The organism is Kitasatospora sp. NPDC048545, from assembly GCF_040651155.1.
Lineage (GTDB): Bacteria > Actinomycetota > Actinomycetes > Streptomycetales > Streptomycetaceae > Kitasatospora.
Window position 1 is genome coordinate 172171 of record NZ_JBEZIQ010000007.1, and the last position, 53058, is coordinate 225228.

The 53058-nt window shown below is 73.4% G+C and carries 46 protein-coding genes, 2 tRNA genes, 1 pseudogene and 1 riboswitch (1 of these 50 only partly in view); of the genes and pseudogenes, 20 read left to right on the forward strand and 29 right to left on the reverse strand.

The genetic code is table 11. The features are described from left to right. Window positions 1-852 carry the 5' portion of a DUF1906 domain-containing protein gene (locus AB0D10_RS09955; RefSeq protein WP_360253805.1) on the reverse strand. Its footprint begins 9 nt before the window's first position, so only the first 852 of its 861 coding nucleotides appear in the window; it begins with the start codon at window positions 850-852; its stop codon lies off the left edge, out of view. A gap of 152 nt (window positions 853-1004) precedes the next feature. Here AB0D10_RS09955 and AB0D10_RS09960 point away from each other — a divergent pair, with 152 nt between their 5' ends. Next, window positions 1005-2099 carry an EamA family transporter gene (locus AB0D10_RS09960; protein ID WP_360253807.1) on the forward strand — a complete coding sequence of 365 codons (1095 nt, stop codon included), beginning with the start codon at window positions 1005-1007 and terminating at the stop codon, window positions 2097-2099. A gap of 78 nt (window positions 2100-2177) precedes the next feature. Here AB0D10_RS09960 and AB0D10_RS09965 read toward each other — a convergent pair whose 3' ends face one another. The 7 genes from AB0D10_RS09965 to AB0D10_RS09995 all read right to left on the reverse strand — a co-directional run bounded on the left by AB0D10_RS09965 (window position 2178) and on the right by AB0D10_RS09995 (window position 10085). Continuing rightward, a complete protein-coding gene (locus tag AB0D10_RS09965; protein WP_360253809.1) occupies window positions 2178-2963 on the reverse strand; it encodes a pyridoxal 5'-phosphate synthase in 786 nt (261 codons plus the stop codon). A 512-nt stretch (window positions 2964-3475) separates the two neighbouring features. Next, on the reverse strand, window positions 3476-3805 hold the full coding sequence (locus tag AB0D10_RS09970; RefSeq protein WP_360253811.1) for a hypothetical protein: 330 nt from the start codon (window positions 3803-3805) through the stop codon (window positions 3476-3478). A gap of 453 nt (window positions 3806-4258) precedes the next feature. Next, window positions 4259-5623 (reverse strand): FAD-linked oxidase C-terminal domain-containing protein, encoded by a 1365-nt coding sequence (locus tag AB0D10_RS09975; RefSeq protein WP_360253813.1) that lies wholly within the window; start codon window positions 5621-5623, stop codon window positions 4259-4261. A gap of 182 nt (window positions 5624-5805) precedes the next feature. Next, window positions 5806-7047 carry an MFS transporter gene (locus AB0D10_RS09980; protein WP_360253815.1) on the reverse strand — a complete coding sequence of 414 codons (1242 nt, stop codon included), beginning with the start codon at window positions 7045-7047 and terminating at the stop codon, window positions 5806-5808. Between the two features lie 46 nt (window positions 7048-7093). Further along, entirely contained in the window at window positions 7094-7921 is an 828-nt protein-coding gene (locus AB0D10_RS09985) for a MerR family transcriptional regulator (RefSeq protein ID WP_360253817.1), read from the reverse strand. 130 nt (window positions 7922-8051) lie between these two features. Next, a tRNA-Ser gene (locus AB0D10_RS09990) sits at window positions 8052-8139 on the reverse strand. A 77-nt stretch (window positions 8140-8216) separates the two neighbouring features. Then, window positions 8217-10085: a trypsin-like peptidase domain-containing protein gene (locus AB0D10_RS09995; RefSeq protein WP_360253819.1), complete on the reverse strand. Its 1869-nt coding sequence runs from the start codon at window positions 10083-10085 to the stop codon at window positions 8217-8219. Window positions 10086-10295: 210 nt separating this feature from the next. After that, window positions 10296-10442: riboswitch (TPP riboswitch) on the forward strand. On the opposite strand from AB0D10_RS09995, the gene AB0D10_RS10000 reads away from it, so the two are divergent. The 4 genes from AB0D10_RS10000 (at window position 10435) to AB0D10_RS10015 (ending at window position 14762) form a co-directional block, all read left to right on the forward strand. Beyond that, window positions 10435-11874, forward strand: a complete 1440-nt coding sequence (locus AB0D10_RS10000; RefSeq protein WP_360253821.1) for a cytosine permease — start codon at window positions 10435-10437, stop codon at window positions 11872-11874. (Overlaps the previous riboswitch by 8 nt.) 137 nt (window positions 11875-12011) lie before the next feature. Next, window positions 12012-12836 carry a glycerophosphodiester phosphodiesterase family protein gene (locus tag AB0D10_RS10005; RefSeq protein ID WP_360253823.1) on the forward strand — a complete coding sequence of 275 codons (825 nt, stop codon included), beginning with the start codon at window positions 12012-12014 and terminating at the stop codon, window positions 12834-12836. Between the two features lie 417 nt (window positions 12837-13253). Next, complete coding sequence (locus AB0D10_RS10010; RefSeq protein ID WP_360253825.1) at window positions 13254-13673, forward strand: ATP-binding protein; 420 nt, start codon at window positions 13254-13256, stop codon at window positions 13671-13673. A gap of 114 nt (window positions 13674-13787) precedes the next feature. Then, window positions 13788-14762, forward strand: a complete 975-nt coding sequence (locus tag AB0D10_RS10015) for a DUF5926 family protein (RefSeq protein ID WP_360253827.1) — start codon at window positions 13788-13790, stop codon at window positions 14760-14762. 218 nt (window positions 14763-14980) lie between these two features. Here AB0D10_RS10015 and AB0D10_RS10020 read toward each other — a convergent pair whose 3' ends face one another. Next, window positions 14981-15616: a bifunctional DNA primase/polymerase gene (locus tag AB0D10_RS10020; protein WP_360253829.1), complete on the reverse strand. Its 636-nt coding sequence runs from the start codon at window positions 15614-15616 to the stop codon at window positions 14981-14983. 616 nt (window positions 15617-16232) lie between these two features. Here AB0D10_RS10020 and AB0D10_RS10025 point away from each other — a divergent pair. Together AB0D10_RS10025 and AB0D10_RS10030 are read left to right on the forward strand one after the other, a co-directional pair. Continuing rightward, the gene (locus AB0D10_RS10025; protein WP_360253831.1) at window positions 16233-17705 is read left to right on the forward strand and encodes a PP2C family protein-serine/threonine phosphatase; all 1473 of its coding nucleotides are present in this window, start codon (window positions 16233-16235) and stop codon (window positions 17703-17705) included. Window positions 17706-17896: 191 nt separating this feature from the next. Next, entirely contained in the window at window positions 17897-19372 is a 1476-nt protein-coding gene (locus tag AB0D10_RS10030) for an aminopeptidase P family protein (protein ID WP_360253896.1), read from the forward strand. 65 nt (window positions 19373-19437) lie between these two features. Here the strand turns inward: AB0D10_RS10030 and AB0D10_RS10035 are convergent, their stop codons facing one another. The 3 genes from AB0D10_RS10035 to AB0D10_RS10045 form a co-directional block, all read right to left on the reverse strand. Continuing rightward, a complete protein-coding gene (locus AB0D10_RS10035; protein WP_360253833.1) occupies window positions 19438-20649 on the reverse strand; it encodes a hypothetical protein in 1212 nt (403 codons plus the stop codon). A gap of 257 nt (window positions 20650-20906) precedes the next feature. Beyond that, entirely contained in the window at window positions 20907-22364 is a 1458-nt protein-coding gene (locus AB0D10_RS10040) for a hypothetical protein (RefSeq protein WP_360253835.1), read from the reverse strand. Next, entirely contained in the window at window positions 22361-23038 is a 678-nt protein-coding gene (locus AB0D10_RS10045; protein ID WP_360253837.1) for a SigE family RNA polymerase sigma factor, read from the reverse strand. Before AB0D10_RS10045 ends, AB0D10_RS10040 begins: the two co-directional genes overlap by 4 nt. Window positions 23039-23273: 235 nt before the next feature. On the opposite strand from AB0D10_RS10045, the gene AB0D10_RS10050 reads away from it, so the two are divergent. Beyond that, a complete protein-coding gene (locus AB0D10_RS10050; protein ID WP_360253839.1) occupies window positions 23274-24350 on the forward strand; it encodes a helix-turn-helix domain-containing protein in 1077 nt (358 codons plus the stop codon). Window positions 24351-24370: 20 nt separating this feature from the next. Here AB0D10_RS10050 and AB0D10_RS10055 read toward each other — a convergent pair whose 3' ends face one another. The 7 genes from AB0D10_RS10055 to AB0D10_RS10085 form a co-directional block, all read right to left on the reverse strand. Beyond that, window positions 24371-25144: a MerR family transcriptional regulator gene (locus tag AB0D10_RS10055; RefSeq protein ID WP_360253841.1), complete on the reverse strand. Its 774-nt coding sequence runs from the start codon at window positions 25142-25144 to the stop codon at window positions 24371-24373. A gap of 177 nt (window positions 25145-25321) precedes the next feature. Continuing rightward, window positions 25322-26494: a hypothetical protein gene (locus AB0D10_RS10060; protein ID WP_360253898.1), complete on the reverse strand. Its 1173-nt coding sequence runs from the start codon at window positions 26492-26494 to the stop codon at window positions 25322-25324. A gap of 273 nt (window positions 26495-26767) precedes the next feature. Further along, window positions 26768-27886, reverse strand: a complete 1119-nt coding sequence (locus AB0D10_RS10065; RefSeq protein ID WP_360253843.1) for an LPXTG cell wall anchor domain-containing protein — start codon at window positions 27884-27886, stop codon at window positions 26768-26770. 403 nt (window positions 27887-28289) lie between these two features. Next, the gene (locus AB0D10_RS10070) at window positions 28290-28868 is read right to left on the reverse strand and encodes an NAD(P)H-dependent oxidoreductase (protein ID WP_360253845.1); all 579 of its coding nucleotides are present in this window, start codon (window positions 28866-28868) and stop codon (window positions 28290-28292) included. Window positions 28869-29042: 174 nt separating this feature from the next. After that, window positions 29043-29927 carry an NAD(P)-dependent oxidoreductase gene (locus AB0D10_RS10075; protein ID WP_360253847.1) on the reverse strand — a complete coding sequence of 295 codons (885 nt, stop codon included), beginning with the start codon at window positions 29925-29927 and terminating at the stop codon, window positions 29043-29045. 193 nt (window positions 29928-30120) lie between these two features. Beyond that, a complete protein-coding gene (locus AB0D10_RS10080) occupies window positions 30121-30546 on the reverse strand; it encodes a hypothetical protein (protein ID WP_360253849.1) in 426 nt (141 codons plus the stop codon). Window positions 30547-30768: 222 nt separating this feature from the next. After that, on the reverse strand, window positions 30769-31329 hold the full coding sequence (locus AB0D10_RS10085) for a heme-binding protein (protein ID WP_360253851.1): 561 nt from the start codon (window positions 31327-31329) through the stop codon (window positions 30769-30771). A gap of 428 nt (window positions 31330-31757) precedes the next feature. On the opposite strand from AB0D10_RS10085, the gene AB0D10_RS10090 reads away from it, so the two are divergent. After that, complete coding sequence (locus AB0D10_RS10090) at window positions 31758-32921, forward strand: sensor histidine kinase (protein WP_360253900.1); 1164 nt, start codon at window positions 31758-31760, stop codon at window positions 32919-32921. Between the two features lie 73 nt (window positions 32922-32994). Continuing rightward, window positions 32995-33642, forward strand: coding sequence for a response regulator transcription factor (locus AB0D10_RS10095; protein WP_360253853.1), 648 nt, complete (start codon window positions 32995-32997; stop codon window positions 33640-33642). A gap of 548 nt (window positions 33643-34190) precedes the next feature. On the opposite strand, the gene AB0D10_RS10100 is transcribed toward AB0D10_RS10095, so the two are convergent. Then, window positions 34191-34670 (reverse strand): hypothetical protein, encoded by a 480-nt coding sequence (locus tag AB0D10_RS10100; protein WP_360253854.1) that lies wholly within the window; start codon window positions 34668-34670, stop codon window positions 34191-34193. Window positions 34671-34998: 328 nt separating this feature from the next. Here AB0D10_RS10100 and AB0D10_RS10105 point away from each other — a divergent pair, with 328 nt between their 5' ends. Both AB0D10_RS10105 and AB0D10_RS10110 read left to right on the forward strand, forming a co-directional pair. Continuing rightward, window positions 34999-35781 carry an alpha/beta hydrolase gene (locus tag AB0D10_RS10105; protein ID WP_360253856.1) on the forward strand — a complete coding sequence of 261 codons (783 nt, stop codon included), beginning with the start codon at window positions 34999-35001 and terminating at the stop codon, window positions 35779-35781. 192 nt (window positions 35782-35973) lie between these two features. Next, window positions 35974-37089, forward strand: a complete 1116-nt coding sequence (locus AB0D10_RS10110) for a nucleotide disphospho-sugar-binding domain-containing protein (protein ID WP_360253858.1) — start codon at window positions 35974-35976, stop codon at window positions 37087-37089. A gap of 97 nt (window positions 37090-37186) precedes the next feature. On the opposite strand, the gene AB0D10_RS10115 is transcribed toward AB0D10_RS10110, so the two are convergent. The 4 genes from AB0D10_RS10115 to AB0D10_RS10130 all read right to left on the reverse strand — a co-directional run bounded on the left by AB0D10_RS10115 (window position 37187) and on the right by AB0D10_RS10130 (window position 40325). Further along, a complete protein-coding gene (locus tag AB0D10_RS10115; RefSeq protein WP_360253860.1) occupies window positions 37187-38323 on the reverse strand; it encodes a M20 family metallopeptidase in 1137 nt (378 codons plus the stop codon). A 116-nt stretch (window positions 38324-38439) separates the two neighbouring features. Further along, on the reverse strand, window positions 38440-38820 hold the full coding sequence (locus tag AB0D10_RS10120; RefSeq protein ID WP_360253862.1) for an ACT domain-containing protein: 381 nt from the start codon (window positions 38818-38820) through the stop codon (window positions 38440-38442). Between the two features lie 301 nt (window positions 38821-39121). Then, window positions 39122-39304, reverse strand: a complete 183-nt coding sequence (locus AB0D10_RS10125; protein WP_360253864.1) for a hypothetical protein — start codon at window positions 39302-39304, stop codon at window positions 39122-39124. Window positions 39305-39854: 550 nt separating this feature from the next. Beyond that, a complete protein-coding gene (locus tag AB0D10_RS10130; RefSeq protein ID WP_360253866.1) occupies window positions 39855-40325 on the reverse strand; it encodes an NUDIX domain-containing protein in 471 nt (156 codons plus the stop codon). Window positions 40326-40342: 17 nt separating this feature from the next. Between AB0D10_RS10130 and AB0D10_RS10135 the strand changes: the two genes are divergently transcribed. The 5 genes from AB0D10_RS10135 (at window position 40343) to AB0D10_RS10155 (ending at window position 44609) form a co-directional block, all read left to right on the forward strand. Continuing rightward, window positions 40343-41122, forward strand: a complete 780-nt coding sequence (locus tag AB0D10_RS10135; protein WP_360253868.1) for a GntR family transcriptional regulator — start codon at window positions 40343-40345, stop codon at window positions 41120-41122. Between the two features lie 309 nt (window positions 41123-41431). Continuing rightward, on the forward strand, window positions 41432-41857 hold the full coding sequence (locus AB0D10_RS10140) for a hypothetical protein (RefSeq protein WP_360253870.1): 426 nt from the start codon (window positions 41432-41434) through the stop codon (window positions 41855-41857). Next, window positions 41854-43284, forward strand: a complete 1431-nt coding sequence (repSA, locus tag AB0D10_RS10145) for a replication initiator protein RepSA (RefSeq protein WP_360253872.1) — start codon at window positions 41854-41856, stop codon at window positions 43282-43284. Before AB0D10_RS10140 ends, repSA begins: the two co-directional genes overlap by 4 nt. Continuing rightward, the gene (locus tag AB0D10_RS10150; protein WP_360253874.1) at window positions 43269-43481 is read left to right on the forward strand and encodes an excisionase family DNA-binding protein; all 213 of its coding nucleotides are present in this window, start codon (window positions 43269-43271) and stop codon (window positions 43479-43481) included. Before repSA ends, AB0D10_RS10150 begins: the two co-directional genes overlap by 16 nt. Next, window positions 43482-44609, forward strand: a complete 1128-nt coding sequence (locus AB0D10_RS10155) for a site-specific integrase (RefSeq protein ID WP_360253876.1) — start codon at window positions 43482-43484, stop codon at window positions 44607-44609. Window positions 44610-44689: 80 nt separating this feature from the next. Here AB0D10_RS10155 and AB0D10_RS10160 read toward each other — a convergent pair. Continuing rightward, window positions 44690-44763: transfer RNA gene (locus tag AB0D10_RS10160), tRNA-Gly, on the reverse strand. Window positions 44764-45022: 259 nt separating this feature from the next. Between AB0D10_RS10160 and AB0D10_RS10165 the strand changes: the two genes are divergently transcribed. Both AB0D10_RS10165 and dcd read left to right on the forward strand, forming a co-directional pair. Then, window positions 45023-45259, forward strand: coding sequence for a hypothetical protein (locus tag AB0D10_RS10165; protein WP_360253878.1), 237 nt, complete (start codon window positions 45023-45025; stop codon window positions 45257-45259). A gap of 71 nt (window positions 45260-45330) precedes the next feature. Continuing rightward, window positions 45331-45906: a dCTP deaminase gene (gene dcd / locus AB0D10_RS10170; RefSeq protein ID WP_360253880.1), complete on the forward strand. Its 576-nt coding sequence runs from the start codon at window positions 45331-45333 to the stop codon at window positions 45904-45906. Window positions 45907-46028: 122 nt separating this feature from the next. On the opposite strand, the gene AB0D10_RS10175 is transcribed toward dcd, so the two are convergent. The 4 genes and pseudogenes from AB0D10_RS10175 to AB0D10_RS10190 form a co-directional block, all read right to left on the reverse strand. Continuing rightward, entirely contained in the window at window positions 46029-46919 is an 891-nt protein-coding gene (locus AB0D10_RS10175; protein WP_360253882.1) for a metal-dependent hydrolase, read from the reverse strand. Between the two features lie 86 nt (window positions 46920-47005). Next, window positions 47006-48034, reverse strand: coding sequence for a Yip1 family protein (locus tag AB0D10_RS10180; protein ID WP_360253884.1), 1029 nt, complete (start codon window positions 48032-48034; stop codon window positions 47006-47008). Window positions 48035-48286: 252 nt separating this feature from the next. Next, window positions 48287-49360, reverse strand: a pseudogene (locus AB0D10_RS10185) (NDP-sugar synthase); the annotation flags it as partial. A 347-nt stretch (window positions 49361-49707) separates the two neighbouring features. After that, on the reverse strand, window positions 49708-51933 hold the full coding sequence (locus tag AB0D10_RS10190; RefSeq protein WP_360253886.1) for a (Fe-S)-binding protein: 2226 nt from the start codon (window positions 51931-51933) through the stop codon (window positions 49708-49710). Between the two features lie 378 nt (window positions 51934-52311). Here AB0D10_RS10190 and AB0D10_RS10195 point away from each other — a divergent pair. Further along, a partial coding sequence (locus AB0D10_RS10195; RefSeq protein ID WP_360253888.1) for an Hsp70 family protein occupies window positions 52312-53058 on the forward strand: 747 nt, incomplete at its 3' end.

Here is a 53058-nt window from a genome sequence, read left to right on the forward strand (position 1 = left end):
GGTAGGGCCGTCCACCTGGTCGCGGTCGACGGTGAGGGTGGCGCCGCCGTAGGACTCCGCGACGTTGCCGCGGTACTGGTGGACGCGCTGGTGGACGCTCCACAGGTCGGGGTCGAGGCCGCCGGAGCCGGCGGTGTCGGCGTGGTCGTCCCAGCGGGCGTACCAGAGCGCGTCGGGCAGCGGGGAGCTGCCGGCCCGGGCGGCGGCGGCCAGGTCGGCGATGCCGGAGTCGAGGCTGGAATAGAAGCCGGAGCGGTAGCCGGCGGAGTGCAGGGCCTGGGTCCAGCCGAGGGTGAAGTCGACCACCGCCTGTCCGCAGGCCGGGTCGCGCATCGGGTAGGCCTCGATGTCCAGGTAGACCGGGTCGCCCGGGCCGAAGCCGAGCGACCGCAGCGCGCGGACGGCTTCGGCCGCCTCGTCGCGGCCCTGCTGCGCGGCCTTCGCCGGGTCGATCCGCCGGGGTTTGCGGCCCGGGTCGCTGCACGGCGCCTGCAGTCCGACGTGCACCGGAAGGAAGCGCCAGCCCATCGCGCGCGCCTGGCGCACCCACTCGACGGTGAGTCGGGGCTGGCCGCAGCCGCGCTGGGACCCGCTGGGGTAGATGCCGACCGCCCCGTACGGGGAGGCGGTGCGCCAGGCCCGCAGGGTGTCGAGCGGGGGCGCGCTGCAGGCGTCGAAGGCGGTGCCGCTCCAGCTCTCGCTGAAGTGGAGCGGGCCGGGCCGGTCCGGGAGGGTGACGGCCCGGATGCGGGGGACGGCGACGGCGGCTCCCGCGCTCGCGCCCGTCCCGTCGGTGGCCAGCAGGAGCACGAGGGAGGCGGCGAGGAGGGCCGCGGGGCGGAGATAGCGCACCACGCCTTGGTACTGACGGATCGTCGGACGAATGCGGAAGCCACGCCGCCGAGCCCGCGCGCGTCCACCCTTTCGGACGCACCCGTCCGTATCCGTCCACATTTTGGTAACGAGCTTGCTGACTTATCACTCCTTACGGCAAACTCGCCGCTATGCCCACCTCCCATACCAGCGAAACCTCCGCAGCCTCGTCGTCGGCCACCGCCGTCGCCGAGGCCCTCGCCATGCCGCCCGCCCCCAAGGGCGAGCCTGCCGGCGAGCGGGGCAGCTGGCGACGAGGTGGGGCGTCCGGACCCGCGGCGCCGCCCGGAACACGGTCCGGCCGGTCCACCGGCCGGTTCGGCAAGGTCCTGCGGCGCCCGACGGGGGGCTCCCCGGCCGAAGGCCGGAGGAGGATCCCGGCGCCGCTTCTCTGCCTGACCGCGATGTTCCTCGTGCAGACCGGAATCGCGCTGTCCAAGCCGCTGTTCGGCCCGCTCGGGGTCAGCGGCACCACCTTCCTGCGGCTCGGCTTCGCCGCCGTGATCCTGCTCGCCGTCACCCGCCCGAAGCTGCGCGACAAGAGCCCGCGCGACCTCGGCGCGGCCGCACTGCTCGGCATGGCCTCGGCCGGGATGACCTGCCTGTTCGCCGGGGCGATCGACCGGCTGCCGATGGGCACCGCCGCGACCATCGAGTTCCTCGGCCCGCTCGCGGTCGCCCTGGTCTTCGCCCGCCGTGCCGGCCACCTGCTCTGGGCGCTGCTCGCGGCCGCCGGCGTGGTGCTGCTGACCCTGCTCGGCGAGGGGGACGGCGGCGGCTCGCTCGACCCGGTCGGCCTGCTGTGCGCCTTCGGCGCGGCCGCCTGCTACGCCGCGTACATCCTGTTCACCGACAAGGTCGGCGCGGCCTTCCAGGGGTTCCAGGGGCTGGCGGTGTCGATGACGGTCGGCGCGCTGGCGCTGGCTCCGCTCGGGCTCGGCGAGGCCTGGCACGGGCTGACCGCGCCCGGCGCCTCGCCGGTGGTGCTGCTCGCCTCGGTGGCCGGGGTGTCGCTGCTGCTGCCGGTGATCCCCTACGCGCTGGAGATGACCGCGCTGCGGCGGATGCCGCAGCGGGTGTTCAGCGTGCTGGTCAGCCTGGAGCCGGCGGTCAGCGCGCTGGTCGGCCTGGTGGTGCTGGGCCAGCTGCTGGGTGTGCCGCAGCTGGCCGGGATCGGCTGCGTGGTGGCGGCCAGCGTGGGCGCCACGCTGACCGGGCGACGGTAGGCGCGCCGGCGCACAGTCGGCGCACGGCCGGTGCGTGGTCACCGCGGGCTCACGGCCGGGCCGTGGCCACCGGCCGGCTCACGGCCAGAGCAGGGAGCGCGACCAGTCCGGGGAGCTGACCGGACCGCTGCGGGTGTAGCGCAGCCGGACGTGCCGGCGCTGGGAGTCGCCCTGCCAGAACTCCACCTCGTGCGCCCACAGCGTGTAGACGGCGTGGCCGGGCGGGACGACGTCGGGGTGCGCCTCCAGTCGACGGCGGGCGACCGCCACCGCCTCGTCGTACTCGGCCAGCGAGGCCAGCGGCTCGCTCTGCCGGCCGACCAGCGAGGAGGCCCGGGCGGCGGGCGAACGGGTGGCGAACTCGGCGGCGGCGACCAGGTCCACGGCCCGTTCGACGCTGCCGCGCACCCGCACCTGGCGGCCCAGCTGCGGCCAGTAGACGGTCAGCGCGGCTGCCGGGTGGTCGGCGAGCTGACGGCCCTTGGGGCTGTCGGCGGCGGCGGAGAAGTTCCAGCCGGTGCCGGCCGCGTCGACGTCGCGCAGCACGAGCACCCGGGCGTCCGGCATGCCGTCCGCGTCGACGGTGGAGAGGGTGAACGCCTGCGGGTCCAGCACCCCGGCGTCCAGGGCGGTGGCGAGCCAGTCCACGAACAGCGGGCCGGGCTCGACGGCGGCGGCCTCGTGGTCGAAGAACGGCAGCGGGCGGGCCATCGGCGGGCGGCCCAGCAGCAGCTCCGGGACGGACCGGGGCTCGGGCCGGCGCTCGCCGGGCGGCGCGGCCACCGGCTCGGGGCGTTCCGCCGCCGGCTCCGGTGCAGGCCAGGCCTCGTCCGGGCCGGTCAGGCCCTCCTCCTCCGCCGCCATCGCGCGCCCTCTCCTCCGGTTGCCGCGGTCACCACCCCGGCCGGGCCCTCCTTTCCGGGCTCCGGCGCGTGGTGCGCTGTCGGAGCGCAACCGTACCGCCGAGGGCCGACGGCTCCGGGCGCGGGCCCTCGGTGGACGGATCACGGCCGGTCGGCCGGGGACGGCGCCGGACGCACTCGTGGGCGGTGCCGATGGTGGCACCGCCCACGGGGCCGGTTTCGCGGTGACCCTTTCCGCTGGCCGGTCATGCGCTGTTCCCTCGGTGATGCGCGGTTCCCTCCGGTTGTCGCGGTCGTTTCGGTCGTCGTTCCGGCTGTTCCGGCTGTTCCGGTCGTCCTGGTCGGATCGACCGGTCCGGCCCGGGCCCGTCCTCGGGTGCTCAGCTCACCCGCGGCCACCCACCTCCGGCGCCCCCGCCCTCAGTGGTGCCCGGTAGGACCCGGCGCGGTCGCACGGCCCTGCGGCCCTGCGGTCACGCGGTCGTGCGGTCGTGCGGTCGTACTGCCCCGTGGTCAGGGGAAGATCGGCGCGAAGATGACGTTGACGTTCTTGTTGCCCTGACCTGCCAGGATCGCGCCCGCGTTGTCCTTCACCGCGAGCGTGTTGTTCTGGTTCGAGGCACCGGAGCCGGTGGCCGTCTGCTGCGTGGAGACGTGGTTGCCGTCGACCCCGCCGAAGACGTTGCCGGTGCCGACGTCGGAGACCACGCCGGCATTGGAGCCGGCCGCGGCGCCCGCGCCGTTGTCGGCGGCGGCGATGCCGGCACCCAGCAACAGCAGACCGGCCGCGAACGGACCGGCGAGCAGGAGTCCGGCCACCCGCCGGGGGTGGATGCGAGCCATGAAAGCCTCCAGAAAGCTGTTGATCGCGCAACGGTCGAGCATGGTGTGCGGGGTTCGCCGGCCAGACGAACACCTGGTGGCTGCGACGCCGGGAGACAGACTTCCGCAACAAATCGACAAAGCACTAGCTCGTCCGGCAGTTTTCGCCCGTTAGCGTGATATCCGCCAGGGCCGCGCATGACGTCGGGGAAACCGGAGATCGCGCCGACGCACCGCCCTCACCTGGGACGTTGACCGAACGGCCGTCGATTCGAGCGCGATTTGACGCGGCGCTTCGACGCCACACGAACCACCGAGCGCACCACCCCGGCGCGGACGGATCGCGGACACGCCCCGGAAAGGTTCGACCACCCTCCTGTGTCGACTTTTCAGCCATTCGCAGACCATCGGAAAGTCACACCGAAACGGCGGGCGCAGGAAGACGAACAATCCACCGTCGGTCGCCGGAGAGGATCAGACCATCTTGCCCGGGTTCAGGATCCCCAGCGGGTCGAAGACCGCCTTCAGCTGCCGCTGCAGGTCGAGCGCCACCGGGCCCAGCTCGCGGGCCAGCCAGTCCCGCTTGAGCAGCCCCACCCCGTGCTCGCCGGTGATCGTGCCGCCCAGCTCCAGCCCGAGCGCCATGATCTCGTCGAAGGAGCGCTGGGCGCGCGCGGTCTGCTCCGCGTCCCCGGCGTCGAAGATCACGATCGGGTGGGTGTTGCCGTCCCCGGCGTGACTGACCACCCCGATGGTCAGCCCCTGCCGCTCCGCGATCGCCGCGACGCCGTTCAGCATCTCGGCCAGCCGGGACCGCGGCACCGCCACGTCGTCGATCATCGTGGTGCCCAAGCGGTCCAGCGCGGGCAGCGCCAGCCGCCGGGCCGCCAGCAGCAGATCGGACTCCGCCTGGTCCTCGGCCGGCACCACCTCGGTCGCCCCGGCCGCCCGGCACAGCTCCGCGACCCGCGCCAGCTCGCCGACCCGGTCCGGCCCGTCGAAGGCCACCAGCAGCAGGGCCTGGGTCGACTCCGGCAGCCCCATCTGCCCCAACTCGTTGACGGCCCGCACCGAGACCGCGTCCATCAGCTCCATCAGCGACGGGGTCAGGCCCCGCGCCATCACCTCGCAGACCGCCGCACCGGCCGCGTCCGCGCTGGGGAACTCCGCCGCCAGCGCCAGCTGCGGGGCGGGCGCGGGCCGCAGCGCCAGGACGGCCCGGACCACCACGCCGAGCGTCCCCTCCGAGCCGACGAACAGACGGGTCAGGTCGTAGCCGGCCACGCCCTTGGCCGTCCGGCGGCCGGTGGACAGCAGCCGCCCGTCCGCCAGCACCACGTCCAGGCCGAGCACGTACTCGCTGGTGACGCCGTACTTCACGCAGCAGAGCCCGCCCGCTCCGGTGCCGATGTTGCCGCCGATCGTGCAGGACTCCCAGCTGGACGGGTCCGGCGGGTAGGCCAGGCCCGACTCCCCCGCCGCGCGCGAGAGTTCGGCGTTCACCACACCGGGCTCGACGACCGCGATCCGGTTCACCGGGTCGATCTCCAGGATCCGGTCCAGCTTCACCAGCGACAGCACGACGCAGCCGTCCACCGCGTTCGCCGCACCGGAGAGGCCGGTCCGGGCGCCCTGCGGCACCACCGGCACGCGCAGCCCGGTCGCGGTGCGCATCACGTGCTGCACCTGCTCGACCGTCTCCGGGAACACCACCGCGGCGGGCACGCCGGCCGCGCAGAACCCGGCCATGTCGCGGCTGTACGCGGCGGTCACGTCGGGGTCCACCACCACGGCCCCGGCCGGGAGGCCCAGCGCCAGTCGGTCCGTCAGATCACTCATCGCCGCCTCCGCCCGCCGCCCGACCAGCTCCACCTCCGCACTCTGCCCGCGTGCCGGTGGTGCGGCAAGTGGGCCTCGGGCCCGACGGGGAGCCCGCGCGGGGCCCTCACCGAGCCGGGCGAACGGCTGTGGTGGGCGAGGGCCCGTGGCGGGCGGCCCCGGCCGTGGGCGTCCGCCGTCGGTCAGGCGTGGCGGAGCGTGCGGGTGGCCAGCGCGGTGACGGCGGCGGTGGCCGTGGCGAGGGCGCAGAGCAGGGTGGGCAGGGCCGCGCCCGTCGCGTCCGCAAGCAGGCCCAGCAGGGCGTTCGACACCACCAGGGCCACGCTCTGCACGAGCGTCGACAGCGCCTGCACCCGGGAGAGGTGGGACGGCAGGGCGCCCGTCAGCACCAGCGGTCCGATGTGGCAGGCGAACAGCCCCGATCCGATGCCGGTGACCGTGCTGCCGGCCACCGCCGTCACCGGCCCCGCGGCCAGCGCCAGCAGCGCGATCCCCGCCGACGCCGTCCCGAGTCCGGCCGCTGCCCCGACCCCCGTCCGGGGCAGCGCGCCGCACCGGGCGACCAGACCGGCCACCGCGAGCACCCCGGCCGCCTGACCGCCGGTCACCAGTCCCGCCGTGCCCGCCGTCCAGCCGTGCGCCCTCGCCAGCAGCGGACCGAGCAGGGACACCACCGGCAGCAGTGCCCCGGCGGCCGCGCCGGTGAGCAGCAGCGCGGACCGCAGCAGCGGGTCGCCGAGGGCGAGCCGGATGCCGGACACCGCCTCCCGCAGCAGGCCGGCCGACGCGGCGGACGGCGCCCCCTCCCGCGGCCGGACCCGCAGCAGGACCAGCAGGACGACCCCGAAGCTCGCCGCGTCCGCCGCCGCCGCACCGGGCAGCCCACCGAGAGCGACCAGCAGGCCGCCCAGCGGTGCCCCGAGCAGGACGGCGGCCTGCCCGCCCGCCTGGCGCAGCGCGAGCGCCCGGGGCAGCCGGTCGGCGGGCACCAGACGGGCGGGCATCGACCCGCTCGCCGGGAGGTGGAAGGCGTCGACGGTCCCGATCACGGCCGCCGCCGCGACCAGCAGCCACAGCGGCGTGCCCCGCCCGCCCGCCGCGAGGGCCAGGGCGGCGGTCGCGACCAGCATGACCGTGTCCCCGACGAGCATCACCCGGCGGGCGCCGAACCGGTCCGCGACGGCGCCGCCCAGCAGGACCAGCACCGTCCGCGGCACGGTGACCGCGGTCAGCACGAGGGCCGCCGCCCCGCCGCCGTGCGCCGAGGCGGCCCAGCCGAGGGCGAAGTACAGTGCGGCGTCGCCCAGCAGTCCGGCCTGGGTCCCGGCCAGCCAGAGCAGGTACGGCGCGGGCAGCGGTGCCCGCGGGCCGGTGGCGGGGTCCGTGGCGGTGCCGCCGGCGCCGCTGGTGGCGGTGGTCGTCATGCCGGGCGACGCTAGGACCCTCGACCCGGTCGAGGGCAAACGCGCGCTACCGGCGGACCACCGGCTCCTGGAGTTCGGTGACCCACCGGGCCCGGTCCTCCGGGCACTCCACGTACAGCTCCCGGGCATAGCCGTCCGAGCGGTAGCCGTTCTCCTCGATGAACCGGGCCAGTTCCTGGACGGTGCCCAGCACCCCGTCCATCGGGCCGCGGTGCACGATCGTCGCCGCCTCCCCGATCGGCGGCAGGTCGAGCACCTCGAAGTCGTGCCCGGTCGGACGCACCGACGGTCCGACCGGGACGGCGACCAGGACCAGCACCGAGCCGTCGCCCTCCGGCGCGTCCTCGTACCGGGCGATGGACGGGCCGGTCGCCTCGACCCCGGCCGCGGCCATCCGCCGGCACAGTTCGGCGAACAGCGGGCCGATCACCGGCGTGATCTCCTCGGGCTCGTAACTCGCGGCCACGCCGGTCAGTTGGGCCGCCCGGACGGACGGCACCGGCTTCACCACGACATCGTGTGCGGACATGGTTCCCTCGCTCTCGATCGTCCGGAGCCTCGCCTCCACCCGGGCCAGCCGCAGCTCGTCCGCCGCGATGGCCTCGGCGAGTTGGGCCCGCCGCAGCCGCAGCATCCCGCGCAGTTCGGCCGCGTCCACCTCGTCGTCCAGGACGGCGCGCACCTGCTGCAGCGTGAAACCGAGCTCCTTGAGCGCGATCACCCGGTTCAGCCGGGCGAGTTGGGCCGCCTCGTAGGAGCGGTAGCCGCTGACCGGGTCCACCCGGGCGGGCCGCAGCAGTCCGATCGCGTCGTAGTGGCGCAGCATCCGCACCGACACCCGGCCGTGGCTGGCGAAGTCTCCGATGGTCAACATGGTGGCTCCACTCCATCGCCTCCCACGGTGTCAGGGTCAACCCCGGCCGCCGGACCCGACCCCGGGAACGCGAAGGGCGGGTGCCGAATCGATGTCGGCACCCGCCCTGAGCAGGTGGTTCTCCTACCGGCGGAGAGCGTGGGATTCGAACCCACGGTGACGGGTCACGCCACGACAGTTTTCAAGACTGTTCCCTTAGGCCGCTCGGGCAGCTCTCCAGGCGGAGGTCAGCCTAACGGGTCCGGCGGGGTTCGGCGCACACCGTTTCGCGGCGTCGCGGGTCAGCGGGCGGGGGTCACTGGTCGCCGTCGCGCTGGCCGAGGGTCACCTTGGTGGTGAGGGTCTGGCCGTTGCGGGTGTACTCGACGTCGACGGTCTCGCCGGGCTTGTGCGTCCAGATCCGGCTGACCAGGGCGGGGCCGTTCTCGATCGGCACGCCGCCGAGCTTGGTGATGACGTCGCCCGGCTTGAGGCCGGCCTTGTCGGCCGCGCCGCCGGGGGTGACGGCGGGCTGGCCCTGGATGTCCTTGGTCTGGATCTGCGCGCCGTCGCCCTTGTAGTCGTCGTTGCGCAGCACGTCGAGCTTGGCGTAGACCGGCTTGCCGGTCTTGATCAGGGTGTCCGCGACCCACTTGGCCTGGTTGATCGGGATGGCGAAGCCCAGGCCGATGCTGCCGGCCCGGCCGTTGGCGGAGGCGTTGGACTGGATCGCCGAGTTGATGCCGACCACCGCGCCGCCGGAGTCGAGCAGCGGGCCACCGGAGTTGCCGGGGTTGATCGAGGCGTCGGTCTGCAGGGCGTTCATGTACGAGGCCTGCGAGCCGGTCTCGTCGCCGGAGGCGACCGGGCGGTCCTTGGCGCTGATGATGCCGCTGGTGACGGTGGACTCCAGGCCGTACGGCGCGCCGATCGCGACGGTGGCGTCGCCGACGTTGACCTTGTCGGAGTCGGCCAGCGGCAGCGGGGCCAGCTTGCTCTTCGGCGGGTTGTCGATCTTGACCACGGCGACGTCGTAGCCCTCGGCGTGGCCCAGCACCGACGCGTTGTACGAGGTGCCGTCGGCGAACTTGACGGTCAGTTTGCCGCCGTTGAGGGTCGGCGCGACCACGTGGTTGTTGGTGAGGATGTGGCCCTCGGTGTCGAAGACGAAGCCGGTGCCGGTGCCCGACTCGCCGTTGCCCTGCGCCTTGATGGTGACGACGCTGGGCAGCGCCTTCTGCGCGATGGCGGCGATCGAGCCCGGGGCAGGCTCGTTCTTCTGGGTGTCGCTGGCCTGGACGGTGGTGCTGCGGTGGTCGTCCGCGGAGGTGCTGCGGCTGTTGCGGTCGGCCACGGTCACGCCGAGCGCGCCGCCGGCCACGCCGGCGACCAGGGCGACGGCCGCGATCAGGGCGACCAGGCCGCCGCGCTTCCTGCGCGGGCCGCCGCCGTTCGGGCCGCCGGGGTACTCGGCCGGGTAGCCGAGCGGGCCGTTCGGGCCGTTCGGGCCGCCGGGGTGGCCCGCGCCGCCGGAGGCGGCGTCGTGGGACGGTCCCCAGCCGCCGAGCGGCTGGCCTGCGCCGAACGGGTGGTGGCCGTGCGCGGCGGGCGCACCGGGTGCCGCCGGGGTGCCCGGCGCGGGCGCGGCGGCACCGTACGGGTCGTGCGCGCCGGCGGCGGGGACGCCGTGGGTCGGGGTGGCGTACGGGTTGGCGGCCGGCGGCAGCGCCGGGGCCACGGGCGCGGCGGCCGGGGTGGCGGGCGGCAGGACCGGCGGTGGCGCGTCGATGTACCCGGTGACCGGATCGACGGCGGGCTGCTCGGCGACGGCGGGGACCGGCGCGGCGGGCGCCTCGGACGCGGCCGGGGCCTCCGGCGCGGGGACCTTGGTGAAGGCGACGGTGGGCTTGTGCCCGCCCTCCGCCGGGGCGTCGACCGGGGCGGCCTCGGCCGCGGGCGCCGCCTCGGGCTCGGGCACCCGGCTGAACGCCATGGTCGGCTTGTGCCCGCCTTCCGCCGGGGCGTCGACCGGGGTGTCCCCGGCGGCCTCGGGGACCCGGCGGAAGGCCATGGTCGACTGGTGCCCGCCCTGAGCGGGGCCGTCGGAAACGGCGTCGGCCGCTCCCTGGCCGGCGGGCTGCTCCCCCTGCGGCCCGGTGGGCCCAACCTCGCGCTCGGTGCTCACGGACGACCTCCATAGCTGGCAGAACCAAGGACCATAGTTTTTCGCACTGTCGATTCGATTGCCGTAAGGACCCCTCTGAAGAACTCATAAGAATCCTTAGCCGGTGCCGACGGCCGTGGGCTCCCCACCCCCTGCCGGGCGTCCCGCGATGCGGACCGCGCACGCCCTGGCCTTGGGTGTTCGCCCCCGTGCCGGTTAGCCTGTCGCTCCAAACTGACACGCGGGAGCTTGGACCGACCAGGCTGAGAGTGCGCATGTCGACCGTACGCCACGCGAGCGAGGCGGACGTTCGAGGGGGCGCTGACCGCCGGAACCTGTCCGGGTAATGCCGGCGTAGGGAGTATCGGCCATGCCGCCTGCTTCTCCATCCTCCTCGTCGGGCGCGCCCGCGCCCGAGGGCTTCCCCGCCCCCGCGGAGTCCCCCGACCCGTCGGCCGGGGCCACCGCCGTCCTGGACCGCCCCGACCGGGCCGGCCGGGTCGAGGCGCCGCTGGTCCTGGACACCGAGCCGCCGCGCACGCTGCGCTTCCGGGACCACTTCGCGCTCTGGATGAATCTGGGCGTCAGCCTGATCGGCTTCTCCACCGCCGCCACCGTGCTCGGCGCCCCCGGCAGCGAACTCTCGCTGGCCGCCGCGGTGACCGCGATCGCGGTCGGCACGGCGGTCGGCACCGCGATGCTCGGCGTGGCCGCGCTGATCGGCGCCCGGACCGGCGCCCCCGCGATGGCGAACCTGCGCGGGCTGTTCGGCACCCGGCTGTCGTACGTGCCGACGGTGCTGAACATCGTGCAGTGCGTCGGCTGGGGCGTGTTCGAGCTGCTGACGATCTCGGCGGGCGCCCAGACCGTCGCCCACACGACCGGCTACCGCTGGCTGTTCGTGCTGCTCGCGGGCGCGCTGACCACCGCGCTGACCATCTGGCCGCTGGGCTCGATCGCGGTGCTGCGCCGGTTCGTGGCCGGGGCGGTCGCCGTCGCGATGGTGTACTTCACCGTCCAGCTGGGCCGCCTGGGCGTGCCGGACCCGGGCGCCGGCAACTGGCACGGCTTCCTCGGCGCGACCGACGCGATGATCGCGGTGTCGATCTCCTTCGTCCCGCTGGCAGCCGACTACACCCGGCACTCGCGCACCCCGCGCTCGGCGTTCTGGGGCAGCTTCTCCGGCTACACGGTCGCCCAGGTCTGGTGCTACGTGCTCGGCCTGATGGCGCTGCTGCAGTCCGGCGGCGACCCGGACAAGATCTTCGACTCCTTCCTCGGGGTCTGGGCCGGCTGGCTGTTCCTGCTGGTCCTGGTGCTGCGCGAGACCGACCAGTCCTTCGCCAACGTGTACTCGACCGCGATGTCGGTGCAGAACCTGCTGCCGAAGGCGGACCGCCGGGTGCTGAGCGGCGGGATCGGCGTGCTGACCACGGTGCTGGCGCTGCAGATCGACACGTTCACCGACACCTACGCCAACTTCCTCGGGCTGATCGGCTCGGTGTTCGTGCCGCTGCTGGCGGTGCTGGCGGTGGACTTCTTCTTCGGCGCCGGACGCCGCGGCTGGGACCTCTCCGAGGACGCGCCGTCCCGCTGGACGATGCTGCTGCCGTGGGTGCTGGGCTTCGCCGTCTACCAGTTCATCGCGCCGACCAAGGTCGCCGGCTGGTGGACGGACTTCTGGACCTCCGCCCAGGAGGCGCTGCACTTCACCCCGCAGGAGTGGACGTCCGCCTCGCTGTTCGCCTTCCTGGTGCCCGCCCTGGTCACCTGGGCGCTCACCCCGCTCTCCCGCCGCGCGGCGCGCTGACGCCCCGCGGCCCGGGCACCCGGCGGCCCGGCACCGCCGGCCGCCGGGCCGTTCGACCGCCCGGCACCCCGCAGACGGCCCCACGGGTTGGGGCCGTCTTCGCCCCCGCTTCACCTCCGCCGCCTATCGTTGGCCCTGTGACCAGCCCAGACCTGTCCTCGGCGGCGGCGCGCACCGCGCCGCCCGTCCAGGTGATCGCCCACCGCGGTTCCTCCCACGCCCTGCCCGAACACACCCTCGCGGCCTACCGCCGCGCCCTCGACGAGGGCGCCGACGCGGTGGAGTGCGACGTGCGGGTGACCGCCGACGGCCACCTGGTCTGCGTGCACGACCGGCGGATCGGCCGGGTGTCCAACGGCCGCGGCACCGTCTCGGCGATGACGCTCGCCGAGCTGGAGGCCTACGACTTCGGCGCCTGGAAGACCGGCCGCCCCAGCACCGACCCCGAGCTGCGCGGCGTGCTGCGGCTGGACCGCCTGCTGGAGCTGGTGGTGGACTGCGGCCGCCCGGTGGACCTGGCGATCGAGACCAAGCACCCGGTGCGCTTCCGCGGCCTGGTGGAGGCCGAGCTGCTGCGGACGCTGGAGCGGTACAAGATCGGCACGGCCCCGGAGGGCGACCGTCCGTCCGCCCGGATCATGAGCTTCTCCTCGGTCGCCCTGAACCGGGTGGCCGCCGCCGCGCCGGAGTACCGCCGGGTGTTCCTGTTCGAGCGCACGCTCCCGCTGCTCGGCCGGCTGCGCGAGGGCGCGCCGCTGCCGGGCGGGGCGCGGATCGCCGGTCCGGGCATCGAGCTGGTGCGGGCCCGTCCGCAGCTGGTGACCCGGCTGCGCGAACTGGGGCACGCGGTGCACGTGTGGACGGTGGACGACCCGGCCGACGTCGAGCTCTGCCTGGAACTCGGGGTGTCCGCGATCATCACCAACCGGCCCGCCGAGGTGCTGGCGCAGCTCGGCCGGTGATCCGCGGGTGATCCGCCGACGCACCGACGACCGTACCGGTGCGGACTGATCACTCTGGTCGGCAGTCAAACCTTCCTCGCTCGGTATTGCCTGAATTCTTGCGCCCGGGCGACGGAGGGTGAGCACGGAATGACCTCTTGCCCACCCTCGGTCGCCGTGCTCGAAATGGGCTCGCGGGATCGTCCGGTGCTCGTTTCCGACGCATTACCAAGGGGCATCTCTCCCTCGGCATACGCTGAAGGAGGTCCGGGGGTGGCGTTGATGATGGCGCGTGAAGTGCCGACTTCATCGACCATGGCAGTGCCGCACGGCCCAGCGAGTGTCGGGGTCGCACGGCGCCGACTGCGTCGAGATCTGGGTGACCGGCAGATACCGGAACCGGTCATCGATGATGCTGTTCTGATCCTTTCCGAACTGTTGAGCAATGCGTGTCGCTACGCCCGTCCGCTCGGCCCGCTGCCGGCGCTCGGCCGCAGCGCCCGGGCCGAGGTGCTCGGGCAGGTGCTGGTCGGCGTCCCGTCCGGGACGCACCCCGCACCCGGCGGCCGGGAGCACGGCGAGGGCACGGCCGAGCCGGACGGCGGCGTGCTGGTCCGCTGGCAGATGCACACCGACGGCGTGCTCACCCTGGAGGTCACCGACGGCGGCGCGACCACCCGGCCGCTGCCCGCCGGTCCCTCGCTGACCTCGCGCGGCGGCCGCGGCCTGAGCATCGTCGACCAGCTGGCCAGCGACTGGGGCGTGCGCGACTCGCCCGGCGAGGTGACGGTCTGGGCGGCGCTGCCCGCGCGCGCCCGCCACGCCCGGCGCTCCGGGGGCGACGCCCGCAGCGCGTAGGGCGGCACCCGCCCGCCCCGGCGCGTTCGCGCGCGCCGGGGGTAGCGCGGGTGCCGGAGGAACGTCAGTAGGCTTCCCGGGACACAGGACCACCGTTCCCGGGAGAGCCGCACCATGGGCAAGAAGGCCGCCAAGAAGGCGCCGCAGCGTCAGTCCACCACCGCCGTCACGGGTGAGGTCCCCGTGGTCGGGGCCCGCGAGGACTGCCCGTGCGGCTCGGGCCGCCGCTACAAGGCCTGCCACGGCCGGGAGGCCTCGCACGCGGTGCAGGAGCTCGTGCACCGCCCGTTCGAGGGCCTGCCGGGAGAGGCCGACTGGGTGGCGCTGCGCGAGCTGGTGCCCGCCGCCACGGTGCCGCTGACGCTGGCCGCCGGGGTGGCCGAGGGCGACGTCCCGTCGGTGACGCTGGCGACCGTGCTGCCGCTGGCCTGGCCGGCCCTGCGCCGCCAGGACGGCTCGATCCTGCTCGGCCTGCAGACCCAGTCCTCCTCCGGCGACCTCAGCCGCGACCTCGCGGACGCCCTGGAGCTGGCCCTGGCCACCGAGCCGGGCACCCCGGTGCCGGCCCGCCGGACCGTCCCGGGCGGGCGCCGCCTGCAGGACCTGCTGGACACCACCGCCGCGTTCGAGCCGGTCGTGCACACCGGCTTCGAGTTCTGGCTGGAGGACGCCGAGACCGCCACCGGCGAGGTCGCCGCCTCCCTGGAGCGCGCCAACGCCTCGGCCATCCCGACCGAGAAGCTGGGCAGCGTCGACGCCGCCTACTGGTGCGGCACCCCGGACAAGAACCACCTGCGCTGGGTGATGACCGTGCCCGAGGAGCAGCTGCTGGACGCGCTGGCCCGGCTGAACGCCGCCGGCGAGGCCTCGCTCGGCCCGGACACCCGCCTGGTCGGTTCCTTCCGCGCGCACGGCCTGACCGTGCCGGTGTGGGACCTGCCGCTCGCGATGACCGCCGCCGACTGCGAGAAGCCGGCCGCCGAGTTCGGCGAGCGGCTCGCCGCGGTCCTCGCCGACGCGACCCCGCTGACCGCCGAGGAGCGGCGCGCCCGCGCGAACCTGGTGAACCGTCAGGTCACCTTGAACTAAAGCACGCAGGATCCGCGTGATACGCGTCACATTGTCGCGGTGAACGCGCAATTTCCGGGCGTGGAGGGCGTCTTGGAAATTGGCGCGGGCGCGGATCCTTGTTACTGTCTAAAGAGTCCGGCCGCTGGTGCATCCCCCGTCGCCAGCGGCCGGATCTTTTCTTTTTCCGGAGCGCCCCGCCAGTCGCCGCCCCGACACCCGGGGACGGCACCCGGCCTTCAGTACGCCGAGCGTCCGCTGTCCAGCCGGACCGTCGCCTCCACCAACTCGCCCAGCAGCGGCCCGACCTGCGGCAACCAGACCCCGCCACCCGCACCCGGTCGCGGCGCCAGCACCCAGCGCACCCGGCCGGCCGTCCCGCCGGGCGGCAGCGGCAGGAAGCCGCCCGGCCCGTGGTAGCGCAACGAACCCGGCACCCAAGGGAGTTGGGCAAGCATCTCGCCGAGCGCGTCCAAGGAGTACGGGGCCACCAGCAGCGCGTAGCGACCCGGCATCGCCAGCACCGGCCCGAGCGGCATCCGCAGCGCGCCGAGGTAGACCAGCGCCCGCGCCCCGGCCGCCGCGGGCAGGCTGACCGCCGAGACCGTGGAACCGGTGGCCGCCAGCACCGTCGCGTCCGGGCTCTGCCGCTCCCACCACCAGCGCACCATCCGGGCGTCCGTGGTGGCGGCCAGCAGCGAGGGGTCGTGCGGGTGCGCGCCGGGAACGGTGCAGTCCCGGTCGCCGCAGGAGCAGCGCCCGCCGCGCAGCACGGCGCCCGGCACCACGGGCCAGCGGTGGTCGACGGCGGCCTCCAGGGCCGCGGCCAGCCGGACGGCACGCTCCTCCGACCGGTCCTTCGGGTTCTCACGCATGGCGCTCGTTCCTTTCCCTGACCGCTCGGTTCGCTCCGCCCCGTCGGCATCCACCGGAACCCTCCGCGGGGCCCGCCGCGGCACGGTCCGTGCGGCGCGGAGCGGGGCGGGCGGCATGGCGGACGGCGCGGCTACGACGTGGAGCACGGTGTGGAGCACGACATGAGAAGGGCCGCGGACTGGAACAGCCCTTGGAACGAGAATCCCGTACGCGACCGGATGGACGCCGCCCGGGCGCGCTTGGTTCCACCGTACGAGTGAGGGACTTCCGGCCGACCCGGCTCCGGGGCGGCACGGGCATACGATCCGGACGGCCGCCCGGTCCGTCCCCACGGTTCTGCCCGCTCGCGCCTCCCTCCATGCCTCCGGCCCGAGCGGCGCGCGCACGAACCACGCACGCCCTCCGACCGGGTCGCGACGGCCGCGGAACCCGCCCCCGCGCCGTCCTGGATCTGGACATGCCCCGAATGGCCTGTGTAGAAGTGGTGGCATTGCTGTCGATCAATGACGAGTAGTAGCGAAACGAGGCGAAACGCGCCCTTTGGCCGCACTCGCTCCACATCGGCCGTACCTGGGGGTTCCGCATGGCACGTAGCACCGCGTCAGGAGTGGCGGCATGACCGAGTCCCACCCGTCGACGGCCCTCCCGTCGACGACGACCGCCGAACCGGGCGAACCCGGCTGCGCAGGCGGGCTCACCGTCCTCGACCCGCCGGGACTCCCCGGCCCCGCCGACGCGCAGGACGACCCCGCGGACGCACCGGACGACCCCGTGGACGACCCCACGGCACCGTCCGCCACCGTGCAGGACCGTTTGGCCGGACGCCTGTCCGACCTCACCAGCCTGCACGAACACACCGAACGGCTCGCCCGGGCCCGCGGCCTCACCGCCACCCTCGACACCGTCCTCGCCTCCGGCGCCGCCCTGCTCGGCGCCCGCCGCGGCGTCCTGGTCACCCGGACGCCCGGCGGCGGCCCCGGACAGCCCGTCGGCCTCGGCCTCGACCGCGCCAGCCTCGGCGCCCTGGAGACCGTCCCGACCGAACAGAGCCTGCTCGCCCGGCTGCTGCGCGAACGGGACCGGCCCGCCCAACTGCACTCCCCCGACCTCGCCGAGGACCCGGCCATCGGCGCCCGGCTGCGCGAACTCGCCGTCCACCTCGGCCTCGGCGGCGCCTACGGCCTGCCGCTCGCCACCACCGAGGACGGCCCGCTCGCCGCCGCCCTCTGGTTCTACGACGAGCCCGCCGTGCCGGCCGACTGCCGGCGCGCACTCGCCCGCCGGTACTGCGAGGTCGCCGCCCCGCTGCTCGCCAAGCAGCTGGAGGCGGAGCGGACCCTGCGCACCACCGAGGCGCTGCGCCGCGGCCTGCTGCCCGACCACCTCCCCCGCACCGACGGCCTGCGGCTGGCCGCCCGGCTCGTCCCGGCCGGGCTGGACCGCTCCTGCGGCAGCGACTGGTACGACGCCATCCCGCTGCCGGACGGCACCGTCGGCCTCACCGTCGGCTCCGTCTCCGGCGACGGCCCCGGCGCTGGCCCCGGCTCCGCCGCCGGCGCGGCCGCCGCGATGGGCCGGGTACGGGCCGCGCTTCGGGCGTACGCGGTCCTGGAGGGCGAGGACCCGGTCTCCGTCCTGGGCGACCTGGAACTGCTGCTCAAGACCACCGAGCCGACCCGCACCGCCACCGCCGTCTACGCCTGGATCGAGCCCGAGGAGCGCCGGATCACCCTCGCCGGCGCCGGACACTGCCCGCCGGTCCTGGTCGGCCGGCACGGCGCCGAGTTCGTGGAGACCTCGCTCTCCGCCCCGCTCGGCATGCTGGCCTGCTGGGAGGCGCCCGGGGTCGAGCTCACCGCCGGGCGCGGCGACACCCTGCTGCTCTACACCGAGGGCCTGGCCCGCCGCTGCGGCCCGACCCTGCACGCCGGACAGGCCAACCTGCGCCGGGCCGCCGCCGACGCCCCGCGCGACGTGCGGATCGACCCGGACCGGCTCTGCGCCCATCTGCTGGCCGTCTGCCCGGACCCGGCCACCGCGGCGGCGGCCACCGACGACCTGATGCTGCTGGCGGCCCGCTTCGACTGACCGGCGCCGGTCCGGACGGAGGCACCGGGCCCATGGAGTCCCCGGCCGAGGTCGGGGGGAGGGCGAGCGGCCGGGCGTCCGTACCATGGACGCACGGCCGCCCGCGCGTGTCGCGATCCGACACTCCCCCGAGGGGCGGCGGTACCACCCCCAAGGAGGCGTTGCACGTGACCGAGGACCGCACCCCCGCGGTGGCCGAGAACCCCGAGGCCGAGGGCGGCGAGGAGCCGCAGGAGTTCAAGGGACGCAAGAACGGCCTCTACGGCGACATCTCCGACGAGCTGGCCGCCTCCATGAAGTCCGGCTGGGCCGACACCGAGCTGCACGGCCTCGTCCCCGCCGCCCAGGCCCCGTACGCGGCCGAGCGCCGCGCCCGGCTGTCCGCCGCCCACCCCGGCGAGCGCCTGGTCGTCCCGGCCGGCAACCTGCGGGTCCGCTCCAACGACACCGACTACGCCTTCCGCGCCTCCAGCGAGTACGTGCACCTCACCGGTGACCAGACCGAGGACGCCGTGCTGGTCGCCGAGCCGACCGGCGACGCCGGCCACGAGTTCACCCTCTACCTGCTGCCCCGCTCCGACCGCGAGAACGGCGAGTTCTGGCTGGACGGCCACGGCGAGCTGTGGGTCGGCCGCCGGCACAGCCTGACCGAGCAGGAGCAGCTGCTCGGCCTGCCCGCCCGCGACGTCCGCAAGGTCGCCGAGGAGCTGGCCGCGCGCGCCGCCGCCTCCGCCGCCCCCACCCGGATCATCCGCGGCTACGACGCCGGTCTGGAGGCCGCGCTCGCCGACGTCCTCGACGCCGACAAGGACGCCGGGTTCAAGGAGTTCCTGAGCGGCCTGCGGCTGGTCAAGGACGAGTGGGAGATCGGCGAGCTGCGCGCCGCCTGCGACGCCACCGTCAAGGGCTTCACCGACGTGGTCCGCGAGCTCGGCCAGGCCGTCGCCACCTCGGAGCGCTGGATCGAGGGCACCTTCTGGCGCCGCGCGCGGGTCGAGGGCAACGACGTCGGCTACGGCACCATCGCCGCCGCCGGCCCGCACGCCACCACCCTGCACTGGGTCCGCAACGACGGCGACGTGCGCCCCGGCGAGCTGCTGCTCCTGGACGCCGGTGTGGAGACCCACACGCTCTACACCGCCGACGTCACCCGCAGCCTCCCGATCGACGGCCGCTTCACCGACCTGCAGCGCAAGATCTACGACGCGGTGTACGACGCCCAGGAGGCCGGCATCGCCGCGGTGAAGCCCGGCGCCCGCTTCCGCGACTTCCACGAGGCCTCGCAGCGGGTGCTCGCCGAGCGCCTGCTCGCCTGGGGCCTGCTGGACGCCTCCGTGTACGACGTCGAGAAGGTCCTGGAACTCGGCCTGCAGCGCCGCTGGACCCTCCACGGCACCGGCCACATGCTCGGCCTCGACGTCCACGACTGCGCCCACTCGCGCCGCGAGGAGCACGTCGACGCCCTGCTGGTCCCCGGCATGGTCCTCACCGTCGAGCCCGGCCTGTACTTCCAGCAGGACGACCTGACCGTGCCGGAGGAGTACCGCGGCATCGGCGTCCGCATCGAGGACGACATCCTGGTCACCGCCGACGGCAACGAGAACCTCTCGGCCGGCCTGCCCCGCCGCTCCGAGGACGTCGAGGCCTGGATGGCCTCGCTCGCCTGAGCCACCGCGCCCCGAAGGGCCCGGCCCCCGCGCGACGGGAGGCCGGGCCCTCGTGCGTCCGGCGGTCAGCGCCGGACGGCGGGCCGGACCGCGACGGTCTCGCCGGAGTGGCCGTCCGAGTCCCCGCCGACCTGGATCTCCACCGGCGCGGCGCTGCCGGTCCGCTTCAGGCCGACCCGGAACGTGTACTCGACCGGGTTGCCCCGCAGGACGCCGACCAGCTCGGCCGGCGCCACCCCGAGCCGCCCGTTGCAGTCCGGGGTCACCTCGAAGGACTTCCACTCGTTGCCGACCTTCGCCTCCATCGTGACGTCCGCCCCGGTCAGGCCCGCGCCCGCCGGGAGGGACAGCCGCACCACCGGGCGCAGCAGGGCCGACCCGTCCGGCGACGAGACCTCGAAGGAGAACTCGGTCGGGGCCCCACCCACGACCAGCGCGGTGGGCCCGGACACCGAGGTCACCACCGGGCGGTGGCGGTCGACGACCGACGCGGTGACCACGCTCTTCGTCATGACCGTGAGGGAGGACGGCTGCACCGCGTCCGCCTCGACGGCCAGCCGGCCCGGCTGGTTGCCCGCGTCGAGGACCATCCGGTACTGGACGGTCCGGCTCTCGCCCGCCGCCAGGGTGAAGGCCGCGTCGTCACCCGTGCCCGCGTAGTCCATCCCGCCGCCCTGGCTCAGCGCCGGCATGGCCTTCCAGCCCGAGGCGTCCTTGCGCTCCAGCTTGCCCTGCGCCATCGCGAGCCCGCGCTGGCACTTCGCGCCCTCGAACTCCTGGGTCGCCACCACCGGCGCCACCGCGCGGCTGCCCGAGGAGTCGTTGTTCCTCCAGGTCACCGAGAAGGCCACCTGCTCGCCCACCTGGACCTGCCGGCCGTCGTTCAGGCCGTCGAAGGTGATCCCGATGCCGCCGTTCCCGCTGACGGGCTTGGCGACCGGCTTGGTGACGGGCTTGCCGGAGGACTGGGCGGAAGGCTTGGCGGAAGGCTTCGCCGTTGCGCCGACGGCCACCGCTGCGGGCGACCCGGCCTCGCTCGGGGTGGTGGCGGCGGCGGAGGGGGTGGAGCTCGGCTCGGCCGGGACGGTCGTGGCCGACGCGGCGGGGGACCCGGTCGGCGCGGCCGGGGCGGTGGTCACCACGCTCGCGGCGGACCGCGCGGCGCTCGGGGCGGCCGAGGAGCCGGTCTCCGCGGGGCCGCAGGCGGCGACACCGACGGCGGCGATGACGGCCAGGGGAACAATCTTCGCAATACGGGCAACAACGGACGTGCTCATGGAACGGTCCCCCAGGACATGGTGATGGTGATGGTGGTTCCGGGCGCACGAACGGCTCGTCGGCACCCCGGGGAGTCGGCCCGAGCCCCGGCCCCGCCGGCTCGCTCTCCCCGCCTCTCGCTTCTATGGACGTCCGACCCCCGGGGAGGTTGCAGGTGGATCCGAAAGTTTTTTCGCGGCCTCGGCCCGGAACGCCGAAAGGCGCCGTGACCAGGGGATTTCCTGGTCACGGCGCCTCGGGGGCCGTCGACGACCGGCTACTTCACGACGTTCTCCCGGACGATCGCCTCACCGATCACGGTCAGCCGGCCGCTGCCGTCGTACGGCAGCGTCGCCTGCATCCGCACCGGAATGATCCCCGGCCCGTCGGCGGGGTCGATGGTCAGCCGGTACGTCACCGTGTGGCTCGCGCCCGGCGCCAGGGGGAAGGTGGCCGACTTGCCGCCCGTCGCGTAGTCCATGCCGCTTCCGGGCGACATGCTCAACTGGGTCCAGGTGCCGCCGTCCTGACGCTCCAGCTTGCCGGCGTTCATCGGGATCGGACTGTCCGGCGTCCCCGGGTACGGGTCGGTGAAGACCAGCGGCTGGACCGACGGCAGGTTGGCCGTGCCGGTGTTCCGGTACGTCACCGAGAAGGTCACCGGCCTGTCCGTCGCGGACACCATCCCCCCCGGGAGGAACCCGGCCTGCGTGACGGCGACGGTGGTGCTGGTCACCGGATCCGCCGACGGCGTCGCCGCCCCCGGCGCCTTGTGGCCGCTGACGTCCAGGCTGTTGACGATCGACTGCAGGCCGGCCTGGTAGTCGTCCTTGAGGCCGTTCGCCACCACGAACACCTGGTCCGAACTCAGCCCCCACATCTGGGCCGTGAACGAGTCGCCGGGCTTGCAGGTGGCCTTCCACTGGGTCTTGTCGGCCGTCTTCCCGGCGACGGTGGGCCGGGTCCGCACGGCCGTGCCGACCGACGTGTAGGGCGCGGTGGGGATGTAGGGACGGCCCCACACCGGGCAGCTCGGCTCATGGCTCCAGCCCGAATCCGACGCCAGGTCGCCCGTCGTGGGCCAGATCGCGTGTTCGGTCTCGTCCGGGCCGTTGTAGGCGACGACCAGGACGCCGTAGGGCACGCACCTGCCCTGGGTCCAGCCCTGCTGCGGGTCGGTGGGCGCGCCGGGGCTCAGGACACAGACGGTGTTGTCCGCCGTCTGCACCGCCTTCCAGCCCGCCGGGACCTTGAACTTGACGCCCCGGAAGGAGTACGGCGTCGACGGGCCCACCGGGGGTGGGGTGTTGGTGGCCGACGCCGCGGAGGTCGGCGTGCCGTCGGCCAGCGGGACGTCGGTCTCGGGGTCGCCCGTCGGGGTGCCGGCGTCGGTGGGAGTGGCCGACGGGGTGGGGGTCGGCTCGGCGGTCGGGCTGGGGCTCGGGACGGCCGTCAGGGTGGCGGCCGGGGGCGGGACCTGGTCGTGGGCGACCGGTTCGCCGTGGAAGGTGAGCACACCGAGCGCCATCGCGGCGGCCAGGCCGAACGGGACGGCGACGGTGTACACCGGGCGCAGCCGGCGGATCCGGTTCTTCGGGGGCGCGGCCGGGCGCAGGCTGTTCGCCGTCACCAGGGCGGCGCGCGCCCCCAGTGCCTCGCGGAGCAGCCGTTCCGTCGGTGTCTCGGCCGGCTCGTCGCCGTCGCCGCCGCTGCGGCGGGGGAGCTTGTCGGTCATCGAACCTTCTCCAGGTGCTTTTCCAAGGCGTCCAGGGCGCGACTGGCCGTGGACTTCACGGCGCCCCGGGACAGTCCCAGGGTCTCGGCTATCTGCGCCTCCGACAGGTCGGACCAGTAGCGCAGCACCAGCACCTCCCGCTGGCGTGGAGTCAACTCCTGCAGGGCCACGAGCACCCGCCGGTGCTCGTCGTTGAGGACCGCGTGGTCCTCGGCGGACGGGGCGTCGGCCTCGTGCGGCGGCACGTACTCGCGGGCGGTCTTGCGGCGGCGCAGCATCGAGCGGGCGCCGTTGACCACCGAGGTCCGCAGGTAGCCGAGGGCGTTGTCGAGGTCGGCCAGTTCCTCGCCGTGGCGCTGGTACAGCTGCGTGAAGGCGTCCTGGACGACGTCCTCGGCCAGGTCCTGGTGGTCGACCAGCATCACGGCCATCCGCACCAGGCCGAGCCGGTGCGCGTGGTAGAGGTCGGTCAGGGTGGGCCGGTCCTCCGCCGGCTTGCGGCCGCCGCGCAGCAGCCGGAAGCCGGACCGGCGCTGCTTGGCCTCCTGCTCGGTGGTGGGGCCGGCGAGCGGCTCGCCGGCCTCCTGAGCGCCGAACAGCGCGGTGACCACCCCTCGGATGGTGAATCCGCGCGCCCTCTTCGGCGCGACGATCGGCCCGATGGCCATGGACATCTGCGTTTCCGCTTTCCCCCGGGACGGTGACGGCGTTCGCCGGACCGTCACATCACCTGATCAAGATCGTGATCGGAGGGATCTTCCCAGTCGCCCTCGGCCCGGTTCACTCCGCCCCCGCACCCATGGACGTGTGGCGGGGGTGGAGGTTGCAGGTGGGTTCGAAGAAATTTCCGAGGTGGCCGGGACGGCTACACTCACCGGCAATTCCGCCACCCGTGAGCAGGGGGTTCGCATGGCCGAGCAGGACGTCGAGGGCCCGGTCGGCACCGACGCGGAGACCGGGCCGCGCCGGCGCCCGGTGTCCGTCGCCATCGGGCGCCGGCCGGAGCCCGTGCACGACGTCGCGGTGTACGCCTTCGAGGGCATGGCGCCGTTCGAACTCGGCGTCGTGGTCGAGGTCTTCGGACTGGCCCGGCCCGAGCTGGCCGGGCTGCTGGCGACGCCCTGGTACGGGCTGAAGGTGTGCGCCGACCGGCCCGGGACAGCCCTGGACGCGGTGGGCGGCTTCACGCTGACCGCCCGGCACGGGCTGGACGAGCTGGCGGCGGCCGACACCGTGGTGGTGCCCGGGGTGCCGAACGCGTTCGGCGGCACGGTCTCCCCCGGGCTGGTCGCGGCGCTGCGCACCGCGCACGAGCGCGGCGCCCGGATCGTGTCGATCTGCTCGGGCGCCTTCGCGCTGGCCGCCGCGGGGCTGCTGGACGGCCGGGACGCGACCACCCACTGGCGGTACGCCGAGCTGCTCCAACAGCGCCACCCGGCGGTGCGGGTCAATCCGGACGTGCTGTACGTGGACAACGGCGACGTGCTCACCAGCGCGGGCAGCGCAGCCGGGATCGACCTCTGCCTGCACCTGGTCCGCCGGGACCACGGCGCCAGGGTGGCCAACGCCGTGGCCCGCCGCTTCGTGGTGGCGCCGCACCGGGACGGCGGGCAGGCCCAGTTCATCGAGGCGGCGGTCCGGCCGGTCGAGGAGGACGACGACGGCGTCGCCCGCAGCATGCAGTGGGCGCTGGACCACCTCTCCGCGCCGCTGACCGTCCCGGTGCTGGCCCGCGCCGCCCGGATGTCGGACCGCTCGTACCTGCGGCACTTCACCGCCCGCAACGGGACCAGCCCGATGCGCTGGGTCGTCACCCAGCGCATCGCGGCCAGCCTGCCGCTGCTGGAGTCACCGGACGGGACGGTGGAGGAGATCGCCGCGGCGGTCGGCTTCGAGAGCTCCGCGACCTTCCGGCACCACTTCGGCCGGGTGATGCGCACCTCGCCGACCGCCTACCGGCGCTCCTTCGGGCGCGGGGTGGCGTAGTCCCCGCGCGGTCCGGCGACTCAGGCCTGCTCGCGCCGGTCCGCGTTGGCGACGATGGCGTCGTGCAGCCACTGCGCCAGGCCCGGCGCGATCTCCTCGTACATGCTCGTCCAGCGCGGGTCGGAGACGTACAGGCCGGCCAGACCGCGGTGGATGGTGAACGTGCAGTCGTAGAAGTTCCGGCAGATGTGCTGCCGGTGCGCCTCGGCGAGGTCGGTGGCCACCCGGCCGTCGGCGGGCTCGCCGGCGGTGAGCGCCTCGGCCAGGCGGGTGTTGAGCCCGGTCATCTCGGCCTGGATCCGCTGCCAGTCGGCCTTGGAGTAGCTGCCGGTACGGCGCTGCGACTCGGCCCAGGCCTCGGTGTCGCCCCAGCGCTGCTCGGCCTCCTGCTCCCAGTCCTCCTGGTAGCCCTCGCCGAAGATCTCGAACTTCTCCTCCGGGGTCAGCTGAATGCCCATTCTCCGTGCCTCCATGGCGTGTTCGACGGCTGTGGCGAGGTCCTGGAGGTGCCTGATCCGGTCGGTCAGCAGTCGGTGCTGCCGCCGGAGGTGCTCGCTCGGGCTGACCGAGCGGTCGTCCAGGATCGCCGCGATCTCCTCCAGGGGGAAGCCGAGCTCGCGGTAGAAGAGGATCTGCTGCAGCCGGTCGAGGTCGGAGTCCACGTACCGGCGGTAGCCGGACCGGGTACGGCCGGCGGGGGACAGCAGACCGATCTCGTCGTAGTGGTGCAGGGTGCGGACGGTCACCTTGGCGATCTTCGCCACGGTGCCGACCGAGTAGCCCTCAGCGGTCATCGGAATTCCTCCCTGGTGCTGACCACCACCCTCGGCTCTCACGTCGCGTGAGGGTCAAGCCGCCATCGCGGGCACCTTCGACGGTGCCTTGGCGGGCCCCTTCGACGGTGCCTTGGCGGGCCCCTTCGCGGGGCCCTTCGCGGGCCCCGGCACCCGGCTTCCCCGGGCGCCGGGTCCTCAGGCGTCGGCGCCGACCAGCTCCCGCTCGCGCCGCCGGGCCGACCGGCGTCCGCCGCCGTCGCCCTGGGCGCCGGCCCGCGGCCGGCGGGGCTGCTGGGTGGGCCAGAGCAGCACGTAGGCGGCGGAGACCACCACGAAGGCGAGCCGGACGAAGCCGCGGGCCGAGTCGGACGGGAGCAGCAGCGTGCCGCCGTACAGCGCGGCCAGCGCGATCCAGCTCCACCAGGGGACGAGCCGCTTCTGCCCGACCGCGTCCCAGAGCAGGGTGCCGAGCAGGATCGAGGCCGTGTAGTAGGTGTAGACGCTCGGGTCGAGCAGGATCCGGGCGTCCGCGCCGAGCAGCACCACGGCCGGCCAGCGGCCGCGCCACACGGCGATGCTGCCGAGGCCCAGGCCGAGCGCGAACTGGGTCGGGCGGTCCCACCAGGGGGTGGCGGGGTCGGTCACCCCGAACCAGCGCAGCGCGGACGCGGGCTGGTTGGGGATGGTGAACTTGGCCGCCGCCATGGTGTCCAGGTTGCCCAGGTAGAACGGCAGCCAGGCGATCGCCACCAGGGCGGCGAACCAGAGCGCGGTGCGCAGCCAGGCGGGCCGGGGCAGCGCCAGGATCAGCGGGGCGAAGGCGATCGCCCAGGGCTTGGAATCGACCGCCAGCGCCAGGAAGATCGCGACCTGGGTGGGCTTGCCGCGGGCCAGGGCGTGTGCGGCGAGGGTGGTGAAGAACAGCGCGAGGACGTCGTCCAGGTGCGCGAAGCGGACCGACACCTCGACCCACATCGGGATGAAGGCCAGTCCGGCGATCAGCAGGCGCTGCTGGAGCCGGCGGTGGTTGGTACCGGTGCCCAGGTAGTAGAGGGCCGCGGTGCGGCCGACCACGACCAGCATCACCAGGCCGAGCGCGGCGCTCGCCGCCTCCGCGACCAGCTGGCCGGTGTGCGGCGAGAACGGGGCGGTGAGCCGGGCCGCGGCCAGGCTCACCGGGCCGATCTGCAGCTCCGGGTGATGGGCGTAGAGCGACAGTCCACCGTCGGACTGGCCGCTGAAGAGCAGCTGCTCGCCCTGGCGCAGGTAGTGCCAGGAGAAGCCGCCGCTCGGTTCGACCAGGAAGAACCAGAGCACCGTCCAGGCGACCAGCAGGACGTGGTGTCTCCGCAGTGGGAGACCCGCGATGCGCCCGGTCGTCGCCTCGTAGTCGGTGGTGGTCCGTGCCGTGCGTACTTCCCGCACCTGTCCTCTCCCCGCCGGTTCCGCCCCCCTCCGGCCGGACATCCTATGTGACGCAGGAGTACCGCCCGTGCCGCCCGCGTGTCCGTCCGGTGGACGGTGCGGGCGGCACGGGGGCACCCGGAAAACGGTTCCCCCAGGTCAGCCGCGCGCCGGCCGGGTGTCAGCCGCGCGTCGGGTCCCACCCCGGCCGTACCCCGGCCGGGCGTCGGCCGGGCGTCAGCCCTGCTGACCGGCCTTGCGACGGCGCAGCACCACGAGGGTGCCGACACCGGCCGCCAGGACGGCGCCGCCGGCGATCGCGATCCCGGTGGTGTCGTCGCCGCCACCGGTCTGGGCCAGGGACTTGTCCGCGGTGGCGGCGTCGGTCTTGGCCTTGCCGACCCCGCCCGGGGTGATCTTCGGCGGGGTGACGTTCGGGGGCTGGACCGGGAAGTCGATCGGCTGCGGGGCGTCGGCGCTGCCGGACGGCGCCGGGGCCTCGGTGGTGCCGGACGCGGACGGCGAGGCCGACGGCGAGGCGGTGCCGGAGGCCGTGCCGGTCGGCGCCGGGGTCGTCGGCCCGGTGGTCGGGGTCGAGGTGCCCGTCGCGGTGGATGTGGCCGTGGCGGTCGGCGACGCGGTCGACGAGTGGCTCGCGGTCGGGCTGGGCGTGCCGGTCTTGGTCGGGGTGGGGGTCGGGCTGGGCTTGCCGCCGCCGGCCTTGATGGTGAAGCCGGCGCCCTTGATGCCGTCGCAGCTGAAGTGCCCGTTGTCGTTCGCGTCGTTGGCGTCGGCGGAGAAGACCACCGGCACGACCCCGGCCTTGCCCAGCGGCGCGTCCTTGGTGAAGGCGGCGCGGACCTTGATGTCGATGCTCTTGCCCTGCGCGATGTAGAGCAGCGCGCCGTCGGCGGCGTCGCCGCTGTCGGTGATCCCGCCGAGGAACATCAGCACGGCGCTGTCGTCGCCGTCGCCGCCACCGGGGGCGATGGCGGCGGGCTTCCAGGTGCCGCCGCCGGGCAGCGAGGCCGGCAGCTGGTACTCGAGCTTGAGGTCCTTCGCCTTGAGCGAGCCCGCCTTGTTCTTGAACTTCAGCAGCGGGTAGGCGACGAAGTCGGTCTTGGTCGAGTTGTCGATCCGGTAGGTGAACTCGCGGGCGTCGTCACCGGCGAAGAAGGTCCCGGGGACACCGCGCACCGAGAGGTCGAGGCTCTGGTGCCCCGCCTTCTCGGCCGTGGCGGCGGCGGACGGGGAGCCGGTGGTGCCGACGGCCATGGCGCCCTGGGCGCCGGCCAGCACGAGCGAGGACGCGAGAGCGGCGGCGCCGGCGAGGGCGAGACTGCGACGTATGGACAAGGGAGACCTCACGGACGTTTCCGGGCGAGGCCCGGGCGCGAGGGGCGGCCGCAGACGCCGCGTCCCCCCGCGAAGCTGAAAGTGCGACGGAGAGTACCGAACGATCCGGCCGGTTCGGAAGGCGGGTGCCGCACTGTCACCCGGACGTGAAGGAGAGATGCCCGCTTCGTCCAACTCCGTCCGACTTCAAGGCTTTTGCGCTTTGCCAAATGATGACCGGAGGGTGACGGGTACACGCCCGAAGGACCGTACCGCACCCGCGGGCGGGAGCGGTACGGTCCGGATCGGTCGGGTGGTGCCGGATCGGCGGCGGACCGGCGTCCGGGCCTGCGGTCGACCGGTGCCCGGGGCGGGAACAGGATGCCCGGGGCGGGACAGGACAGTGCCCGGGACGGGACGGACGTCAGCCGGCGAAGAAGGACTTGGCCGCGATCAGCGCCCGCTCGTCGCGCAGCACGTCCCCCGGACGGCTGCCGTTGCCGAGCAGCACGCCGCCCCAGTGCATCGCCATGTACTCGGCGCTCAGCCGGAGCGCGCCGATCAGCGGCTCGGCGTTGTCGTCGGTGCCGCTGAGGGCGGTGACGCCCCACAGGGTGCGGCCACCCATCCGGGCGCGGAAGTCCAGCCCGGGGACCCGCATCCAGCCCGACCAGTGGTCGAGGTAGAGCTTGGCGTCGGTCGGCAGGGTGTACCAGTACAGCGGCGCGACGAGGACCACGTCGGTGGCCGCCAGGGTGGCGTCCAGCAGGGTCTTCGCGTGCCCGGTCGGCTCGGCGTACGTGCCGTCGCCGTCGTGCCGCTCGTCCCGGAAGGGCGGCAGCGGGTACTCGGCGAGCCGCAGCCAGCGCTGCTCGGCGCCCGCCGGCAGGCTCGACTCGGCGGCGAGCCGCGCGAGCCGGGCGGAGTTGCCGTCGGTGCGCGCGCTGGCGTCGAGGAACAGGAAACGGCGCGGCGCCTCGGCACCGGACGGCTGGTCGGACATCGGAACTCCCCCGGGTCAGTGGTGTGGACGGGGGTGCGAGCAGCGGCCGCGCGCCGGTTATTCCCCGTCCGCGCCCCGTCGGCCGGTCACCCGGGCGGTACGCCCGGGGTCACTCCGGCCGGTCCGCCGGGTCCCCGGACCGGTCGGCCACCATCCCGGGCGGTGCGCCCGGGGTCACTCCGGCAGTCCGGCCCGGCGACGGGCGACGGCGGCGACCGCCGCCCAGTCCTTGTCTCCGTCGCCGTGGGCCAGGGCGTCCAGGAAGGCGTCCCGCAGGATGCTGCCGAACGGCAGCGGCACGTGCCGCGCGGCGCCCGCCTCCAGGGCGAGGCCGACGTCCTTGAGCCCGAGCGGCAGCCGGAAGCCGGCCGGCTCGTAGCGGCGCTCGGCCACCATCGCGCCGTACCCGGAGTAGACCGGCCCGGGGAAGAGCGTGCCGGTGAGCATCTCGATCAGGTCGGTCGGCCGGACCCCGTTGGCGTCGGCCAGGCTGCATGCCTCGGCCATCGACTCGATCGCGCAGGCCAGCAGGAAGTTGACGCTGATCTTGGCGGTGTTGGCCTGCCGGGGGCTCTCACCGAAGTGCCAGGTGCGTTCGCCCATCGCGGCGAACAGCGGCTCGGCCCTGGTGAGCAGGTCCGCGGCGCCCGCGGTCAGGATGTTCAGCCGGCCCTCCGCCGCGACCGGCGGCCGGCCGAGGACGGGCGCGGCGACGTAGCCGATGCCGTGCTCGGCGTGCAGCGCCTCGGCCCGTTCGGCGAGCGCGAGCGAGACGGTGGCCATGTTGACGTGCAGGGTGGCCGCGGCGCCGTCCAGCAGGGCGGGGTCGAGCAGCAGGCGCTCGACCGCGTCATCGTCGGCGAGCATGGAGACGACCGTGTCGGCGGCGAACACGTCGGCGAGCGAGTCGGCCGCCTGCGCGCCCTCGGCGGCCAGGGCGGCCACCGGCCCGGGCGAGCGGTTCCAGACCCGTACGGCGTGACCGGCCCGCAGCAGACTGCCGGCCATGCCCCGTCCCATCGCCCCGAGCCCCACGAAGCCGACCGTCGTTCCGGTCATCGCCCACTCCCGTCACCGTTGCCGCTCACCTGCGGCCGACTGTACGTCAGGGGATCATCGGGCCCGGCCTTTCACGGAGAGCACCGGACGCACACGACGCACTGGACTCACGGCACGCCCGGCACGTACGGCACGTAGGGGACTGGTGGGACACGGACTCGCGGGACACGCCGACGCGCAGGGCGCCCGGAGCTCACGCGCAGGCGCGCGCCGGCATCCGGTCACGGTGCACGGCGGCCCCGCGCTCCAGCTCGGCGATCACCCGGCCGCGCAGCAGCTCGTACTGGGCCTGCAGCCGGCCGGGGCGGGCCGGGCGGGCGACCGGTCGGCCCGGCCCGACCAGTTCGTCCGGCCCGAACTGCTCGCGGGTGAGGTCGATCTCGAAGCCGGTGGCGAAGCGGTTCCACCAGTGGAGGTCCGTCCGGACCCCGTCGACGTACACCTCGCCCATCATCAGCTCGCCGCCGAGCAGGTCGTGCAGCACCATCGCCGTCACCCCGCACTGGCCGCGGGCGGGATTGTCGGGACGCCAGTGGGCCAGATCCTCGGGCGCACAAGTGTCGACACCCCAGGAGGAGCGGATCGCACGTTCGATGTCGTTGAGGGTCCACGCCGTCATACCGGGAAGCCTGCCACGCGGCACTGACAGCGGCAGCGGCTTTTCGAAGGGTCACCCCGTGTTCTGCGGCGACCCTCCCTGCGTTCACCCGAACGAGTCAATGAACCCGGTCGGTCGGCCATCCGGCGTCACGGGACGGCCGACCGGCCGGGTCGTCACCCCACCGACGGGCGACGGGGCCGAGGGGTCACCCCGCCGACGGGGCGGCCCTGCGGGGAGGGGTCACTTCGCCAGCGCGGCGACACCGGCCTGTGCGAACTGCTCGTCCAGGTCGCCGCTGGGCGCGCCCGCGACGCCGATCGCCGCGACCGGAGCGCCCTGCCACTGCACCGGGGCGCCGCCGGCCAGGAACAGCGTGCCCGGGATGTCCTTCAGGTTGGGGGCCTGGGCCAGGCGCTTGGCCAGCTCCGAGGTCGGCGCGTTCCAGGAGACCGCCGTGAAGGCCTTGCGCTCGGCCGACTCCGGAGCCTGCGGGCCGGCGCCGTCGCCCTTCAGCAGCACCCGGGTGACACCGTCCCGGTCGACGACCGCGACCGAGACGTGCTGGCCGGCCCTGGTCGCCGCGTCCAGGGCGGCCTGGGCGGCGCGGGTGGCGGCGTCGATGGTCAGGCCGGTGCTCTGCGCGAGGTTCTTGTTCTGGGTGTCGACCTTCACGGCAGCCGGGGCGGCCGGGGCGTCGGTGGTCTCGGCGCTGGCCGAGACGGCGCCCACGGTGGCGGCGGCGATCGCGGCGGCGGCGACGGTGCCGGTCAGCACCCGGGTGCGCACGGAGGTCTTCTTCATGGTCCAGCTCCTCAGCGGGTCTGCGGGGTGGGGTGGGGTGGGGATCGGGCGGCCGCCGGGCCAGGGGGCGCCCGGCGGCGTGCTTCGATCCTCCGCCCGGGGGCGGGCCCGCCACATCGACGGTCCGGCGCGTGCGTCCGGGCATGATGGAGGACTGCGGCGTCAACCGATCGGCTGATGCGGGACCGGGCCGGACGGGTCACCATCGAGGGATCGGTGCAGGTCAGTGCGGACCCACCGCCCGTACGCAGCCCGTGCGCCGCCCGTTCGACCAGGAGCCACCCGTGTCTCAGCCCCGCCCCGCCTCCGGTCGGCGCGGCGCCGGTCACGCCGATCGCACCGGTCAGGCCGGGCGGACCGAGGGCGCCGTCCGTCCGGGCACCGCCACCCGGGGCGCCCGGGACGCCGGAGACCCGGACGCCGGTCGGCTGGCGCTGCTGCTGGACTCCGCCTTCGTGGTGCTGCTCGCCGCCTCGCTCAACCGCTACCTCACCCACCACTCCGGCAGCCCCCAGGCCCCCTGGGTGATCGGGCTGAGCGCCGCCCTGGCCGTCGCCCAGCCGGCCGGCTCCTGGCTCGACCACCACCGTCCGACCGCGTCGGGCCGCGGCCGCCGCTGGCCGCTGGGGCTGGTGGTCGCACTGTGGGTGGTGCTGGTGCTGCTCGCGCCGAGCTTCGCCTGGTGCGCCGTCCCGCTGATCTACACCGCGCTGCGGGCGCTGCCCGCGAAGGCGGCGATCCCCCTGGTGGGTGCCCTGACGCTGCTGGTGGTGATCGCCGAGATCCGACTGCCCGGCGGGGCGGACGCCACGCTCGTCCTGCTGCCGCCCGCGGTCGCCGCGCTCGCCACCGGCGTCTTCCTCTTCATGGCCCGGCAGGGCGCCCGGCAGCGCGCGCTGATCGCCGACCTGGTCCGCACCCGGCGCGAACTCGCCGCCACCGAACGGCGGGAGGGCACGCTGGCCGAGCGGGCGCGGCTGGCGATGGAGATCCACGACACCCTGGCGCAGGGCCTGTCCAGCCAGCAGATGCTGCTGCAGGCCGCCGACCGCACCTGGGACGCCGACCCGGCGACCGCCCGCAGCCACGTCCGGACCGCCGCCGAGGTGGCCGCGCGGAACCTGGCCGAGGCCCGCCGCTTCGTCCACGACCTCGCGCCGGCCGAACTCGCCGACGGCCGTGCGCTCGACCAGGCGCTGCGGGCACTGGCCGACCGGGAGGCCGCCGAGAGCGGGCTACCGGTCCGCTTCCACCTGGACGGCACGGCCGTGCCGCTGCCCGCCGCCGCGCAGTCCGCCCTGCTGCGGATCGCCCAGGGCGCGCTGGCCAACGTCCGGGAGCACGCCGGGGCGTCGGCCGCGGCGATCACGCTGTCCTTCCTCGGTGACCAGGCGGTCCTGGACATCGCGGACGACGGGCTGGGCTTCGACCCGGCCGCCGCGGGCACCGGGGGCGGCCGCGGGTACGGTATGCCCGCGATGCGGGCCCGGCTGCGGCAGCTCGGTGGCACGCTGACCGTGGAAAGCACCCCCGGCGAGGGCACCGTGGTCTCCGCCGCAGTCCCCTTGGAGCACCGATTGGAGCACCGATGAGCCAGCGACGCGGGTCCGTCGACACGAGGCGTGCGGCGTGCGGAGCGCCCGCCGCACGGAACGGGGCGGACGCATGAGCACGGCTGCGTCCCGTACCGCGCCCGTCCGGCTGCTGGTCTGCGACGACCACGCGGTGGTCAGGGCCGGCCTGCTCGCGCTGCTCGCCAGCGCGGGCGACATCGAGGTGGTCGGCGAGGCCAGCACCGGGGAGGAGGCCGTCGCGCTGGCCGCCCGGCTGGAGCCGCAGGTGGTGCTGATGGACCTCCAGCTCGGTGAGGGCATCGACGGTGTGGAGGCCACCCGGCGGATCACCGCCGCCCCGGACGGGCCGCACGTCCTGGTGCTCACCACCTACGACACCGACGCCGACATCACCCGGGCGATCGCCGCCGGCGCCACCGGTTACCTGTTGAAGGCCGAGCGGCCGGAGGAACTGTTCGCCGCCGTGCACGCGGCCGCGCAGGGCCGGACGGTACTCTCGCCGCCGGTCGCCTCCCGGGTGATGGCGCAGATGCGGGCGCCGGCGCCGCAGCTCACCGAACGCGAGCAGGACATCCTGGTACAGCTGGCGCAGGGTCTGGGCAACCGCGAGATCGCGCGGGCGCTGTTCATCAGCGAGGCCACGGTGAAGACCCATCTGGGCCGGATCTACGACAAGTTGGGCGTGGACACCCGGGCGGGCGCGGTGGCGGTGGCCAAGGAGCGACGGCTGCTGCGCTGAGCCGTCCGGGGCCCCGCTGCCCCGTCCGAGCTCTCACGCCCCGCCTCTCCCGTCTCTCACCCCCGCCTCTCGCGCCCGGCCGCACCCCGGCCGCACCCCGGCTGCGCTGGGCGCTCGCGCGGTGTCGCTGCGTGCTGCCATGATGCTCGGAATGTCGGATTCCAGGCGGAGGCGCACACGGCCCCGCTCCGGCCCGGTTCACGCGGCCCGGCGGCCGGGTACGCCGGCGGGCGCACAACTGCCTGGTCCGGCGCCCTCCGGGCCGGTCCGTGCCGATCACCACAATGTGGATGTTTCGTGGATTTCACTATTGACAAACCAACCACGCGGTTTGTTAGCGTGAGATCAACGACGTCCCCGGGGGTGGGGACTCGCCGGGGCCTGTGCGGATCGCTCTCGCCGGAGGGTGCAGCCAGGGGGGACGGCGAGGCTGCCGGGGTGTCGGGGGGAGCGGCAGCGCCGAAGCCGCGCAGCGAGGCGGCGTGGAGCGAGTCCGGGGGGACTCGCTCCACGCCTCCCCCGGTCCCTTTTCGGCCTTCCGGCCCCGGCTACGCCAGCGCGCTCCAGTACGGACAGCAGACGTACGGCAACGGGGCCGGGCCGAGGCCCCCCTCTCCCGACAGCACCGGGATCTGCTCCGAGCGGGCCACCCCGGGTGAGCTCGCGGTCAGGCCAGGCTCGCCCAACTCCCCGAAGCAGAGCGCCAGTCGATAGCCGTCCCGAGTGGTCGCGGCGACTCCCGGACGGTCCCTGCCGGCGTTCAGCGAGGTGATCGTCCATCCGCTCCGGCGCCAGTGCTGCTCCACCACGTCCACCAGCACCGCCCGCCGGGGCAGCGAGACGACGGTGAGGATGTCCCGCCCCCGGGTGACGTACCAGAGCGCGGCCGACCCGCGCCCCGGCCGCGGCAGCCGCGCACCCGCCACGGGGGGCGCCTCCTGCCAGGCCGGCGTCGGGTCGATGGCGTCCAGGGTGTCCTGGAGCAGCGCCTCGCAGCGCCGGGCGGCATCGAGTTGATCGACCGTCACACCGCGCTCCACGCCGGGCCACCACGGCGCGGGCGCGATCGGCGCACCACCGGGGCGCCCGCCCGGGCTCCCGACGTTGAGTTCGGCACCACCTGACTGCACAGGGCCCTCCGTACTCCTCCCGGCGTTCAACCCGGGCTGGGATTCCGTCACTGCTTGGACGGTGGACGAGTACGGACAGTTCCACCCCTCACCGTTTCCGCATCCTCGCATTGCACTGCACGGTGCAGTTGAATCATTGCTCTGCACTGTGTAGTTTACTTCTTGTGCCGCCGGCAGGACCGACCCGCCGACCACACGGCACCACCGCCTTCGAGAGGACCCCGCCATGCCCACCATCACCGTCGGCACCGCCCGCATCCCCTACCGCGTCGTCGGCGACGGCCCCGACACCCTCGTCCTCGTCCACGGCACCGGCCCCGGCTCCGGCATGTGGGACGGCCTGCTGGACTCCTTCACCGACCGCTACACCGTGCTGCTGCCCGACCTCTCCGGCAGCGAGGCCGCCGAGGACGACGGCGCACCGCTCACCCTGGAAACCCTCGCTGCCCAGGTCAACGCCGTGATCGACGCCGCCGGCCGGGGCCCCGTCGACGTCTTCGGCTTCTCGCTCGGCGCCGTCGTCGCCACCGCGGCCGCCGCCCGGCGCCCCGAGCAGGTCCGCCGGCTGGTCGCCGCCGCCGGCTGGATCAGCGCCGAACAGGACGAGTACCTGCGCCTCTCCATGGCCACCTGGCTGTCGCTCGCCGACCACCCGGACGCCTTCGGCGGCTACGCCACCCTCACCGCCTTCAGCAGCGGCTTCCTCGACCGGATCGGGCGCGCCGCCGTCGAGGCCAACACCGCCTACATGCGGCCGACTCCCGGCACCCTGCGGCACATCGCCCTGAACCTCGCCCTCGACCTCACCCCGCTGCTCCCCCGGGTCCAGGCCCCGGCCCTGGTGATCGGCTGCACCCAGGACGCCACCGTCCCCGTGCAGAACGCGCGGCGCCTGCACGCCGCCCTCCCGGGCAGCGTCTACGCCGAGTTCGACACCGGCCACATCGTGCTCGCCGAGGAGACCGAGGCGTTCACCAAGACCGTCCGGGAGTTCCTCGACGCCGCGTGAACGGCGCCGCGGACACCGGGCGGACGACGGAGGCAGGGGCGGACGGCGGGGGTGCGGAGCACACCCCCGCCCGCATGACAAGCCCCTGCACAGAACGGCCGATAACCGCGTCCGGAGATCGGAATGAAATTGACTGAACGTCAACTGTCAAGGTGAGACTGCTTCGTCAGCTTCATTGGCAAGGAGTTCACCATGCGCATACTCTTCACCGGCCCCGCTGCGGCCGGCCACCTCTTCCCGATGGTGCCGACCGCCCAGGCGCTGCGCGCCGCCGGGCACGAGGTCCTGTTCGCCTGCGGGCAGCCGCTCGACCAGGTCCGCAGCGCAGGCTTCCCCGTCGTCGAGATCGGCGACGGCCGGGTCCTGCGGGAGCTGTTCGAGGAGCGGCTTCAGGGCAAGATCGAGTACGTCGCCCCGAACAGGTCGCAGGACGAGATCTTCGACATGGCGGCCGGGATCTTCGCGCACGCCTCCCGCCCTTCCGTCGACGGGCTGCTGGAAGCCGCCACCGAGTGGGGCGCCGACCTCCTCGTCCACGACTCCTTCCAGGCCGCCGCCCCGCTGGTGGCCACGCTGCTCAAGATCCCGTCGGTGGTCAACAACTTCGGGGTCAGCGCGGGCCTCCCCATGACCGGCCTGCTCGCCTCCCACTTCACCGACGTCTACGAGCGGCACGGCCTGGACGGCCCCGCCGCCTCCACCGCACTCAACGTCGGCCCGCTCGGCGGCGACCCGGACGGCCTGCCGATGCGCTACGTCCCCTACAACGGCGGCGGCATCGTCCCGACCGAGTTCCTCCGCCCCGCCGACCGGCCCCGGATCGTCGTCACCCTGGGCACCGTGCTCGCCGAACTCGACGGCGTCCGGGCGGTCGTCCGCCTGGTCGAGGCCGCGGCCGAGGTCGACGCGGACTTCCTGCTCGCGGTCGGCGGCGCCGACCTCGCCCCGCTCGGCACCCTGCCCGCCAACGTCCGCGGACTGCCCTGGGTCCCGCTCAACGAACTGCTCGGCCGCGCCGACGCGTTGATCCACCACGGCGGCTCGGGCACCATGCTGACCGCCCTCCAGGCCGGCCTGCCCCAGCTGCTCCTCCCGCAGGGCGCCGACCACTTCATCAACACCGAGGCCCTCACCGCGAGCGGCGCCGCGCTGAGCTCCGCGTCCGACGAGGTGGACACCCCCCTCCTCGACCGGCTGGTCACCGACCCCGACCTCCGCGACGCCGCCCACCGGCTCCGGGCCGAGAACGCGGCCCTGCCCGCCCCGGCCGACCTCGTCCCCGCCCTCGAAGCCCTCGCCACCCGCTGAGCCACGGCTCCGCGCACCGCACCACCGAACGCGACGGCCCGGCAGCCTCCCCGGCTGCCGGGCCGCTCCGTCCGTCCGCTCCGCCGGTCCGGTCGGGTCAGCGGTCGGCCGCGCGCGGCGCGCCGGCCGGGCCGAACTCCTCCCGGATCGCCTCCACCAGTCCGGTCACCAGCCGCGCCCGCGGCACCATCGCGTCGACCACGACGTACTCGTGGTCGGCGTGGGCACCGCCACCGACCGCGCCCAGGCCGTCGAGCGTCGGCACTCCCAGGGCGGCGGTGAAGTTCCCGTCACTGCCACCGCCGACCGCCACGCCCTCGACGCCCGGGAGCAGCCGGCGCGCCAGCCGGAACAGCCGCTCCGACGCCGACCGCGGCATCGGGGGTCGGCCAACGGCGCCCCGGACCACGATCTCGACCTCGTCGAGGTGCGGGCGCAGGTTCGCGAACGCCGACTCGATCCGCTCCTTCTCCCCCTCCGTCTCGACCCGGACGTCCACGGTCACCGTCGCCTCCGCCGGCACCACGTTGTCGGTGGTTCCCGCCGACGCCATGGTCGGCGTCACCGTCGTCCCGGCCTCCGGACGGCTCAGCGCCGCCAGGTCCAGCACCTGGTGTGCCGCCTCGACCAGCGCGTTGACACCCGCCTCCGGCTCCAGCCCGGCGTGCGCCGCCCGCCCCCTGACGGACAGTTCGAAGGTGCCGCAGCCCTTGCGCCCCGTCTTCAGGGCGCCGCCCTCCCCCGCCCCCTCGAACACCAGGACCGCGCCGCAGGCCCGGGCCCGTTCCTCGATCAGCGCCCGGGAGGCGCCGGAACCGACCTCCTCGTCGGCGGTCACCAGGATCTCCACGCCCGTCCGGTCGTCCAGCGCCGCCAGCCCGTGGACGGCCTGCACGAGACCACCGAGCATGTCGAACACGCCCGGCCCGGTCACCCGGCCCTGGTCCAGCCGGAAGGGCCGCCGGGCGAGCGTGCCGAGGGGGAACACCGTGTCGTGGTGGCCGAGCACCAGCACCCGGGGGTCCCCGCCGCCCGACCAGTGGACGTGCGGCCCCACCCTGCTCTCCACCAGGACGGCCCGCCCGCCCAGCCTGCGCTCGATCATCTCCGCGACGACCCCGGCGGAGGCCCGCAGCGCTTCCAGGTCACGGGACGGGGACTCGACCTCGACGAGCCTGCGCAGATCGTCGAGCATCTCCTCGACACGTACGTCGGCACTGCTGTGCATCGTCATCTCCCGGGCAGACGGGGCGGATCGCCCGCGCCGGGCGAAGAACCCCTCCATCGAACCCGGCCGCCCCCGCGCCACCGCACCCGGGGGCGGCCTCCCGCCCCGCCGGCCTCCCGCCGCTACTCCTCGACGCGGTGCCCGGCCGCCCGGAGGGCCGCGACCGCCCCGGCCAGCCGCTCCGCGGGCACCAGCACCAGGTCCGCGTCGTACGTCGACGCCACGAACACCGGCACCCCGGCCGCCGCCAACGGCGCGATCAGCCGCGACAACACACCCGGCAGGTCGAGCCCGTGCGCGCTGTCACCGCTGTAGAACGCCCTCCACCGCTCGACGGACGCGCCGTCCGCCCCCGCGTCCACCGCGCGCACCACCGTCAGCCCCTCCGGGGCCCGGACCAGCGAGACCCAGCGCGACGCCAGCGCCGCCCCCTCGTCGACCGCCCGCTCGACGCACAGGTCCCCCGCAAGAATGCGCAGCTGCTGCGCGCCCGCCGTAGTCACCCGCCGATCGTAGGACCGCCCGCCCCAGCCGGACACCCACCCGGGCCCCGAAGCGCACCGCAGAAGGCCGGACAACGCAAAAGCCGCAGGTCGTGTGACCTGCGGCTTTCGGTAGTGGAGCGGGCGACGAGAATCGAACTCGCGCTCTAAGCTTGGGAATCTCGCCCACTCTCCTGGCCCACAAGTGCTCTGACGTGCAGACATCCGGACCTCGGGCCTGCTTCGGCCTCGATCGATGACCCCGCTGTTCACCGTGACTTACCGCCCAACACCGCCCCTTGGGGCACGGATAGGGCACGGCTCAATACGCCTGGCGCTGCCTGTCAGCGGCGTCTCCGGATCGGCCAGCGATGGCTGCGGCGAGCGCCAGCAGAGCTTCGACCTGTGCGACCTGCGTGCGGAGTTCGTAGCTGGATAGCTTGCCAATCTTGACCGGCGCCAAGAGCTGGCTCGCGGCCTGGGCATGTTCTTCGTAGCTGGCCATTCGGGACTCCGATTCGTTGAGATGAGAGCGAAGCCGTACAACGCCGATCCTAGATCCTAAGCCCCCCGTCACTGCTGACACTTCGCCACTGCGAGGGTGGCGTAGCGGTTTTGGCCGGTGTCCTGCCTGGCTTGGGGTCGAGCATGATCGGGGGGCCGTAAGCTGTTGCGACTCGGTCAGGGCTCTTTGGGCCTGACCGCAATTTGGCCGAGTGGCCCCCCGTTCTTGCTCGACGCGGGTCCCGAGCCGGGGAGGTGGGTAAAACCGCGCAGCCGCCCGCCCCCAGCCCCGGCGGGCTCTAACCTCGGCAACCCTCCCGGCCGCACGCTCGACGTGCGCGGCCGGCCGCCGACGGAGCGGGGCGCAGACAGGAGCGACGGCGAGCGGCCAGGGCCGCGCGCTGGCGCGCTGTGCGCGCCCTTGAATCAGTAGCGAAACTCATAACAGTCACCTTCACACCCCACCCCCTCACACCCACTCCCAGCTATCTACCCCTATCCCCATCTCGGCCCGTCTGGGGCGCTTGGCGCGTCCGGCGTTCTCCTCGGCCCTACCCGATCAGCTTCCGGCCGTCATGGGCCCGGATGTGCGGGGCATCGCCCCCGGGGCCGCTCAGTGCGTCAAGGATGCGTACGGCGAAGACCTCGCCCATGCTCTCCCGGACCTCCTGAGGGGTGAACCAGCGGACGGCCGTCGCCTCGTCTGTGGTCTGCTCCTTGCCGCCTTCGACCCGGCAACGGAACACCAGGGCCACGATGCTCCGGTTCATGTTCTTGTAGACGCCGGTCAGTCGCTCCGGCCGAACGAGGAGCCCGGTCTCTTCGAAGACCTCGCGCCGAACGCCGTCCTCCACGGTCTCGCCGAGTTCAAGCACGCCACCCGGAGGCTCCCAGGTGCCGTTATCGGCCCGCTGGATCACCAGGACTCGCCCGTCCTCACGCACCACAGCCCCCGCCACAGACACGGAGTGGAGGGGCGTTGACGCTTTCAGTGCGGGGCTGCTACTCATGTACAGGAGCATAGGAGATGAGTAGGACCATGGCGAGCAATGAGGTGGCCTCGACGGCCAAGTCCAAGTATCTCCAGATCGCGGATGACCTGGCGGCCCAGATCAAGTCCGGGACCCTCGCTCCCGGGGCCTCGGTGCCCAGCGAAGCCGAGCTGATGGAGCGCTACAGCGTGGCCTCCGGCACCGTGCGCAAGGCCATCGCCGAGCTGCGGACAGCTCAGCTCATCGAGACGCACCACGGACGGGGCTCCTTCGTTCGATCCCGCCCGCCAGTGCAACGAAAGTCCTCAGATCGGTTCCGCCGGGCTCACCGGAAGGCCGGTAAGGCGGCCTACCTTGCGGAGGCGGAGCAGTCAGGCGGTACCCCCTCGGTGACGGTCCTCTTCGTCGGCCCGGCCGATGCGCCTGCCGAGATCGCCGAGCGGCTGGGTGTTCCCGCCGGCGCGAAGGTCTTGGCTCGTAAGCGAAGGTACTTCCGGGACGGCGTGCCCACCGAGGAAGCGACCTCGTACCTGCCCTGGGATGTGGTGAAGGACATCCCGGAGATGTTCGCTGAGAACCCTGGCGGCGGAGGGATCTACGCCCGCCTGGAGGAGCACGGCCATACGCTCGCGGAATTCACGGAGACCGTTCGTGCTCGCCTGGCGACCAAGCCGGAGACCTCGGCTCTTGCGCTCAGCCCGGGGGCCCCTGTGATCCATCTGGTCCGGGACGCCATGACCGATGGCGGCCGGGTCGTCGAGGTTTGCGACACGGTGATGGCCGCTGATCAGTTCGTACTGGACTACCGGTTCGCCGCGCGCGACTGACTGTTGGTCAACTCTCGCAACCCGTCCTGGGATTCTTTCTCGTGACGGGTTGACTCATGTACAGGACTCAGGCACTCTTCTATCAGTCACTCATGTACATGAGTGCACAAGGTTGGCCCATGTAGCTGACCTGTGAAATCCCCGGCAGTTGCTCCTCCAAACGGTGTGACTGCCGAGCACGCCGCCACGATCCCCGGCGGTCCTTAGGGGCCGCTGAACACGCCGCCGCCAGCACATGCAGCGGGGACGACGCTCAACCGCCAAGCCGCGCGTCGTCCCCTTCGCCCCTCGTTCAAGGGAGCCTCCATCATGCCTGCTGCCCCCCTCGCCGGTCTCGCCGTCGCGCTCGTCCACTGCCTGTGCGCCGGAACCGGTCGCATCCCGGTCCCGCCGAAGTACCGGGCCGCGCTGGGCGACTTCGTGTCCTGCTCCCTCCACGCCGCCCCCACCGACGCCGACGCCTGCCCGTCCTGCTCGGGGACGCTGCGGGTCGTCGACCTCGACGGCGCCCTGTCCGGCGCCACCGGCGCCTTCGTGCCGTGCGACTGCATCGGCAGCCACCACTACGGCCGGTACGGCGCCTGCCCGTGCCACATCGACGTGTGGGACGACAACGACGGCCACACCGGCTGGGTCCCGGTCCCGCTGAACGAGTGGACCGACGACGCCCCGTACTTCCGGCCCTGCCCCGAGCACACCCCGAACGCCCGGCCCGTCCTGGCGGTGGCCGCGTGACCCACGCTCCCGTTCTCCCCGGCGGGGTGGACCGGCTGGTCCTCGCGGACCTGGCCCGGCTCGCCTCCCGGGGCGACCTCCCCAAGCTTCAGGACCAGTTACGCCGGACCGGCGGCTGCTCCAACCCGATCCACCTCAAGGGCTTCCGCACCCTCACCCACGCCCCGACCGGCGCCGTCTGGCACCGCTACTCCACCGAGCACGAACCCGGCCAGCGCCTCAAGGTCGCCTGCGGCAACCGCCGCTCCTCCCGCTGCCCCTCGTGCGCCCGCACGTACTCGGCGGACACCTTCCACCTGATCCGCGCAGGACTCGCCGGAGACACCGCCAAGGGCGTCCCGGCCACGGTCCGCTCGCATCCCCGCGTCTTCGCCACCCTCACCGCACCCAGCTTCGGCCCGGTCCACAACCGGCCCGACAAGGGCACCTGCCGCTGCGGGTTCGACCACCCGGCCGGGTCGCTCCTGCTCGGGACGCCGCTGGACCCGGAGACGTACGACTACGGGCACGCGGTGCTGTGGAACAACCACGCCCCGGACCTGTGGCGCCGCTTCACCATCTACCTGTTCCGGACCATGGCGAAGATGGCCGGGCTGTACCAGTACGAGTTCAAGGAGCAGGCGAAGATCTCGTTCGGCAAGGTCGCCGAGTACCAGCGCCGGGGCGCCGTGCACTTCCACGCCGTGATCCGCATCGACGGACCCAAGGGTCCCGGCACGCCGCCGCCCGGCTGGGCGACGGTCGCGCTCCTGGACGCTGCGATCCGGGCCGCCGCCCGCCGCGCCGGCGTTCCCGTCGCCGCCGGAGGTGACCAGCCTGCCCGCGTCCTGGGGTGGGGAACGCAGGTCGATGTCCGCCCGATCGGCGCCTTCTCGACCGGCGAGATCACGGAGCAGGCGGTGGCCTCGTACGTGGCCAAGTACGCCACCAAGTCCGCTGAGACCACCGAGACGGTGGACCGCCGCATCCTGGAGCGCCACGAACTCGACCGGCACGATCTGCCCGCCCACACCCGCCGGCTGATCGAAGCCTGCTGGGACCTCGACCGGCACTACCCGGGCCGCCTGCTCGCGCACTGGTCCCACATGCTCGGCTTCCGCGGTCACTTCTCCAGCAAGTCCCCCACCTACTCGACCACCCTCGGCGCCCTCCGGCAGGTCCGCGCCGACTACCGCGCCGAACAGGCCCGCACCGAACTCCGGGAACGGCTCCTCGCCGCCGGACTGCCGGACCTGGACGACCTGCCCGAAGCGGAGACGCTGGTCGTCGCCCACTGGGCCTTCGCCGGCGCCGGGAACTCCCCGGGCGAATCCCTGCTCGCCGCCAGCATCGCCCGGGACCTGCACGAACGCCACACCACCGACCGACAGGAGATGCGCGCACAACTCGCGCAAGAGGAGGGGAACGACGCATGGACCGTCTGCTGACCGTCAAGGAGGTGGCCGAGCGCCTCGGCACCTGGGACACGAGCGGGGAACGCTTCCCGCGACGCCTGGTCGCGGAACGCCGGATCGCCTTCGTCAAGGTCGGTCGCCACGTCCGGATCACGGAATCGGCCCTCGCCGACTACGTGACCGCCAACACCATTCAGCCCCGGTCCCGCCGACTGCGGGTGGTGGCCTAAGTGGCAAGCAGGCGAAGGCAGTTCGGCCGCATCCGCAAGCTCCCGTCCGGCCGATTCCAGGCCCGGTACCTCGACCCGACCGGCCTCCTTCGGCCGGCGCCGGAGACCTTCGAGACGAAGACCGACGCGGATGACTGGCTGGCCGAGATGCAGACCAGCATCCGGAAGAAGGACTGGCGCGACCCCGACGCCGGGGCGGTCAACTTCGCCAAGTACGCCGACGCCTGGATCACCGAGCGTGGTCTGATGCCGACCACCGTGGAGCTGTACCGCCGACTGCTGCGGCTGCACCTCGAACCGACCTTCGGGGACCTCGACCTGGACGAGATCACGCCTCCGCTCGTCCGCGCCTGGCGGGCCGAACTCCGGGCCACCGGCAAGCACACCACGGCCGCGAAGGCGTACCGCCTGCTGAAGTCCATCATGGCCACCGCGACTGATGACGAGTTGATCCGCCGGAACCCGTGCCGGATCAAGGGCGCTGGCAAGGAGTCGGCCGAGGAGCGCGGAGTCGCCAGCATCGAGAAGGTCTACGAGCTGGCCGAGTTGGTGGGGCTGCGTTGGCGCGCCATGGTCCTGCTCGCCGCCTTCACGACGCTCCGCCCGGAGGAGCTGGCTGAACTGCGACGCAAGGACATCAACCTTGTGGCCGGTACGGTTCAGGTCCGGCTCGCGGCCCCCGAACTCAACACCGGCCGGCGGGCGCTCGGCCACACGAAGTCCGCAGCGGGCAAGCGGGTCGTCACTATCCCCGCGGCTGTCCTGCCTGATGTCCGGCTGCACCTGGAGCTGTTCGCGGAGAAGGAGCAGGAGGGTCTGCTGTTCGTCGGCGAGAAGGGTGCCCCGTTCCGCCGGACCACCTTCGGCCGGGTGTGGAGAAAGGCACGCGCCAAGGCGGGCATGCCGGGCTTCCGCTTCTACGACCTTCGGCACACCGGCAACACCCTGGCCGCCGCGACCGGGGCCAGCCTCAAGGAGCTGATGGCCCGCATGGGGCAGTCCTCCGTCCGAGCCGCGCTGATCTACCAGCACGCGACCAGCGAGCGGGACAAGAAGATCGCCGATGGCATGGACGCCGAGATCACCCGCACCCTCGGCCGGGGCACGACACCGCCCAACCAGTCGTAGGGGCACGCAAGAGACACGGAAGCCCGGAAATGCAAAAGGCCCAGCTCGGGGATCATGCCCCTGAGCTGGGCCTTTACTGCTGGAGCGGGCGACGAGAATCGAACTCGCGCTCTAAGCTTGGGAAGCTCATGTTCTACCATTAAACTACGCCCGCCTGATGAGCCGTCAGAGACCGCTCGATCCAGTGTCACTGTACCCCATCCGTGACTGCGCTTGCACGAGGGGTCCGGGGCGCGGCGGTGCCGGGTGGGGGCGGGCGCGGGGGCGTACTGTGTGGGCCGCGTACGAGTGCTCCGGCGGGTGGGGTCGGGGCGGCGAGCCACGATGAGGAATGTCCGGAACATCCCCTAATGTGACGCTGTCCCGGGGCCCGGCCGCCGGGCGTGTGAGTACCGGTGAGTACTGGGTTAGGGATGGGAAGGGGATCGATGGAGCAGCGCGCCGTCGTTCGTTGTGCCGAGGGGCACCTGTTCAGCACCACCACGTTCCCGATGCAGAACCTCGGTCCGGGCCGGATCGGCCCCGGTCGGCTGATCCGCTGTCCGCAGTGCGGACGGCTGCGGAGCTCGGTGCTGGCCGACGTGCGGGAGCTGTCGGAGCCGCAACTGGCGCAGGCGATGCGGCTGGAGGCCGCGGAGTTCCTGGCCTGACGGCGGGCGGACGGATGCGTGGGCCCCGGACGGATTCGTCCGGGGCCCTTTCTTGCACGTAACCTCGAAGCGTGCTGCTCTCTGACAAGGACATCCGGACCGAAATCGACCTGGGCCGGGTCTCCATCGACCCGTTCGACCCGGCGATGATCCAGCCGTCGAGTATCGACGTGCGCCTCGACCGCTTCTTCCGCGTGTTCGAGAACCACAAGTACCCGCACATCGACCCCTCCGAGGAGCAGCCGGACCTGACCCGGCTGGTCGAGCCGGAGGGCGAAGAGGCGTTCATCCTGCACCCGGGCGAGTTCGTGCTGGCCTCGACGTACGAGGTCATCACGCTGCCCGAGGACGTGGCCTCCCGGCTGGAGGGCAAGTCGAGCCTGGGCCGGCTGGGCCTGCTCACCCACTCCACGGCGGGCTTCATCGACCCCGGCTTCAGCGGCCACGTGACGCTGGAGCTGTCGAACGTCGCGACGCTGCCGATCAAGCTGTACCCGGGTATGAAGATCGGGCAGCTCTGCCTGTTCCGTCTCTCCTCGCCGTCGGAGCACCCGTACGGCTCGGAGCGCTACGGCTCGCGCTACCAGGGCCAGCGCGGCCCGACGCCGTCCCGCTCGTACCTGAACTTCCACCGCAGCAAGGTCTGATCCGCAGGACCGCAGACCCGCGGAGCCGCACGCAGACGGGCGGCCACCCCTCACGGTGAGGGGTGGCCGCCCGCGGTGCTTCCGGCGGACCTCAGGCCCGCTCCCGGTGCTTCCGGCGGACCTCAGGCCCGCTTGGGGCTGGTGACGGCGACCAGTTCGGTGCCGTCCTCGGACAGCCGCAGTTCGGTACGCAGTTCGGCCAGCTCGCCGAGGTGGTGCAGGTGGGTGCCGCCGCAGAAGATCTGCGCGCCGCCCTCGGGGAGCTCGCAGTGCCACTGGCGGCGGGCGGTGAGTTCGGGGCCGGGCACCTCGATGCGGACCGGGGCGTCGGCGGCGACCCAGGCGGCGAGCCGGGCGTTGACGTCCTCGGTGAGCGCGGGCAGGGCGTCGGCCAGGGCGGGGAACTCCTCGGTGGCGTCCGCCGTGAAGCCCTTCTTCTTGAGCGACTTGCCGAGCCGGTAGGTGTCGGTGCTGGCCTCGGTGTCCATCACCGAGCTCGCCATGGCGAGGCTGTCGAAGTCGGGGTTGCCGAAGGCGTCCGAGCGGCCCGGGTCCTTGCGCCAGCGCGGGGCGAGCGCCGCGTTGAGGGCGAGGGCGAGCAGGTGGCAGCCGCTGTGGGAGGCGCTGAGGGCTCCCCGGCGGCCGGCGTCGACGGCGAGCGCGGCGGTGCGGCCGGTGATGTCGCCGGGGTCGGCGTCGAGGACGTGCAGGACCAGCCAGGACCATTCCTCGTCACCGCGCCGGACCGGGATGTCGGCGCCGACCAGCAGCGCGTCGTCCTCCGGGCCCACGGCACCGGTCAGGCAGTCGACGACGGCGAACTCGGTGCCGTCGACGGTGAGGGTGCCGTGGTCGGCGGGCTGGTCGGGCCAGGTGTGGTCGAGCGGGTGGAACGGGGTCACCGCGGTCACGACGGCGTACCGGCCGTCGGCCAGCGGGTGCACCGCGAGCACCGGGGACTCGCCGGTCACCGCCCCGGCCGGGAAGCTGACGTGGGTGGTGGGGAGGGTCATGCCTGGCTCCGGTGGACGTGGGACGACGAGGGTGGACGGGCCCCGGCGCTCGGCCGCGGCCCGTCCACCATTCTGCCCTTCGCCCGTCAGCCCAGTGTCGGCAGCTTGATCAGCACCAGCAGGGCGATCAGCTGCAGCGCCGAGGCGGCGGCGGCCTTGCCCCAGGGCAGGTCGTGCAGCCGCCGGACCATGCAGGTCAGCAGGTACGCGCAGAGCGCCCAGGTCGCCCAGCCGACGACCTGGACGACGGGGCTGCCGGAGGGCAGCACCAGGTCGAGCAGCAGCCGGGGGGCGTCGGTGAGCCAGCCGATGAGCGCGGCCAGGCCGACGGTCGACTTCCACGGCCCGTCGCCGCCCAGCTGGCGGGCCAGCGCGTAGGTGACCCCGCCGAAGACCGCGCCGACGACGGTGAAGCAGACGGCGGCGGCGAAGATGCCGGTCAGTGCGACGGTGAAGGTGGAGTTGACGATGTCGTCGTGGGTCAGCCCGATGCCGAGCACCGCGAGCGAGCCGTACAGCAGCGAGACGGTGAGGGCGGGCAGCCAGACCTGGTGGTCACGGGTGCGGTCGAACATCGCGGTCGGGCTGCGGAAGAGGCCGACGAACAGCTCGCGCCAGTGCGGCCGGGGGCCGGCGACGTGCGGGGCCGACTGACCGCCGGCCCGGTAGACGGCGACGTTGTCCTGGCCGTACGACGCCTGCTGCTCGTGCGCCTGCTGCCCGTACGGCTGCTGCTGCCCGTGGCCGTCGTGGGCGTAGCCGTCCGGCGGGTACTGCCCGTACCGGCCCTGGTCCGGGTACTGCCCCTGGTCGTACTGCCGCTGGTCGTAGTGGCCCTGGTGCGGGGGTTCCTGCCCGTACGGGCCGCCGCCCGGGTACGGGTCGCGCGTCGGGAACGCGCGGGTGTTCCCCGGCCGGTCGGCCGCGTACGGGTCGTACCCGTCGTCGGCCGTTCCCGCCGGGCCCCCCGCGGCTTCCGGGTGCGGGGCCGTGAAGAACTCCGGCCCGTCCGTCCGCCCGTGCCCCCCGGGCGCCCCCGGCGGCGGCGGAGGGGCCGACCACCCGCCGTGCGGGCGGTCGGAGCCCTGACCGCTGTCGTATCGATTACCAGCCACGCTCTGAAGGTACCCGTCCGGCCCGGGCCCCGTCGGCCTCTGACGGAGCCGGGGCCGGTTTGCAGCGAGGCTGAGACGAACAGGGCCGAAAGCCGCCCCGGGGCCCCGGGAAACCGGACGACCGGATCGCGCGCGACCCGAGGACCGGAGGAGCCGGAGCGGCCCGGGAGGGCCGGGCTACCGCTGCGCGGTGACCGACGGGCCGTGCACCGCCGCCGCCGCGCTGGTACCGGCCGGGCAGCCGCCCGGGCCGGCCGAGGTCCGGACGGCACCGACCGGCAGCAGGGTGCCGCAGGCGATCCGGATGCCGGTCGGGAGCTCGTTGTCCGACTCCACGATCGCGCCGTCGCCGATCACCGCGCCGTCCAGCGCCGAGCGGTCGCCGACGGTGGCGTAGGCGCCCACGATCGAGTCCTTGACCAGGGTGTCCGGGCCGATCACCGCGCCCGGCAGGATCACGCTGCCCTCGACGATCGCACCGGCCTCGACCACCGCGTCCGCGGAGATCACGGTGCCGCCGCTGAGCACCGCGCCCGGGTGGACGGTGGCGCCGGGCAGCAGCAGGGCGTCGCCGGTCGGGCCGGGGACGGCCGGGGAGTCGACCTTGCCGAGCACCAGGTCGGCCGAGCCCCGGACGAAGGCGGCGGGGGTGCCGAGGTCCAGCCAGTACGAGGTGTCGACCACGCCGCGCAGCAGCGCGCCGGTGGCCAGCAGCTCGGGGAAGGTCTCGCGCTCGACGGACACCTCGCGGCCGGCCGGGATCCGGTCGATCACGGAGCGGGTGAAGACGTAGCAGCCGGCGTTGATCTGGTCGGTGACGATCTGCTCGGGCGTCTCCGGCTTCTCCAGGAACTCCAGTACCCGCCCGTTCTCGTCGGTCGGGACGAGACCGAAGGCGCGCGGGTCCTCGACCCGGGTGAGGTGCAGGGTGACGTCGGCCCCGGCGGCCACGTGGCCGTCGCGCAGGGCGGCGATGTCGACGCCGGAGAGGATGTCGCCGTTGAAGACCAGGACCGGCTCGTCGGGGCCGCAGGTCAGGCCGGAGGCGGCGTTGCGGATGGCCCCGCCGGTGCCCAGCGGCTCGCGCTCGGTCAGGTAGACCAGCTCGATGCCGTACGGGGTGCCGTCCTGGAAGTGGTCCTCGAACACCTCGGCCAGGTACGAGGTGGCCAGCACGACGCGGGTGACGCCGGCGGCGGCCGCCCGGGCCAGCTGGTGCGCGATGAAGGGGACGCCTGCCACGGGCAGCATGGGCTTGGGGGTGTGGGTGGTCAGCGGACGCAGTCGCGTGCCCTTACCACCGACCAGCATGATCGCCTCGGTCATGGTCTGCGCTGTTCCCCTTGTGGTCTCTGCGGTCCGGCCCGGCGGGCCGGCGCCTCCGTCGGTGTTCTGGACCCGTCCGTCCGGCCGGCGCGGGTCGGCGCCCGTCCGGCCTTGCGCCCGGAACGGGTGGACCGGCACGGAGCCGGTCCGGCGCCTACTGTATTTCCTTCCGACCGAATGCCCGTCCGGCGCCCGTGCGACGGACGTCACTCCCCGTCCGCCCGCCGTACCGCCGAGGGCCACCGCAGTACCCCGAAAGCCCGGCCCGGCGGGCGCGTTGGCGGCGTCCACCGGGCCGGGCAGTTGTAGCAGAACTGTCGAACAGCGGGCTTCCGGGCCGCGGACGGCTACGCGTCCACGGTCTCCGGGTGCTCCTCGGCCTCGGCCGGCGGGGTGGCCTTCACCGAGTCGAGCAGCAGCTGGGCGACGTCGACGACCTTCAGGTGCTCCTTGGCCGCGCCCTCGTTCTTCTTGCCGTTGACCGAGTCGGAGAGCATCACCAGGCAGAACGGGCAGGCGGTGGAGACGATGTCGGGGTTGAGCGACAGCGCCTCGTCCACGCGCTCGGTGTTGATCCGCTTGCCGATGCGCTCCTCCATCCACATCCGGGCGCCGCCGGCGCCGCAGCAGAAGCCGCGCTCCTTGTGGCGGTGCATCTCCTGCTGGCGCAGACCGGGGACCTTGTCCATGATCTCGCGCGGCGGGCTGTAGACCTTGTTGTGGCGGCCCAGGTAGCAGGGGTCGTGGTAGGTGATCAGGCCCTCGACCGGGTTGACCGGGACGAGCTTGCCCTCGTCGATCAGGTGCTGCAGCAGCTGGGTGTGGTGGATCACCTCGAAGTGACCGCCGAGCTGCGGGTACTCGTTGGCGATGGTGTTGAAGCAGTGCGGGCAGGTGGCCACGATCCGCTTGGTCGGGGCGTCCTCCAGCGCGGCGTTCAGCGTCTCCACGTTCTGCGCGCCGAGCATCTGGAACAGGAACTCGTTGCCCAGGCGGCGCGGGGAGTCACCGCTGCAGGTCTCCTCCTTGCCGAGGATGGCGAACTTCACGCCCGCGGTGTGCAGCAGCTCGGCGAAGGCCTTGGTGGTCTTCTTGGCGCGGTCCTCCAGGGCGCCGGCGCAGCCGACCCAGTAGAGGTACTCGACCTCGGCGGGGTCGATGTCCTCGCCGATCACGGGCACCTCGATGCCGGTGTCCTTCTTGAGCTCCTTGACCCAGTCGAGGCGGGCCTTGGTGGCCATGCCCCACGGGTTGCCCTTGTTCTCCAGGTTCTTGAGCATCGTCCCGGCCTCGGTCGGGAAGTTGCTCTCGATCATCACCTGGTAGCGGCGCATGTCGACGATGTGGTCGATGTGCTCGATGTCCACCGGGCACTGCTCGACGCAGGCGCCGCAGGTGGTGCAGGACCACAGGACGTCCGGGTCGATGACGCCGTTCTCCTCGGCGGTGCCGATCAGCGGGCGCTCGGCCTCGGCCAGGGCGGCCGCCGGGACGTCCTTGAGCTGCTCGGGGGTGGCCTGCTCGTTCCCCTCCGCGTCCTTGCCGCCGCCGGCCAGCAGGTACGGCGCCTTGCCGAAGGCGTGCTCGCGCAGGCTCATGATCAGCAGCTTGGGCGAGAGCGGCTTGCCGGTGTTCCAGGCCGGGCACTGCGACTGGCAGCGGCCGCACTCGGTGCAGGTGGAGAAGTCGAGGATGCCCTTCCAGGAGAAGTGCTCGACCTGGGAGACACCGAAGACGGCGTCGTCGGCCGGGTCCTCGAAGTCGATCGGCTGGCCGTTGCTGGTCATCGGACGGAGCTCGCCGAGGGCGGTGCCGCCGTCCTCCTCGCGCTTGAAGTAGATGTTGAAGAAGCCGAGGAAGCGGTGCCAGGCGACGCCCATCGAGGGGTTGATGCCGATGGTGGTGGCCCACGCGAACGAGATGCAGATCTTCAGCATCGCGAACAGGTAGATCAGGTTCTCCAGCGTGCCGTGCGACAGCCCGCTGAGCGCGGAGACCAGCGGGTACGAGACCAGGTGCTCCGGTCCGTACGAGTCGACGCCGTCGAGGGCGCCCTCCAGCGCGCGCAGCATCAGGATGCAGAGGCCGATGCCGAGGATCGTGTACTCGACGTAGAAGGCCTGCCAGGCGATCGAGCCGGCGAACCGGGACTTGCGGCCGGACCGCGACGGCAGGCTCATCAGCCGGATCACGATCAGGGTCAGGATGCCCAGCGTGGTCAGGGTGCCGACCAGCTCGACGAAGAGCTGCCAGATCATCCAGTGACCGATGATCGGCAGCGCGAAGTCGGCGTCGAACAGCTGGCCGAAGGCGTTGACGATGGTCAGCACCAGGCTGAAGAAGCCGACGGCGACGAACCAGTGGGCGATGCCCACGATCCCCCAGCGGTTCATCCTGGTGTGGCCGACGAACTCGACGGCCACGGTCTTGACGCGCTGGGCGGGCTGTCCGAAGCGGGTGGAGTCCGCCGCCCCGGTGCGCACCACCTTGTAGATGTACAGCGCCGCACGGGCGGCGAGCGCGGTGCCGATCACGAATGTGACCAGCGAGATGACGATCGCTGCTAGCTGCATCGGCTCTCCGTCTCCTGCGGCTTTGCGGTTGAGCAGTCTCTGTGGTTCTACGGCTGTCGACTTGAGTGTACTGGTCGGTAACTTGCCGGGCCGACGGCCCGGACATTACAGGTCGCCAACAGCTCTCCAGAAGGTTCCCAAGCTATGGCGGCAGTCACGTGTCCGCACCCCCGCCACGACGGGACCGCGACCCCCCGCCCGCGCGGACCGTCCGTACCCCACCGAATCCACCCGCCCCCGGAGCCGCCCCGCCGGGCCCCCGCGGCACGGTCCGGCTCAGCAAAGTTGAGCGACTCGCACTCATGCCTGTTGACGCTGCCCACCGGGTCATGCATCCTTGAGCCCGTAAAGCTCAACTCTTCCGTGGAGGTATCTACGATGGCACGCGCGGTCGGCATCGACCTCGGTACGACGAACTCGGTCGTCAGCGTTCTGGAGGGTGGCGAGCCCACCGTCATCACGAACGCCGAGGGCGCCAGGACCACGCCGTCCGTCGTCGCCTTCGCCAAGAACGGCGAGGTCCTGGTCGGCGAGGTGGCCAAGCGTCAGGCGGTCACCAACGTCGACCGGACCATCCGCTCGGTCAAGCGCCACATGGGCACCGGGTGGAAGATCAACCTGGACGGCAAGGACTTCAACCCGCAGCAGATCAGCGCCTTCATCCTGCAGAAGCTGAAGCGGGACGCCGAGGCCTACCTGGGCGAGACGGTCACCGACGCCGTCATCACCGTCCCGGCGTACTTCTCGGACTCCGAGCGCCAGGCCACCAAGGAGGCCGGTGAGATCGCGGGCCTCAACGTCCTGCGCATCGTCAACGAGCCGACCGCGGCCGCCCTCGCGTACGGCCTCGACAAGGACGACCAGACCATCCTGGTCTTCGACCTCGGCGGCGGCACCTTCGACGTCTCCCTGCTGGAGATCGGCGACGGGGTCGTCGAGGTGAAGGCCACCAACGGTGACAACCACCTCGGTGGTGACGACTGGGACCAGAAGGTCGTCGACCACCTGGTCAAGGTCTTCCAGAGCGGCCACGGCGTCGACCTGTCCAAGGACAAGATGGCCCTGCAGCGTCTGCGCGAGGCCGCCGAGAAGGCCAAGATCGAGCTGTCCTCGTCCTCCGAGACC

Excerpts from the sequence above, each read along its gene's own strand:
- AB0D10_RS10070 (WP_360253845.1), bottom strand. The coding sequence starts at position 28,868 with ATGTCCGACCAGCCGTCCGGTGCCGAGGCGCCGCGCCGTTTCCTGTTC.
- AB0D10_RS10085 (WP_360253851.1), bottom strand. The coding sequence starts at position 31,329 with ATGAAGAAGACCTCCGTGCGCACCCGGGTGCTGACCGGCACCGTCGCC.
- AB0D10_RS09970 (WP_360253811.1), bottom strand. The coding sequence starts at position 3,805 with ATGGCTCGCATCCACCCCCGGCGGGTGGCCGGACTCCTGCTCGCCGGT.
- AB0D10_RS10095 (WP_360253853.1), top strand. The coding sequence starts at position 32,995 with ATGAGCACGGCTGCGTCCCGTACCGCGCCCGTCCGGCTGCTGGTCTGC.
- AB0D10_RS10135 (WP_360253868.1), top strand. The coding sequence starts at position 40,343 with ATGGCGAGCAATGAGGTGGCCTCGACGGCCAAGTCCAAGTATCTCCAG.
- AB0D10_RS10140 (WP_360253870.1), top strand. The coding sequence starts at position 41,432 with ATGCCTGCTGCCCCCCTCGCCGGTCTCGCCGTCGCGCTCGTCCACTGC.
- AB0D10_RS09960 (WP_360253807.1), top strand. The coding sequence starts at position 1,005 with ATGCCCACCTCCCATACCAGCGAAACCTCCGCAGCCTCGTCGTCGGCC.
- AB0D10_RS10190 (WP_360253886.1), bottom strand. The coding sequence starts at position 51,933 with ATGCAGCTAGCAGCGATCGTCATCTCGCTGGTCACATTCGTGATCGGC.
- AB0D10_RS10150 (WP_360253874.1), top strand. The coding sequence starts at position 43,269 with ATGGACCGTCTGCTGACCGTCAAGGAGGTGGCCGAGCGCCTCGGCACC.
- AB0D10_RS10125 (WP_360253864.1), bottom strand. The coding sequence starts at position 39,304 with ATGGCCAGCTACGAAGAACATGCCCAGGCCGCGAGCCAGCTCTTGGCG.
- AB0D10_RS10055 (WP_360253841.1), bottom strand. The coding sequence starts at position 25,144 with ATGACCGCTGAGGGCTACTCGGTCGGCACCGTGGCGAAGATCGCCAAG.
- AB0D10_RS10080 (WP_360253849.1), bottom strand. The coding sequence starts at position 30,546 with ATGACGGCGTGGACCCTCAACGACATCGAACGTGCGATCCGCTCCTCC.
- AB0D10_RS10045 (WP_360253837.1), bottom strand. The coding sequence starts at position 23,038 with ATGTCCATGGCCATCGGGCCGATCGTCGCGCCGAAGAGGGCGCGCGGA.
- AB0D10_RS10075 (WP_360253847.1), bottom strand. The coding sequence starts at position 29,927 with ATGACCGGAACGACGGTCGGCTTCGTGGGGCTCGGGGCGATGGGACGG.
- AB0D10_RS10015 (WP_360253827.1), top strand. The coding sequence starts at position 13,788 with ATGGGCAAGAAGGCCGCCAAGAAGGCGCCGCAGCGTCAGTCCACCACC.
- AB0D10_RS10040 (WP_360253835.1), bottom strand. The coding sequence starts at position 22,364 with ATGACCGACAAGCTCCCCCGCCGCAGCGGCGGCGACGGCGACGAGCCG.
- AB0D10_RS10130 (WP_360253866.1), bottom strand. The coding sequence starts at position 40,325 with ATGCTCCTGTACATGAGTAGCAGCCCCGCACTGAAAGCGTCAACGCCC.
- AB0D10_RS10020 (WP_360253829.1), bottom strand. The coding sequence starts at position 15,616 with ATGCGTGAGAACCCGAAGGACCGGTCGGAGGAGCGTGCCGTCCGGCTG.
- AB0D10_RS10035 (WP_360253833.1), bottom strand. The coding sequence starts at position 20,649 with ATGAGCACGTCCGTTGTTGCCCGTATTGCGAAGATTGTTCCCCTGGCC.
- AB0D10_RS10115 (WP_360253860.1), bottom strand. The coding sequence starts at position 38,323 with ATGACGATGCACAGCAGTGCCGACGTACGTGTCGAGGAGATGCTCGAC.
- AB0D10_RS09980 (WP_360253815.1), bottom strand. The coding sequence starts at position 7,047 with ATGACGACCACCGCCACCAGCGGCGCCGGCGGCACCGCCACGGACCCC.
- AB0D10_RS10025 (WP_360253831.1), top strand. The coding sequence starts at position 16,233 with ATGACCGAGTCCCACCCGTCGACGGCCCTCCCGTCGACGACGACCGCC.
- AB0D10_RS10110 (WP_360253858.1), top strand. The coding sequence starts at position 35,974 with ATGCGCATACTCTTCACCGGCCCCGCTGCGGCCGGCCACCTCTTCCCG.
- AB0D10_RS09975 (WP_360253813.1), bottom strand. The coding sequence starts at position 5,623 with ATGAGTGATCTGACGGACCGACTGGCGCTGGGCCTCCCGGCCGGGGCC.
- AB0D10_RS10000 (WP_360253821.1), top strand. The coding sequence starts at position 10,435 with ATGCCGCCTGCTTCTCCATCCTCCTCGTCGGGCGCGCCCGCGCCCGAG.
- AB0D10_RS09965 (WP_360253809.1), bottom strand. The coding sequence starts at position 2,963 with ATGGCGGCGGAGGAGGAGGGCCTGACCGGCCCGGACGAGGCCTGGCCT.
- AB0D10_RS10050 (WP_360253839.1), top strand. The coding sequence starts at position 23,274 with ATGGCCGAGCAGGACGTCGAGGGCCCGGTCGGCACCGACGCGGAGACC.
- AB0D10_RS10175 (WP_360253882.1), bottom strand. The coding sequence starts at position 46,919 with ATGACCCTCCCCACCACCCACGTCAGCTTCCCGGCCGGGGCGGTGACC.
- AB0D10_RS10165 (WP_360253878.1), top strand. The coding sequence starts at position 45,023 with ATGGGAAGGGGATCGATGGAGCAGCGCGCCGTCGTTCGTTGTGCCGAG.
- AB0D10_RS09985 (WP_360253817.1), bottom strand. The coding sequence starts at position 7,921 with ATGTTGACCATCGGAGACTTCGCCAGCCACGGCCGGGTGTCGGTGCGG.
- AB0D10_RS10105 (WP_360253856.1), top strand. The coding sequence starts at position 34,999 with ATGCCCACCATCACCGTCGGCACCGCCCGCATCCCCTACCGCGTCGTC.